The sequence below is a fragment of the Aeromonas sp. CD genome (genome assembly GCF_033349375.1).
In the GTDB taxonomy this organism is placed as follows: domain Bacteria; phylum Pseudomonadota; class Gammaproteobacteria; order Enterobacterales; family Aeromonadaceae; genus Aeromonas; species Aeromonas hydrophila.
Window position 1 is genome coordinate 1,563,545 of the sequence record NZ_CP137631.1, and the last position, 57,266, is coordinate 1,620,810.

Below are 57,266 nucleotides of genomic sequence, written 5' to 3' on the forward strand. Positions count from 1 at the left end.
GGGTGAGGCCGCCAAACATCACGTGGGACATCTTGCCAAGCTGGGCAGTGGCGGCCGCATCGAGCTCCGGCACCTGATAGCCGTGCACACAAGCCCACCAGGAGCTCATGCCATCCACCAGCTCGCGGCCGTCGCTGAGGGTGAGGGTCACTCCCTTGGCACTGGCCACTTCATAGCAGGGCAGGGGATGGGTGAGGGAGGTATAGGGGTGCCAGACGTGGTGCAGGTCGAATTCTTGATTGGTCATTTTGCGTTCTGTTGTCAATTGGTTTGATCTGGTCGGTGTTGACAGTCTACGCGTGCTCTCTACACTAGCCAACAATTTCAGCTACTTGGCTGCGTGCAGCCCGACTCGGGTGCAGGCCGGGTGGCGGCTTCTGCGTTTGCCCATGCAAGCTGGCGGCGCAGGATCCCACTTATAACAATTGGAAGCCATGTATGAATGCTCTCACCGCGGGCGCTCACGCCCTTCGTCATGACTGGACCCTCGCCGAGGTTCAGACCCTGTTTGCCCTGCCATTCAACGATCTGCTGTTCCGGGCCCAGACCGTCCACCGCGCCTATTTCGATCCGAACGAAGTGCAGGTGAGTACCTTGCTCTCCATCAAGACCGGTGCCTGCCCGGAGGATTGCAAGTACTGCCCCCAGAGCGCCCGTTATCACACCGGCCTTGAGGCCGAGCGGCTGATGGAGGTGGAGAAAGTGCTGGAGCGGGCCCGCGAAGCCAAGGCCCACGGCTCGTCCCGCTTCTGCATGGGGGCCGCCTGGCGCAACCCCAAAGAGAAGGACATGCCCTATATCCTGCGGATGATCGAGGAGGTGCGCGGGCTCGGCATGGAGACCTGCATGACGCTCGGGATGCTCACCGCCGATCAGGCGGCGCGCCTCGGCGCCGCCGGCCTTGACTACTACAACCACAACCTCGACACCTCGCCGGAGTTTTACGGCGACATCATCACCACCCGCACCTATCAGGACCGGCTCGATACCCTGGAGCATGTGCGCGGCGCCGGCATGAAGGTCTGCTCCGGCGGTATCGTCGGCATGGGCGAGCAGGCGAAAGATCGGGCGGGCCTCTTGATGGCACTGGCCAACCTGCCGCGCCACCCGGAGAGCGTGCCCATCAACATGCTGGTCAAGGTGAAGGGCACGCCGCTGGAGAACCAGGAGAACCTCGATCCGTTCGAATTCATCCGCACCATCGCCGTGGCACGCATCATGATGCCGGCTTCCCATGTGCGCCTCTCCGCCGGGCGGGAGAAGATGAACGAGCAGATGCAGGCCATGTGCTTTATGGCCGGGGCCAACTCCATCTTCTACGGCTGCAAGCTGCTGACCACCCCCAACCCGGACGAGAACAGCGACATGCAGCTGTTCAAGCGGCTCGGCATTCGTCCCGCCCAGCGGGCCCAGAAGCCTGATCAAGTACAAGAAGAGGAGTTGCTGGCCGAGGTGAGTCGCCAGAGCGAGCCCACCGAGATGTTTTATGACGCCACCCGCCCCCGTGCAGGGGCCGCGCGGTCATGAACGGCCCTGCAGTAACGGGCCCCTTTGGGTTGAGCGCGGCGCTGGCCGAGCGCGAGCAGGCGGGCCTGCTGCGCAGCCGCATCGCGACCGACGGCGCGAGTGGCGGACGGCTCAGGGTGGCCGGGCGCGATTACCTCAACTTTTCCGCCAACGACTATCTGGGGCTTGCCGATCACCCCGCCATCAAGACCGCCTTCCAGGAGGGAATTGAGCGCTATGGTGCGGGTGCCGGCGCCTCGCCGCTGGTGACCGGTTACAGCCGGGCCCACCAACAGCTGGAAGAGACGCTTGCTGACTGGTTGGGGCTGGAGGCGGTGCTGCTGTTCAACTGCGGCTTTTCCGCCAATCAGGCGGTGCTCAAAGCCCTGCTTGGCAAGGATCACCTGCTGTGGCAGGACAAACTCAACCACGCCTCTCTGCAGGAGATGGGCAGTCAGCTGCCCTGCAAGATGAAGCGCTTCGGCCACAACGACATGGCGGCCCTTGAGCGGCAGCTTGAGCCAAATCGTGGGCTTATCGTCTCGGAGGGGGTGTTCAGCATGGATGGGGATCAGGGCCCCTGGCGCGAGCTTAGCCAACTGGCCGCCCAGAGCGGCAACTGGCTGATGATCGACGATGCCCACGGTCTCGGCGTGCTGGGGCCACAAGGGCGCGGCACCCTGGCGGCGCAGGGGGTTGCTCCTGCCAGCGTGCACATCCAGATGGGTACCTTTGGCAAGGCGCTCGGGGTGGCCGGCGCGTTTGTCGGCGGCAGTCGCGAGCTGGTGGCGTATCTGGTCAACTTCGCCCGCCACTACGTCTACAGCACCCATATGCCGGCTGCCCAGGCCTGCGCGGTGCGCCAGAGCATCGCACTGGTGCGCGCCGCCGACGAGGCCCGCGCCCAGCTTGGCCAGCTGATCACCCGTTTTCGGCAAGGGGCGCAGGCGCTGGGTTGGCAGCTGGGTGCCAGCGCCACCCCCATCCAGCCGCTGCTGGTGGGGGAGAGCATCGCTGCCCTGCAACTGGCCGAGCGACTGCGGGATCGCGGTATCTGGGCCGGCGCCATCCGCCCGCCCACGGTGCCGGTCGGCACGGCGCGCCTGCGCATCACCTTGAGCGCCGCTCACCGCGAACAGGACGTGGATCGGCTGCTCGATGCCCTCGGCCCCTGCCCGGCGGACGACGAGAGAGGGGGGACGCATGCTGCATGAGCGTTTTCAGGCGGTCGACAAGGCCCAGCTTGCCCGCCGTTTCGGCGCCGCCGCCCGTCACTACGACGCCCACGCCCGCTTCCAGCAGGAGGTGGGGCAGGCACTGCTGGAGCGGATGCCGGACAGGCAGGTTGGTCTTGAGCTGACGGTGAGCGGGTTGGATCTCGGCTGCGGCACCGGCTTCTTCCTGCCGGCTTTGGCCGGGCGCTGCAACGAGCTGACCGGGCTGGATCTGGCCCCCGGCATGCTGGCGCAGGCCGCCCTTCGCGGCAGCGGCGCCCGCCTGCTGTGCGGCGATGCCGAGCAGCTTCCCTTTGCCGACGAGACGTTTGACTGGGTCTTCTCCAGCCTGGCGCTGCAGTGGTGCGAGCGACCGGCCCAGGCCTTTGCCGAGCTGCACCGGGTGCTCAAACCCGGCGGCCGGCTGCTGTTCTCGACCCTGCTGGCCGAGTCGCTTTGGCAATTGCGTGAGGCCTGGCGCACGGTTGACGAGTGTGATCATGTCAATCGCTTCCTCAGCCTGCCACAATTGCAGCATGCCATCGCCGCCGGCGGTTTTGTTGCTCCGGCGCTGGAGAGCCTGACCTGGTCGCTCGGCTACCCCGAGCTCAACGGCTTGTTGCGCGATCTCAAGGGGATCGGCGCCAGCCAGGTCAATGACGAGCGTCATACCGGACTCAGCAGTCGCCAGCGTCTGCAGCGCCTGAGCCAGGCCTATGAAGCCCATCGCCAACCGGACGGCCTGCTGGCCGCCAGTTATCAGGTGTGCCTCGGCCAGCTGATCCGCCGCTAACCGGTCTCATGGGCTGAGAGAATTGAGAAGCCGCTGCCCGCCATTACGAGCCCGGGCAGCGGCCCCGTATTGAGGAGTCATCATGGTCAAATCCTTCTTCGTCACCGGCACCGATACCGATGTGGGCAAGACGCTGGTCGCCCGTACCCTGTTGCTGGAGTTCGCCGCGCACGGTCTGCGATGCGCCGGTTACAAACCCATCTCCGCCGGCTGTGCCCGCACCCCGGACGGGCTGCGCAATCTTGACGCCGTGTTGCTGCAGGAGGCGGCGAGCCTGCCGCTGCCCTACGATCTGGTCAATCCCTACGCCTACGAGCCGCCCATCGCGCCCCATATCGCCGCCAGCGAAGCGCGCGATGCCATTACCCTGAAGGGGTTATCTGATGGGCTGCGCCAGATTGAACAGGCGGGGGCCGAGCTGGTGGTGGTGGAGGGAGCGGGGGGCTGGTTCCTGCCGCTTGATCGCAAACATCTGCTGTCGGACTGGGTCAAGCAGGAGAACATGCCGGTCATCATGGTGGTGGGGGCCAAACTGGGCTGTCTCAACCATGCCCTGCTCACCTTCGCTGCCATTCGCAACAACAACCTGCCGGTGGCGGGCTGGGTCATCAACCGGCTACACGGCTCCATGAGTCACTATCAGGAGAATCTGGACACCCTGCGGGGCTTGCTGCCGGCCCCGTTTTTGGGTGAAATACCCTTTGTAAACAATCCGCTCGAGGCTGATCTGCGCGGGCGACTCGACATTTCGCCTCTGCTCTGAATCCGACATTCAGCGAACATTCATAGAAACTGTCTATTATGCGTGACAGGTGTGGCCCGACCGGCAGCGAACTGGTGACGGGCCACGCGTCCATATCTCACAAGGAGTCAATATGAAGCGAATTATGCTATTCCTGGTGACCAACCTGGCCGTCATGCTGGTGCTGGGGGTGGTACTCAATATCCTGTTCTCGGTTCTGGGGATCAACAAGTCCAGCATTTCCGGTCTGTTGGTGTTCTGCGCCGTGTTCGGTTTTGGGGGTTCCTTTATCTCCTTGCTGATGTCCAAGTGGATGGCCAAGCGCAGCTATGGCGTCCAGGTCATCGAGCAACCCCGTAACGAGACCGAGCACTGGCTGGTCAGTACCGTGGCCCGTCAGGCCCGTGAAGCGGGCATCAAGATGCCGGAAGTGGGGATCTACGACTCCCCCGAGATGAACGCCTTCGCCACCGGAGCCCGCCGTGACGACTCGCTGGTCGCCGTGTCGTCCGGTCTGCTCTACAGCATGAGCCGTGACGAGGCGGAAGCCGTGCTGGCCCACGAGGTGAGCCACGTGGCCAACGGCGACATGGTGACCCTGACTCTGATCCAGGGGGTGGTGAACACCTTCGTGATGTTTTTCGCCCGCATCGTGGCCGGCGTCATCAGCAACTTCTTCAGCTCCAACAACGACGAGGAGAGCAGCACCGGCGGTTTTGCCTACATGATCACCGTGTTCGTGCTGGAGATGCTGTTCGGCGTGCTGGCCTCCATCATCGTCATGTGGTTCAGCCGTCAGCGTGAATTCCGCGCCGACGCCGGTGCCGCCAAGCTGGCCGGCCGCGACAAGATGATCGCTGCCCTGCAGCGCCTCTCCCGCGGTGCCGAGCCGCAGCTGGAAGGCTCCATGATGGCGTTCGGCATCAACGGCAAGCGCTCCATGAGCGAGCTGTTCATGAGCCACCCGCCCATCGAGCAGCGCATCGCCGCCCTGCGCGGTTAAGCGTACCGTGCCAATGAAAACGGCTGCCCTCGGGCAGCCGTTTTGCTTTGTGCGCGCAGGTTACAGCTTGAAGTGGGCCATCTCCTGGCGCAGCAGCCGCGACAGCTGCTTGAGCTTGGCGGCCTCCTGCGAGACGTGGCGGGCTGCGTCCCCCGACTGCTCGGAGAGGGAGGTAATGTTGCCGACGGTGGAGACCACCTCGTTGGCGGCGGTGGACTGCTCGCGCAGGGTGTGGCTGATCTCCCCCATCAGGCCGGTCAGGTTGGATGCGTGGTTCTGGATGCTGGCGATGGCCTCGCCGGTCTGGCTGGCCAGGCTCACCCCGCGGGAGACGTTGTTGACCGTGTTCTCCATGCTGCGGATGGAGGCATCCGTCCCGCTCTGGATCTTGCCAATCATGCCGGTGATCTGCTGGGTGGAGGCGGCCGAGCGACTGGCGAGGTTGCGCACCTCGTCGGCTACCACCGCGAAGCCGCGCCCCTGCTCGCCGGCCCGGGCCGCCTCGATGGCGGCGTTGAGCGCCAGCAGGTTGGTCTGATCGGCGATGCCGCGGATCACCTCGATGATCTCCGAGATCTGCTGGGTGTGGCTGTTGAGATCCGCGATGCTGCTGGCGGCGTTGGAGACGGTATCCGAGATGCTCTGGATGCTGTCGAGGGTCTGCTTGATGACCCCGGAACCTTCCGCCAGGGTGTTGGCGGAGACCTTGCTCAGCTCGTCGGCGTGAGTGGCGTTGTCAGAGAGGTGGCTGATGCTCACCACCAGCTCCTCGATGGCGGCCGCCATGGTCTGGGTGCTGGTCTGCTGGGAGGTGGCGAACTGGGCGGTCTGCTCCGCTATCTGGGCGATGCTGTCGGCCGAGCCGGAGAGCTCTTCGCTGGAGTGGGAGACCTGGGCGATGATCCCCTTGAGGGTGCCCTGCATGGTGGCGAGCAGGCCGATCAGGCTCTCCTTGGCACCGGCCGGCACCTTGATCGGCTGGGAGAAGTCCCCCTCGGCCAGGTGGTTGAGATCGCTTCTGAGCTGGCTGACCGAGGTGCCGACCAGGTCGAGCAGCGCCTTGTAGGTGCGCCAGAGGAAGAACATCAACACCAGGCCCAGCGCGATGAACAGGTAGCGCAGCATGGCGGACTGGCTGGCGGCATCGTCCACCGCCTGCTGGGTGCGGTGTTCCATCAGGACGTAGAAGTCGTCGATGGGGGACATGATGCGCCCCTTGTTCTGGTGATAGGCCTTGTCATGCATCATGGCGATGGCCTTTTGCTGATTGGCGGCCAGATCGCCGTCCGTCTGCTGCACCAGCTTGAAGGCGGCCACCTCGGTGTTGACCAGGGCATCCGAGTTGTTCTTGGCCTCGTTGAGCTTGGCCAGCTCCTCTTCGGTAAAGCCGGTCTCCTTCATCAGGTCGATGAGGCCACGGCGCACCTGGCTGTCGGGCCGCGGGTTCTGGCCGTTGGCGGCGACGAAGTCCCAGTAGATGCGGTTGTAGCCCTGCGGCCGGTTCTGCTCCCCGTTGCGAATGGCCAGGATCCGCATGTACTGCTGTTCGTAGGCCGGATCCTTGGTGATCACGTAGGTGCGGCCGAGGCGGGTCAGGTCGTCGGAGGATTGCCGCAGTTCATCGGCCAGCAGATAGGATTGATAGCGTTGCTGATAGCTCTGCTCGAGTTGCGTTCCTGACCAGCTGTAGGCAAAAAATACCAGCGACAGCAGGATCAGGGTGACGACGGAGAGCAGCAGGTTGAGCTGAAAGGCGGGTCTGTTCTGTTCCATGGTTTGAGCGTCCTTATTCTCACCGGATAACCCCCTTGGTCAGACGGCAAAGGCCGCTACGTCGGAGGGGTTTTGTTGTTGTTGCTGTGAGTATAGGAGCGGGGCCCGGCAAGGTTGCGGGGGTTTGGAGAAAAGGTGGAGGCGAGGGAAAACGTACCGAAACAGGGAGAAAACGGCCGGGAGCGGGCGCCCGGCCGGTGGGGTTATCGCTGCTCGATCACCTTATTTGATGACGAGATCGGTGAGCGGTACGGCGCAGCAGGTGAGGATCTTGCCCTCGGCCCGTTCGGCGGCGGTGATGGCCGGGGCATCGGGGTGATCCACCTCGCCCGCGAGCAGGGTCTGCTTGCAGCTGCCGCAGATGCCGGCGCGGCAGCTCCAGGGCAGATCCACCCCTTGCTTGTGGGCCTGATCCAGCACGGTGCCCTGATTGTTGCCGGCAAAACTCTGCTTGCCGATGCGCAGTTGCACCGCCTGGTGGGGGCGGGCCACCGAGAGGATGGCACCGCCAAAGCTCTCCTGGCGGATCCGCTCGGCGGGCACGCCAAGGGCGGCCAGTCTGGCGGCCGCATCGGCCATAAAGCCGTGAGGGCCGCAGATAAACACCTCCCGTTCGGCGAGCTCCTTGACCTGTTTGAGGTGCTCATCGCCGAGCCGGCCCTTGAGCCCCTGCCAGTGCGTATCGGGCTGGCTCAGGATCAGGGTAAGGGTCATCCCCTGCTGCGCCAGGGCGTGCAGTTCGCTGGCGGCAGGAATGTCCGCCTCGCTGCGGCACAGGTGCATAAAGTGTACATCGCCGAGTTCCCCGCGCAAGGCCAGAGTGCGGGCAATGGAGAGCATGGGTGTGACCCCCGAGCCTGCCGAGAGCAGCAGCAGGGAGCGCCCGGTGCCTAAATGAAACTCACCCGCCGGCGCGGCGGCCAGCAACCGGTCACCGGGTTGCAACTGCTGGTGCAGCCAGTGGGAGATGCGACCGCCCCCCACCTTCTTGACGCTGATGCTGTAACGCTCGGGCCGCTCCGGGGTGGAGCTCAGGGTATAGCGGCGCTGCAGACGCTCGCGCCGCAGGCCCAGGCCAATGTCCAGGCTGATGGGCAGATGCTGGCCCGGCAGATAGTCGGGCAGGGGCTCGCCATCGGCCGCCTCGAACCAGAAGGTCTCCAGATCCCGCGCCAGCGGCTCGCGGGCCACGCACACCAGCTCCCGTTTTTTCGGGGCCGCGTTGGGGTAGACAGGGGCGCGGGCGCGCTCCAGCACCTCTATCTCGCTGCCCGCCTCAATCCAGCCCTCGTTGAGGGCCACCAGGTTCTGGCCGAAGTAGACCTCGCCATCCTCGCCGCGCCGGTAGCGGGTGAGGGTGGCCAGCGGCTCCTTGAGGGCATTGAAGCGATCCGTGCCCGGCTCCACCGTGGTCATGATGCAGCGGCTGCAGGGCTTGGCGACCCGAAACTCCACCTCGCCGATGCGGATCCGTTTCCAGCCGTCCTCCTCGAAGGGGAGGGTGCCGCTCGCCACCAGGTTGGTGCGAAACTGGCTCATCTGGTGCAGCGCGTCGGATCTGAGGTTGAGATCCTCCAAAGAGGCCTGGCTTATCAGCAGCAGCGGATAGCCGTCGGCAAAGCTGACCCGGGTGCCGGTCTTCTCCCGAAAGCGGGCGGACTCTTCACCGAGCCAGAGCAGTTGAACCGGTTCTCCCGCCACCTGGCTCAGCCACTGATCGGCCTGGGGCTGGGTCTGCAGGGCGCTGAAGCTGTCGCTCCAGACCCCGGTGGCTCGAGGGGTGCGGGAAAACTCCCGCTCTTGCAGGATGAGGGGGTCAAGGCCCGGATAGCGCAGTTGCAGACCGCCCTCGATGGGAGTGGCCACCACCTGCTGCAACTGGGGATGGGTGCGGGCGGTGATGAAGCTGCCGTCCGGCTTGACCACCATGTAGCGGCGATCCCCCTGCAGCCCCTCTTCGGTGACCAGGGCGCGGGTCAGTGGCATGCCTGCCGTCGACTTGATGGGGTAGAGATGAATGCTGGCGAGCTTGGGCATGGCCGGGTCCTTGTGCTGTGGTGGTTCCAGTGCAGGAGACAAGATAACGGGAGCTGTTCCGTGCAGCAATCGTTGCAGGAGGGGGGCCTGATGCGCCCGGCTCACGGGGCCGGAGAACGGCGTTGCGTTGCTTGCGGGGCGCGAGCCCGAGCGGTGACTCCTGCAGAAGGGCAAGATGTTACACGGGTCACGTTGTGCACTCCATACCTCATAAAGTGCAACATTTTTTGATCCTGATCCGTCATTCGGTACACAAATCAGTCCATTATCGAGTCAGCTTCCAGTTTCTAACGCTTTCGCTTCTTCCCCCTCCGGCCACCGTCTGCCCAGGCAAAACGGTATCAAGCGCCATCAGATGGGGCCTGTCACACAAAAAGAAGAAAGCAATGTATGAGCAAACAACTGGATATGACCCCACAGCCGGATCTCTCCCAGAAAACGGGAACAGGCCCGGTCCGTACTCGGCTACCCGTTTGGCGGCCGGCCCTGCCACCTTGTAACCATGCCTGCCCGGCTGGCGAGAACATCCAGGCCTGGCTTGCCCTGGCCGAAGCGGGCCGTTTTGAGGCGGCCTGGCAACGACTTATTGAAGAAAATCCCCTGCCTGCGGTCCACGGGCGGGTCTGTTATCACCCCTGCGAAACGGCTTGCAACCGTGCCCAGGTGGATGATGCTGTCTCCATTCACGCCATCGAACGCTTCCTCGGTGACGAGGCGCTGGCCCGTGGCTGGCAGCCTGCGCCCCCCGCACCCGCCAGCGGCAAGAAGGTGCTGGTGATTGGTGCCGGTCCCTCCGGCCTCTCCTGCGCCTGGCACCTCAACCGGCTCGGCCATCAGGTGGAGATCCGCGAGGCGGGCCCGCTCGCCGGCGGCATGCTGCGCTTCGGCATTCCCGCCTACCGCCTGCCCCGCGAGATGCTGGATCGGGAGGTGGCCCGCATCGTCGCCGCCGGGGTGACCCTGACTCTCAACCACAAGGTGGAGGATGTGCTGCGCGAGCGCGACGAGGGGGGCTTTGACGCCGTCTTCATGGCCATCGGCGCCCATCTGGCCAAGCGGGTCGACATTCCGGCCCGCGAGGCGGGCAAGATCCTCGATGCGGTGAGCTTCCTCGAGCAAGCCAGTCTGGCCGAGGAGCAGGGCTTGCCGCCGCCCAAGCTGGGACGACGAGTGGCCATCTATGGTGGCGGCAACACCGCCATGGACGCGGCCCGTACCGCCCGCCGCCTCGGGGTCGAGGAGGCGATGATCATCTACCGCCGTGACCGGGATCATATGCCGGCCCACGCCTTCGAAGCCGACGAGGCCGAGGAGGAGGGGATCAAGATCAACTGGCTGCGCACCATCCGCCAGCTCGACAGCACCAATATTGAAGTGGAGGTGATGGCGCTGGATGCCGAGGGCAAGCCGGTGCCCACCGGCCAGTTTGAAACCCTGGAAGCGGACTCCCTCATTCTGGCGCTGGGTCAGGAGGTGGACTTGAGCGTGCTGGAGAGCATCCCCGGCGTGCGGGTCAACAAGGAGGGGGTGGTACAGGTTGGCGAGAACCTGATGACGGACGTGCCGGGCCTCTTTGCCGGCGGCGACATGGTGCCCTCCGAGCGTACCGTCACCATCGCCACCGGCCATGGCAAGAAGGCGGCGCGCCATATGGATGCCTGGCTGCGCGGTCGCCTCTACCACAAGCCGCTCTCCCATTTGCAGGCAGGGAAGCCGCTGGTGGGGCCCGAGCAGTTGCAGCTCTGGTTCCAGACCCATGCTCCCGCCAGCAGCCAGCCGGTCAAACCACCCTCGGCGCGGGACGACTTTGGCGAGATCATCGGCGGACTGGACGAGACGGCGGTCCGCTACGAGGCGGCGCGCTGCTACTCCTGCGGCAACTGCTTCGAGTGCGACGGCTGTTATGGCAGTTGCCCCGAGCAGGCCATCGCCAAGCTGGGGCCGGGTCTGGGGTATCAGGTGGATGCCGAACTCTGCACCGGCTGCGGTGCCTGCCACGACCAGTGTCCCTGCCACGCCATCGAGCTGCGCCAACCGGAGGTGTCCCAATGAAACATGAATTGATCATGGTCGACGGCAACGAAGCCGCGGCCCGGGTGGCGTATCAGCTGAGCGAAGTGTGTGCCATCTACCCCATCACCCCGAGCTCGACCATGGCCGAACTGGCCGACGCCTGGGCCGCGGAGGGGCAGACCAACCTGTGGGGCAACATCCCCACAGTCGTGGAGATGCAAAGCGAAGGGGGGGCGGCCGGCACGGTACACGGCGCCCTGCAGGCGGGGGCGCTCGCCACCACCTTCACCGCCAGTCAGGGGCTGATGCTGATGCTGCCCAACATGTACAAGATCGCCGGCGAATTGACCTCGGCGGTGTTCCATGTGGCGGCCCGATCCTTGGCGGCGCAGGGGCTGTCGATTTTTGGCGACCATCAGGACGTGATGGCGGCGCGCAGCACCGGTTTTGCCATGCTCGCCTCCGGCTCGGTGCAGGAGGCGCAGGACCTGGCCCTGGTCGCCCACAGCGTCACCCTGCAGTGTCGGGTGCCTTTCATCCACTTCTTCGACGGCTTTCGCACCTCCCACGAGGTGAACAAGATCACTGCGCTGCACAACGATGAAATTCGGGCGCTTATCGACAACGACTGGGTGCGCGCCCACCGCGCCCGGGCGCTCAACCCGGATCATCCGGTGATGCGCGGCACCGCCCAGAACCCGGATACCTATTTCCAGTCCCGCGAGAGCGTCAACCCCTTCTACGAGGCGGTGCCGGCGCGGGTGCAGCAGTGCATGGAGAGCCTCGGCGAGCTGACCGGCCGCCACTACCGGCTGGTGGAGTATCACGGCGCCCCCGATGCCACCGACGTCATCGTGCTGATGGGCTCGGGGGCGGCCACCGCCCGCACGACCGTGGATTGGCTCAACCAGCAGGATCGCAAGACAGGGGTGCTGGTCATTCGTCTCTATCGCCCCTTCCCGGTACAGGCGCTGCTCGATGCGCTGCCTGCCAGCGTGCGGCGCATGGCGGTGCTGGATCGCACCAAGGAGCCGGGCGCCGGTGGCGAGCCGCTGCTGCTGGATGTGCAGAGCGCCCTCATCGATGGCTTGCAGCGCGGCCTTATCAAGCGCCTGCCCTGGCTCAGTGGCGGTCGCTATGGCCTCTCTTCCAAGGAGTTCACCCCCGCCATGTGTGCGGCGGTATTCGAGGAGCTGGCATCCGATGCGCCGCGCCCGCGCTTTACCGTGGGGATAGTGGACGACGTTTCCGGCCTCAGTCTGGCCTGGCACCCCATCGGCGATCTGGAGCCCGCCAGCCGAGTGCGGGCGCTGTTCTTCGGCCTCGGCGCCGACGGCACCGTGGGTGCCAACAAGAACAGCATCAAGATCATCGGCGAGCTGGAGGGGTTCCACGCTCAGGGCTACTTCGTCTACGACTCCAAGAAGTCGGGCTCGCGCACCGTCTCCCACCTGCGCTTCGGCCCCGAGCCCATCGACGCCCCCTGGCTTATCGAGCAGGCGAGCTTTATCGGCTGCCACCAGTGGGGCTTTGTCGAATCTGTGGATCTGCTGGAGTTCGCCGCCGAAGGGGCGACCCTGCTGCTCAATGCTCCCCATGAGCCCGACCGGGTCTGGGCCGAGCTGCCCGAGCGGCTGCGCGCCCGCATCCGCGCCCTCAATATCCGCCTCTATTGCATCGACGGCGATCGGGTGGCCGAGCGCAACGGCATGGGCAATCGCATCAACACCATCATGCAGACCTGCTTCTTCGCCCTGGCCGGCATCTTGCCGCGGGACGAGGCGATCGCGCTTATCAAGGAGAGCATCGAGAAGAGCTATGCCCGCAAGGGGCCCGAGGTGGTGGCGCGCAACTTCGCGGCGGTGGATGACACTCTGGCCCATCTGCACCGGGTGGCGATCCCGGCCGGTGAGGAGCAGATCAGCGACTATCCGCTGCCGCTGGCACCGGGTGGCAGCGAGTTTGTCCAGCGGGTCACTGGCGAGATGCTGGCGGGGCGCGGCGATCGCATCCCGGTCTCCATGCTGCCGGTGGACGGCACTTACCCCACCGCCACCAGCCGCTTCGAGAAGCGGGATATCGCCCGCGAGATCCCGATTTGGCATTCGGATATCTGCATCCAGTGCGGCAACTGCGTCTTTGTCTGCCCCCACGCGGCGCTGCGGGCCAAGTTCTACCATCAGGACTGGCTGGCGAGCGCCCCCGAGGCCGCTCAGTCGGTGCCCGTTACCGCCAAGGGCTTCCCCGACAGCCGCTATACCCTGCAGCTCTACCCGGAGGATTGCACCGGCTGCGGCCAGTGCGTGCAGGCCTGTCCGGTGCGGGCCGGAGCGGATGAAAACGGTGAGGGCGAGCGGGCCATCGCCATGACGGACAAGGCGCCGCATCTGGCTGGCCAGAAACAGGCGCTGCGCTGGTTCGAGAGCCTGCCATGGCCGGCCCGCGAGCGGGTGGATTTCTCCACGGTGCGCGGCACCCAGTTCCTCGAACCCTTGTTCGAGTTCTCCGGTGCCTGCGCCGGCTGTGGCGAGACCCCCTACCTCAAGCTGCTGACCCAGCTGTTTGGCGATCGCATGCTGGTGGCCAACGCCACCGGTTGCTCCTCCATCTATGGCGGCAACCTGCCGACCACCCCCTGGGCCAAGAACGGCGAAGGAAAGGGGCCGGCCTGGTCGAACTCCCTGTTCGAGGACAACGCCGAGTTTGGCTTTGGTTTTCGTCTCACCGCCGATCAGCATCACGGTCAGGCGGTGGCAGCCTTGCAGGCGATGAAGGGGGAGATCGGGGTCGAGCTGGTGGAGACACTTGTCAGCGCCCCGCAGCGGCTGGAATCGGAGATCCGCGCCCAGCGCACCCGGGTCGCGCAAGTGCGCGAACGGCTGGAGGAGGTGAAATCCGGCAAGGCTCGCGAGCTGCTGTCGCTTATCGATCAGCTGGTGCGCCGTTCGGTCTGGATCATCGGCGGCGATGGCTGGGCCTATGACATCGGCTCGGCGGGGCTCGATCACGTGCTCGCCTCCGGTCGCGATGTGAACGTGCTGGTGATGGATACCGAGGTCTACTCCAACACCGGCGGCCAGATGTCGAAATCGACCCCGCTCGGTGCCGTCGCCAAGTTCGCGGCGGGGGGCAAGACGCTGGCCAAGAAGGATGTGGCCTTGCAGGCCATCTCCTACGGCAACGTCTATGTTGCCCGCATCGCCTTTGGTGCCAACCCACAGCAGGCGCTGCAGGCCTTGCGTGAAGCCGAGGCCTATCCGGGGCCGTCGCTTATCATCGCCTACAGCCATTGCATCGCCCACGGCATCGACATGGAGTTTGGCCTGACCCAGCAGAAACGCGCCGTGGCCTCCGGTCACTGGCCGCTGATGCGCTACAACCCGGTACTGCGCAGTGCGGGGCAGAACCCCTTCAGCCTCGACAGCCTGCGCCCCTCCATTCCGCTTGCCGAATACCGGCAGGAGGAGACCCGTTATCGGGTGCTGGCCCAGAGCCACCCTGAAGAGGCCGAGCGGCTGATGCAGGTGGCGCAACAAGTGGCGTGGCAGAAGTGGGCCACCTACGAGGAGATGGCCACCCGCGAGGCCAGTCATTTCCATCCGCCGGTGTGAGGATTGGGTTAACTCTGCATAAAACGAAGCGGGCCACTGGCCCGCTTTTTTTATGACTGGATTGACAGGGCTCGCTCAGGGGTTGGTGGCACGCAGCACCTTGAGGTGCAGGGTGCGCTCCTGGTGAGCCGCTATCTCCTGCTCGGTGAAGCGCATGGGTTGCCACTGCTGACGGGCGAACTGCTCGGTCTGATCGGTGAAGTGCGGGCTCTCGGGGTCATGGGACTGGCCGTAGCTCAGGAAGCGCTCCGCCTTGGGGCCGGCGGCATCGAACTGCAGGGCCAGCACGAAGCTGGAACCGTAGTTGGCGCGATAACGCAGCTCGGGCTGACCGTCACCGTCGTCATCCAGGCTGCGCAGCGTGGTGCCTGCCACGGCCTTGCCGGTCACTATGTTGGCGAGATCCGAGCTGCTGCGCGAAGGCAGATTGGTCTGCACCATGTTGAACATGCCCTCGAACGAGTTGCCTTCCGGCAGCGCGATGGGGGTCAGCCCGGCCGCTTTTTGCACGAATTGCAGTGCGCCGAGTTCGGCATCCGGCGCGATACCGGCCGCCTGCAACCGCTGCTGGGCCTGGGCCAGCGCCAGCAGGGCTGGGTCTTCATCCGGCGCGCCGTTCCAGGGGGCCAGCCCGCTCGGCGTGGTGGCGCCATGGGCCGGATCGAAGGGGATGGCGAACAGGGCATCCTTGATGTCTCTGTGGCCGCTGGTGCGAAACGCCGTCAACCATTCGCGCATCAGATGGGCGCCGCGGCTCTCCAGCTGATATTCGCCATCCCAGTTGGCGAGTGCATTGCAGCTCGGCGTCAGGTCCAGCTGGCCGCCGGTCAGCTGGATCAGTGGATGTGCCTGGCAGCGAGCCAGCAGGGGATCTCTGAGCTCACGGGCAAACAGGGAGCCGTTGTGGGTCAGTACCCGTTGCAGCGACTGCAGGGTGAAACGCCGATCGCTCCCGGTCAGTCCCATGGTGTCGGGGGTGCTGATGAGCTGGGCGTTGTAGCGGGTTCGCGGGCTGCGCACCGTCTGCTCCGGCCCGTAGAGGATGGAGTAACCCTCCAGCGGGGCCGTCAGATTGGTCAGCCAGTGGCTGCTGTTGGCGTTGTAGACGTAGTCGCTGCGAGTCTGGCGGGGGGCCTGGCTCAGGGGAACAAGGCCGGCAACGCGGGTCTGGCCGCTGTCGACCCACTCGAAATCGGGGTCGTTGCCCGGTAGCAGCACGCTGCCCTCGCCATCCAGCCAGATGGGGGCCAGTTGCGGCGTCTGGGACGCTGCTCGCCACCAGGCTTCTGCCTTGGTGCCGAGGCGGGGCACCTGGGTGGCATCCACATAGCTGGCCTGACCCGTCTTGTCGATCAGCAGTGTATTGACCCAGGGCACCCCCTGATGCTCGGCCAGCGCATCGAAGAAGGCCGGGGTGCTCTGGGCCCTGGCCATGGCCAGCCACTGTTCCAGCATCTTGTAGTTGCCGGCGTTGGCATCGCGGAAGCTGATGGCGCTGCTGCTGGTCCAGCCCAGGCTGGGCGAGAGGGTGGCGAGGTTGACCATGGGGCCGAAGTGGCTGGCATAGACGGTCTGGACATAAGGTTGCAGGCTGCCATCGGCCTGGCGTACCTGTACGGTGATCGCTTTCTGGCTCATCTCCCGCCACTGGTCGCCGTAGCGGTAACGCAGTGGGTTAGCGGGGTCCAGGGTGAGCTGATAGAGGGTGAAGCGCTTGGACTGGGAGACGGTGTGGGTCCAGCCCAGCTGCTCGTTGAAGCCGATCAGGATGGCGGGAAAGCCCATCATGGTGGCACCGGTCACGTTGAGCTCCCCCGGGATCTGCAGGTGCTGTTCATAGAATCTGAGCTCGCCATCCCAGGGGAAGTGGGGGTTGCCGAGCAGCAGGCTGTTGGCATTGCTGCTGCGATCCGCCCCCAGCGCCCAGCCGTTGCTGCCGATCCCCTCCGAGGTCAGCAATGCGGCGGGATCCTGCTCGGGCACAGGCAGGGCGGTGCGCGCCTGTGCGCCGCTGCCAGGTGGCTGGGCACTGGCCATGGCGCCGATAAAGCTGCGGCCGCTGGCCAGCTGGGCGAGATCCAGGTGATAGGCCAGCAGCTGGGTCGGGGTGATGGGTTCGACCCACTCGGCCCCGCGACAGGGAGAGGGGTAGTCTGCCGGGCCGGCTCGACTGCTGAGTGAGTGGTTGAACCCCGCCACGTAGCCTTCGATGAGATGACGGGCATCCGGTGCCAGCCTGCCATACAGGGCGGCAGCCTGGGCTGGCAGGTCGAGCGAACGATAGCCCACGTCGGAGAGCAGGTTGCGCTGCTGCTCCCCCGCTCCCAGCCAGCGGGACTTTTCTCCCCGCAGCTTCATGATCTGCTCGCTCAGGGTACAGAGGTTCTCTTCGGCATGGGCATAGCCGGCGCCAAAGCCCAGGCTGGCGTAGTCGTTCGCCTTGATGTGGGGAACACCCTGCTCCGTATAGGTGAGGGTGACGTCGTAGTGGCGAGCCGGATCCGGCTCGCTGCTGTTCTCCTGGCAGCCGGTCAGTACGAGGCAGCCGAGCAGGGTAAGGGGGAAGGGCGTTCTCATCTTGGTTCCTTCTGTGGTCCTGACTTGTTATGGTTCTGTTGCTTTTCAGCCGCAGGTGACGGTATTTAAGAACAGCACCGGTTTGCTGTCGCCCCGCTGGATGGAACCGGTCCAGAGTTGGAAAACACAATAAAAACAAGGATAAACAGGTACGGCTCGATGGAGCCGCACCTGCAGGAGGATGCATATGCAGTGGGAAGAAGTGGCCGCCGTGCTCAGTCTGAGCCTGACCGGCATGTTGCTGCTGGCCACGCTCGGCTGGCTGCGCCGCATGCGGCGGGATGCCGCCGCCGGCTATCTGCTGGCCCTGCTCAGCCTGAGCGGCTTGCAGGCGCTGGAATATCTCTATCACCAGCAACAGTGGTTCCACCATTGGCCCCACCTGCTCAAGCTGGCGGATCCCCTGGTGGTGATGCTGCCGTTTTGTCTGTATGGCTATATCAGGGCTCTGCAGGGGGAGGCGGTACTCGGTGGCTGGCGTGACCGGCTGGTGCACGGCTTGCCCTTGCTGCTGGTTGCCGGGTTGGCGCTGCCTTACTGGTTGTTGCCGGGGGCCGACAAGGTGAGCTGGATCCTGCTTGGCAAGCAGGGGGATGCGCTATGGCCCGGGGTGACCCTCTATGGCAACCGCTATCTGGCCTGTATCGCCCTGCTGGGGCTGGCTTACTGGTGGCAGCAGCAGCGTCTCGGGGTGGTCAGCCGCAAGCCGGCGCTGCGGGCCTGGGTGGCTCAGTTGCAGGGGCTGCAACTGCTGGTGGCCTTGCTGTTGCTCGGCCGCATCGTCTTGAGCTGGCTCGGCTGGCCGCTCTCTACCGTCTATCTGCAGGCTCCCGTCACCGCCTATCTGCTGCTGCAGGTGCTGGCCCATGCCCGTTTGCCCCAGCAGGGAGGCACGCTGGAGGGGGGCGTGCGCGAGCGAGCTACTGACGCCGCTTCTGAGCCGGTGCGAGATGACGGTCTGCGCCCCCTGTTCGAGGAGCTGGAACGCCAGCTCGGGCGTGGTGCCTACCGGGATCCCGCGCTATCCCTTGGCAAGCTGGCCGAGGAGTGCGGTCTGAGCCTTCATCAGGCATCCAGTGCCATCAACGCCTGTTCAGGGGGCAACTTCTACGACTGGCTCAACCGCCATCGGGTGGAGGAGGCCAAGCGGCTGTTGCAGGCGAGTGACGAGACGGTGGCCAATGTCTGCTACCGGGCCGGTTTCAACAGCAAGTCCACCTTCAACAGTGCCTTTCGCCGTCACACCGGCCTGACCCCCAGCGAGTTTCGACGCCAGGGGACGCCGGTGGTTGCCGCACCCTAGGGAGCGGCCAACAAAAAGCCCGGCGTCGGGCCGGGCTGGCAGGATAAGTTGCTTATCCAGGTATTCGTCGAGGCGTCTATTGTGGATGTTGTTTGAGGATGTCGTAGATCTCCTCTTTCAGTTTAAGTTTCTGTTTTTTCAGATCCTTCACCTCGGAGCTGTAGTCGCTGGCGTGATGCTTTTCCAACTTTCTAATCTCCACATCCAGGTCGTTGTGCAAGTCAAACTTCTTTTGGAAATGGACATCACTGCTCTTCAGTTGCGAGATGAGCTCTCTGTACTCTGGGAACATGTAATGCGGCCTCCTTGGTTTCGTTTGATTGTGCCTGCAAGACCAAACTACCGCGTCCCCCGCGAGATAAATGTGATCCGGCTCCAATTCGGGACCAATGATTTGCTGCATGCGCTGGGCGATTTTTAACTGTTTGAATCACAAGCTGATAAGGCTTTTATCGGTAAAGCGCGAGTCTGAAAAGTGCCGGATGGATCACAATTGTGACGGTCGGATGACAGCTTGTGGCCGCCGGACGGGCAGCAAAAAGGGGCGCAGGGCCCCTTCTTGGTAACAGGTGTGGCGTTTACTCTTTTTTCTTTTTCTTCTCGGGCAGCGGCTTGCCGTCGCGGGCGATCACCTTGCCCACCTCGAAGCCGATCTGCGCCGCCAGTTCTTCCAGATCCGCTGCCTTGGCTTCGTTGCCGATGGCGTACTGGTAGTTGGCGATGGTGATCTTCTCGGCCACCGGGGTACCCGGGACTATGGGCTCGCGCCAGCCTTGACCCACATGGGCCACCAGGGTGCCGTTCATGATGAGTTCGCCGACGATCTCCTGGGTGGGGATGCCCTTGCCGTAGGTGAGGCCCTGCGGGTGCTTCTTGCCGACCAGCGGCTCGCTGCTGGCGGGCATCAGCTTGGTGCGGATCAGCCACTTGGGCGACTTGGTCTTGCCCACCGCCTTGCCGGTCTGGTACTCGTTGATCTTGATGGTCTTGATCATCTGGGCCATGAAGTCCTTGGTCAGCGCTTTTTGCGCTTCGCTGGTTTCATCGATGGCGATGGGGGCCACGTACCAGGTCTGGGCCGCCGGTGCCTTGGGGGCGGCGGGGGCGGTTTGCGCCATGGCGAGCGGGCTGAGCAGGATGGCCGCCAACAAGAGTCCTATCTTCTTCATTGTGATTCCGCTTATGTTTCAACAAGAATTTTGTTTTGCCAGCGACGACTGCGCCAGCGCCAGAACATGGCCAGACCGCGCACCCACTCGTCGCAGGCGAGCGCCAACCAGATACCGACCAGTCCATAACCCTGCATGATACCAAGGAAATAGGCCAGTGGAACGGCAATCCCCCACATGGAGACGAGCGCCATGTAGAGCGGGAAACGGGCATCCCCGGTGGCGCGCAGGGCGTTGATCACCACCAGATTGAAGGTACGGCCGGGTTCCAGAATGAGGCTTATCAAGAACAGCTGCGCCACCTGGGTGATGATGTCGGCGTCATCGGTGAACAGGCTGATGATGGTGCGGCCGTTGAGGGCCGCCAGCAAGGCGATGAAGGCGGTGACGACGAGCCCCAGTTTCAGGCTTTTGAGCAACTGGCGATAGGCCTGCTCGAAGCGGCGGGCCCCTGCCAGGTGGCCGATGATGATCTCGTTGCCAAGGCCGATGGAGAGGCCGAACAGCAGGATGAACAGGCAGATCTGGAAGAAGTAGGACTGGGTCGCCAGCGCCTTGTCGCCGAGCAGGCCGACGAAGGCGGTCACCACCATGAACTGCAGCATCCAGGAGAGGTTCTCGCCGGCGGCCGGCAGGCCGATGTGCAGCACCTTGCCCAGCATCAGCCGGCTGGGTTTGACGATCTCCGGCAGGCGCAGCCGGATGCCGGTCTTGCGCGCCACCAGCCACACCAGCAGCACCACCCCGACGATGCGACCCGCCACCGTGCTGATGGCGACCCCGGCCACCCCGAGCTGGGGCAGGCCGAACCAGCCGTAGAGCAGCAGCAGGTTGCCGACGAAGGTGATGAGGTTGACGATGAGGGTCACGTACATCGCCTGACGGGTGTGGCCGTGGGCGCGCAGGGTGGCGGCCAGGCAGAGCGCCGCCGCTTCCGGCAGCAGGCACAGGCCGATGATCTGCAGGTAGAGAGTGGCATCGCTCATCAGGTTGGCGGGCAGGTTCATCAGCGCCAGCATGGTACTGGCCCCGGCGATGACGCCGACGGCGGCCACCAACCCCACCAGCAGGTTGAAACCGATGGCGGTGTGGATGACAACGCGCGCCTTCTCCTTGTCGCCAGCCCCCAGATACTGGGTGATCACCACGCTGGTGCCGATGCTGACGAAGCTGAACAAGGTGATGGCGAGATCGAACACCTGGTTGCCGACCGCGAGCGCCGCCACCCCCTGATAGGAGACGTGACCCACCATGAAGGTGTTGAGGGCCCCGGTCAGAAAGTGCAGGGCAAGATCGATAAACAGTGGCCAGGTCAGGGAGAAGAGGGTGCCCGGACCTGCGTGGGATTGAGTTTGCATGGGGTGTCCAAATACTGGGGATGGCCCTCGTCAGCGCCATCTGGACGGGCATTTAACACCAAGCGGGGGCGAGGCGCAATCGTGGTGGTGACCAAGCAGGGGAAGAGAGCGCGGGCCCTGCCGCCATGGGCAGGGCTCGCTCGGGATCAGGCCGGGGTGGCGCCCGCCTCCTGTTCGCTGGGGAGGGTGAGGCGCGCCGAATCGGGCAGGGCGTCATCCTGGGGCCATCGCGAGAGGATGGCCTCGGTGGTGCTCTCCACCACCTCGTCATCCTTGAACACCGGCTCGCGGTAGCAGCGGGTCATGCGCAGTGCCTGATACATGTCGGGGCAGAGGATGATCCCCTCGTCGCCGACCCGGATCCCGGCCTGCTTGAGCCACAGGCTCATCTGGCCGTGGCGGCCGGCCATCACCATGTGGATGCCGCGTCGTTTCAGATCCTTGTGCAGCTCCCCCAGCATGCTCATCACGCTGATGTCCTGATGGGTGAAGCAGGCCACCGCATCCACCACCAGGCATTTGGGGCTGTGGGGATCCTGCACCAGCAGCGCCAGCACCCGCCGCTTGAAGTAGGGGGCGTTGAAGTAGGTGAGCGGCGAGTTGAAGCGATAGACCAGGATGCCGGGAATGGCCTTGGCCTGCTCGTTGTCCCCCAGGGTACGCACGACCCCTTCGTCGTCCATGCCGAGCAGTTGGTCGGTGGGGCGCATCACGTTGCGCAGGAACTGGAACAGCCCCAGCAGCACCGCGAGGGTGATGCCCGGAATGACCCCCATGGCCAGCACGCTGATGAAGGTGATGAGCGCCAGCCAGAAGGCGGAACGATCTGAGTGGCGCAGGGCCCACAGGCCGCGAAAGTCGGTGAGGGACAAAGACGCTATCACCAGCACCACGCCGAGGGCGGCGGTGGGGATGTATTGCAGCGGCGCCGTCAGGTAGAAGGTGACCAGGGCGATGACGGCGGCGGCGATAATGGAGACCAGCTGGCTCTTGCCGCCGTTGGCGTCGTTGACCGCGGTGCGCGAGTCCGCGCCGCTGATGGCAAAGCCCTGGGAGGCCGCCGCTGCCAGGTTGGCCATGCCGAGGGCTCGAAACTCCTTGTCCGCATCGATCTCGTAGCCGTTCTTGGCGGCGAAGCTGCGGGCGGTCAGCATCATGGAGACGAAGCTCACCATGGCCAGGTTGAGCGCCGGCAGCACCAGTTCCCGCATCAGGCCGGGGGGAAACTCCGGCATCTGGAAGGCGGGCAGGCCCGAGCCGATGGCGCCCAGGGTGGCGATGCCGAACTGGCCGAGATTGAGCGCCCACACCAGTCCCGCCGTCACCACCATGGCCACCATGGAGGAGGGCCAGGCGGGCTTGAAGCGCTTGGCCAGCAGCAGGGTGAGCAGGGCGGTCAGGCTCATGGCCAGGGTGGGCAGATGGGTCTGGGTGATGTAGCTGGCGCCGCCGGCGATCCGCTCGATGAGGTAGCGCTCGCTGAAGGTGAAGCCGAAGATCTTGGAGAGCTGGCCCACCATGATGGTGATGGCCACCCCGTTGAGCAGCCCCATCAGGATCGGGCGGGAGAGAAAGTCCGCCAGTACCCCCAGCTTGAAGCGGCTGGCGATGAGGCACCAGAAGCCGGTCATGGCGGTCATGGTCATCACCAGCTGCCAGTGGCGGGTGGCGTCCCCGGCGGCGAGCGGGGTCACCACGGCGGCGATCACCGCGCAGGTGGCGGCGTCCGGGCCGACGATGAGCTGGCGGGAGGTACCGAACAGGGCGTACACCAGCATGGGCAGGATGCAGGAGTAGAGGCCCACCAGCGGCCCCACCCCGGCCAGCTCCGCATAGGCGATGGCCACAGGCAGGGCCACGGCGGCCACCGACAATCCAGCGCGCATATCCGGCATCAGCCAGGCCCGCTGGTATTGCAGCAGGGCGGCGAGGCCCGGTAGCCAGCGTTCGAGTGAGAAGAAGTCGCGCATTATTTAACCCATTGAGTTACAAACAGCTTTTCCTTAGTGTGCCCAAGGTTATCGAAACATTGCAATCAGGTTATGGCCAGTTCACCACCAGGTCAGGCCACAGCCGTTGCCACTCCTTGGCCTTGACCCGCTCGGTAAAGACCCGGCTCTGCTGGCGGCAGCGCGGGTTGGGATCCACCTGCAGGGACCAGTTGGGGGCAAAGCCGTAAGGGGCCAGCCACTCGAATGAATCGTCTGCCAGCAGCCGGACTCCGATGCAGGTGGGCACCTCCACCCAGTGGCTGAGGGCCGAGAGCGAGCTGGTGAACGGGGGCACAAGCTGGCGCACATGCATGCGGGCCTGGTTGCGCACCTCCCACTGCTGGCCCGGCATCCTGGCGGCGAGCCAGGCTTCATGATCGGCCTCCTGCAATCCAGTGAGATCAGCACTGTCCAGATAGATAAGATCGATGTCGTTGAGGGCGGTCGGCACCGATTTATGGTGCAGGTGATCCCAGATGAGGTTGCGGATAAAACCGGCCCCCAGCGCCCAGTCGGGCAGTGCCAGTTCACGGGCGGCCCGCAGGCAATCCATGCGCTGCTCATCGGCCCGCAGCAGGGCTTCGGTCTGTGCCTGCAGGTCGGCTTCCAGTGCGTCTGGGCGAGCGTGCGAGGCTGGCGTGCTGTGACGCGTCTGGGTGTCAGCCGGCATTGCGGCGCAACCAGACGTCGATGTAGCTGCAGCTCGGCACTATGGTGAGCCCTTCCGCCTGGGTCCAGCTGTAGAAGGTGCGAGCCAGCTGATCGGCGATCCCCTGTACCCTGAGCTCGGGCGGGACGAAGGTGCTGTAGGCGTCGATGGTCTTGGCGTCGAGCCGCCGGTAACGCAGCCTGGACTCCTTGCCATCCACCACACAGATGAATTGCTGCTGGTTGGCCTGATGAATGATCTCGCTCATGCTTGCTCCTCGGTACGGGGGATGGGGTTATCTGACCATGTTGGCGCCCCTTTGCCAACTGTTCGGGGTCGCTTACACTGCGAGCCCGGCCGGGTACATACCCGCTAGCCAAGGTATAGAACAGTTCACGAAGGATGGATCCCATTATGGCTTTTGCCACGCTGGAAGAGTTGATCGGCAATACCCCCCTGCTGGCGCTGCGTCGCATCAATCCCCACCCCGGTGTCACCCTGCTGGTCAAGCTGGAGGGCAACAACCCGGCCGGCTCGGTCAAGGACAGGCCGGCGCTGAACCTCATCAAGTGCGCGGAGGCGAGCGGTCACTTAGCGCCAGGGGCCCGCCTCATCGAGGCCACCTCCGGCAACACCGGCATCGCGCTGGCCATGGTGGCGGCGGCGCGGGGCTACCGGATGCGGCTCATCATGCCACATACCATGAGCCAGGAGCGGCGCGATGCCATGCAGGCCTACGGCGCCGAGCTGGTGCTGGTGGAGGGTGGTATGGAGGCTGCGCGCGACCTCGCCCTGGCGATGCAGGCGCGGGGCGAGGGGCTGGTGCTCGATCAGTTCAACAACCCGGCCAACCCGGATGCCCATTACCTCTCCACCGGCCCCGAGATCTGGCGTCAGAGCGAGGGGGCGGTCACTCACTTCGTCTCGGCCATGGGCACCACGGGCACCATCATGGGGGTTTCCCGCTACCTCAAGGAGCAGAACCCGGCGGTGCAGGTGATCGGCCTGCAACCAGCCGAGGGGAGCCAGATCCCGGGGATCCGCCGCTGGCCTGCGGCCTACCTGCCGGCCATTTTCGAGCCCGCCCGGGTGGATCGGGTGCTGGACGTGACCCAGCAGGAGGCGCTCGCCATGATGCGCCGGCTGGCGCGGGAGGAGGGGATCTGCTGCGGGGTCAGCTCGGGGGGCGCCGTGGCCGGTGCCTTGCGGGTGGCGGCAGAGATCAAACAGGGGGTGGTGGTGGCCATCATCTGCGATCGGGGAGATCGCTACCTCTCCACCGGGGTGTTCAGCGACGAGCAGGCGTAAGAGCGCTGCGCCAGCGCGATGATTAACATGATATGTATCAACAGCTTGCTGATACATCGCACTGTGTACCCCTTGTAACAATCAACTCTGCTGGCAGGGTTGATTCCATTTGTCTCCTGTTTGACACTCGGCGCCCTTGGTTGACCGATGCAAACAGGAGCGTCCCATGATCTTGCCTTCCTCTCTTCGTCTTTCTCTGTTTGGCCTCTGTCTGGCCACGGCGGGTTGTACCGTCGAACCCTATGCCTATCAGTGCGGCGACAAGCAGTGCTCGGTGATTGATCACCAGGGGCAGAAACACCAGCGGCCGCTGGACGAGGTGAAGCCCGTCTGGGAGCGCAAGCAGGAGCGGGAAGAGGCCGTGCGCCGCAACAAGGAGTCCATCTGGCGCGAAAAAGCGCCCGAGGAGCGCGGCAACTACGGCGCCGGCGCCACCGTCAGCTGGTAACAGAAGGCCCCGCGATGCGGGGCCTCTGTCCGATTATTCCCAGGCCAGCTCGAGCAGGCCGAGCAGCTGGGTGCGGTCGGCATCCTTGCGGTTGTAGAGCAGGGCGCCGTCGTTGATGGCGAGATCGCGGATCTCGGGCAGCAGCGCCTTGTCGGTGACGCCGGCCTCGCGCAAGGTGCGCGGCAGCTTCACCGCCTGCCACAGGGTATCGCGCAGCGCCTGCAGCGCCTCGATGGCGGCCTGGGCCCGCGCGGCGGCCGGGGTCGCGGCAAAGCGCTCGGCCCCCACCAGCGGCAGCAACAGGCGGGCCAGCTCGGGATCGATGCCCGGCCGGTTGTAGTCGAGCACGGTGGGCAGGAAGAGGTTCATGCACAGGCCGTGGGGCAGGTGGCAGCGGGCCCCCAGGCTGTGGCCGAGGGCGTGCACCAGCCCCACCATGGAGTTGGAGAAGGCCATGCCCGCCAGGGTGGAGCCTTCCGCCAGCTGCAGCCGCAGCCGCTTGTCCTGCGGGTTGTTCAGTACCTGGGGCAGGGCATTGGCGATCTTCTCCACCGCCATCAGGGCCAGGGCGTCGCTGACCGGGTTCTTGGCATTGCCGATGAAGGCCTCGATGGCGTGGGTCATGGCATCCATGGCGGTGGCGGCGGTGATGTTGAGCGGCAGCCCCTGGGTGAGGCGCGGATCCAGCACCGCCAGCTGGGGCAGCAGGAAGGGGGAGGTAAAGGGCACCTTGCGCCCGCTCGCCTCGTCCTTGATCACCGCCACCAGGGTTACCTCCGAGCCGGTGCCCGCCGTGGTAGGCACCACCGCCAGCGGTTGCAGCGGCCGGGTCAGGCAGCCGGCGCCGGCGTAATCCAGCAGCCGCGTCCCCCCCATGGAGGCGAGAATATTGACCGCCTTGGCGGTGTCGATGACGGAGCCGCCGCCCAGCGCCACCAGGCTGTCACAGCCAAGCTCCCGGTGACGGGCCGCAATCCGCTCTACCACGGCGGTGGAGGAGTCGGCCGGGATCTCGTCCCAGATGGCGGCCACCGGCAGCTCCCCTTCGGCCAGCACCCCGGCCAGCAGGGTGGCCAGACCGGTGCCGCTGACCCCCTTGTCGGTGAGCAGCAGCGGCCTGCGCGCCCCCAATCCCGCCAGCTCGCCGGCCAGTTGCTCCAGCGCCTGCTCGCCCGCCATCAGTTTGACCGGGCAGAAAAAATCGTAATAGCGACTCATGGTGCTCATCCTCTCGTTCAGCCGGTCAACAGACCCAGGTAGATGTGGCAGGCCCGGCTCAGCTTGTGGCGTGGGCTCGGATAGTGGCGCAGCAGTGGCCGCGCGATGAAGGCCGGCAGGATCAGCGCCTGCAGCTGCTCCAGCGCCCGCACCAGGTGCATGGCGACGGTGAGATCCCCCTCCACCAGCAGACGGTTTTCGCTGAACGCCTGATTGACCCCGAGCCGAAAGCTGAGGGCGCGAAAGGCGATGGCGGGATGCTTGAAGCGCACCCGCAGCGGATGCAGCCCGCCGGTGTCGGGCGCTGGGCCGCTCTGCCAGCGCCCGGCCGCCTTGTGGATGGTCAGGCCGTGGGCCATGCCGCTCACCTCCAGCCGGATGGTGAGCCCGTCCGGCAGGGGGGCGAGCTCCTGGCGTACCGCTTCGTCGATGCGGGCGGCGCGGCACAGGGTGCGGCCGATGATCCAGAGCAGGCAGCTGATCCACAGGCGGCGACCCAGCGCCGCCAGGGAATCAAGGTGTCGGTTGTGCATAGGCGTGAACTCCCGAGATGGCGGACCAGAACAGGGCGAAGGCGCTGGCTTGCCAGTGGCCGTCCCGTCCCAGTTCAGGTTGGTCGACAAACAGCGATGCGCAGGCCAGGAACTGGCCCTGGCACACCTCCAGCATCAGGGCCGGTGGAGCTTGCATCAATTCGCCGCTGGCCTGGCCCTGGGCCAGCAGGCGGGGTAGAAAACGCAGGGTGTCGCTCAGGATCTGGCTGCGCAGCGGGCGAGCCAGCAGGGGGGAGTGAAAGAAGCCCAGCACGAACTTGAGCTCGTGAGGGTGGGCCTGCATCCAGGCCATCGCCTGGCTCCAGTAGTGGTGCGCCTGCTCCTGGAGGGGCAGGGCGGCGTCAGCCTCGGTGATGGCGGCGCCAAGGCGCAGCTTGATGTCCTGGTAGAGGTTCTGGATCAGCACCTCCTTGCTGGGAAAGTGGTGAAACAGGGTGCCGTTGGCCACCCCGGCTGCCTTGGCGATGCGGGCGGTGGCGGCGCCCTGCAAGCCATCTTCGGCGCACAGGGCAAGGGCGGCATCCAGGATCTGGCGGCGTTTGTCGGTCACGGGTGTGTTCATGCTGGTCTCGTCAGCGCAAAAACAGGGCCATCATCAGCCGCTGGTGCCAGCGCCGATAGGGAGGGTGCACCATGGTGCCGGTGCTGAAGCGTCCCCGGCTCAGCACGGTCTTGGCCTTGGAGAAGGTGAGAAACCCCTCGTGGCCGTGGTAGTGGCCCATGCCGGAGGCGCCGATGCCGCCAAAGGGCACGTCGTCGGCCGCCACCTGGAACAGGCTGTCGTTGATGGCCATGCCGCCGGAGTGGGTCTCCTGGATCACCTTGTGCTGCAGGGCGGGATCCAGGCTCATCAGGTAGAAGGCGAGCGGACGGGGCCGCGCGGCTATGTAGGCGAGCGCCTCGTCCAGCGAGTCATAGGGCACGATCGGCAGCAGCGGGCCGAAAATCTCCTGCTGCATCAGCTGGCAGTGGTTCGGCACTTCGGTCAGCAGATGGGGCAGCAGGCGGTGGGTGCCATCGTCCCGGGCCGGGCTGCCACAGGGGTGTATCTGGGCGCCGGCCCGCTCGGCTTCGGCCAGCCAGCTGGTGAGCCGTTCATACTGGCGGCCATTGATGATGGAGCCGTAATCCGCGCTGGCCAGCCCCTGGGGATAGAGGCGGGCGAAGTGATCGCGATAGGCCTCGACAAAGGCCTGCTCCTGACCGCGCGGCAGCAGCACATAGTCGGGGGCGACGCAGATCTGGCCGGCGTTGAGGCTCTTGCCGAAGATCATCCGCTCCACCGCCAGCGCCAGCGGCATGTCGGGGGCGATGAGGCAGGGGCTCTTGCCACCGAGTTCCAGGGTGAGCGGGGTGAGCTGGGGGGCCGCCGCGGCCATCACCAGCCGTCCCACCGCGGTGGAGCCGGTAAACAGCAGGTGGTCGAAGGGCAGGGCGCTGAAGGCGGCTGCCACCTGGGCGTCACCTTCAATCACCATCACCTCGCGCTCGTCGAAGACGCCGTCCAGCAGCTCGCGCAGCACCCGGTTGGTGTGGGGGGTGAATTCGGAGAGCTTCAGCATGGCGCGGTTGCCGGCGGCGATGGCGCTGATGAGGGGGCCGAGGCTCAGCATCACCGGGAAGTTCCAGGGCACTATGATGCCGACCACCCCGAGCGGCTGATAGAACACCTCCACCCGGGCTGGCGCCAGCAGCAGGCCGGTGTGGCGGCGGTGCGGGCGCATCCAGCGCTTGATCCGTTTCTGGGTGTAGTTGATCTGCATGACGCAGGGGAGGATGTCGGCAATCATGCTGTCGTAGTCGCTGCGCTGGCCATAGTCTTTGGCCAGGGCATCGCACAGCGGTTGCTTGTGGGTGATCAGGGCGCGCTTGAGCTGGCTGAGGTGGGCTCTGCGCTCGCTCAAACTCGGCATGGGATGTTGCTGACAGGCGTCTCTGAGTCTGGCCAGTCTGGCCGGGAGCGACAACTTGTCGGTGGCCTCCTGCAACTGCATCGCTTCCATGGCATACCCCGCTGGTTAGGGACCGACTGATTGGTCGGTCTAAATCTAGCGTCTTGTTAACTGGCTGTAAAGTTTTGCCCGTTGGCTTAGGATGGGGCGCGGATGACTCACCCGGCGACTGTGCTGGCCTCCACACTTTCGTGGATTTGGGGTTGGTGGATTATCTAATAAGGGGTAGTTTTTGGCTATCAACCGACAAGGAGAGAGTGTTATGACTAGGGAACTGAACAGCTTGTTGGCCCGCCTGGAAGATGTGGTCGAGCGGATGCCGGATTGCTTCAACACCTATGAATTTGCCCAGAAGCTGGCGTTGCAGCATCAGCGCGAGTTTTTTGCCGCGGGTCACTCCCTGGCCGAACAGGAGGGGCGCCTGCTGCGGGTGCTGCACGAGAAGATTGCCGAGGCCCTGGCCGGCAGCGACAAGGTGATCGAAGGGGCGCTGTTGCCTTGCGTGACCCCCTGGGGTGAGCGGGCTACCTCGCCGCGCTGGCATCGCAAACACTGAGCCATCCGTTGAATCAACAACAACAGGGCCCGTCGCGGGCCCTGTTGTTTTATGACGGTTACTGGGTGAGGCGGCGCGCCTGCCAGTAGCGGCTGTTCCAGTAGACGTTGTCGAGGCGCGAGCGGATCACCCCCTTGCTGGTGGAGGCGTGGATGAACTCCCCGCCGCCGGTGTAGACGCCGACGTGGTATTGCTGCCAGCCGGTCTTGAAGAAGACCAGATCGCCGTGCTGCAGCCGGTAGCGATCGACCGGCCGGCCCAGGTTGGCTTGGGATTCGGTGGTTCTGGGCAGGTTGAAGCCCATCACCTGCTGGTAGGCGAGCTGGGTGAAGGCGGAGCAGTCGAGGCCGGCCCGATCCGAACCCCCCATGCGATAGGGTACGCCGCGCCACTGCTGATAGAAGCCTTCAAAGGCGCTGCTCTGCTGGCGCGGCGGGGCTGGCTCGGGTGTGCTGGAACAGGCGGCCAGCAACAGGGCCAGCAGGGGTAGCAGCCATTTGCAATCCATGGGGGCTCCTTCGAGACGACAACGTCTCCATCATAAACGGGGTTCGGGGCTCGAACATAGCCTTGCTTGCAAGAAACAGCCTCTGGCTACCTCAAAAGAGGCGCAAATGCAGAGGGTAATAATATTATTTGTATTCATTTGAATAATATTTGCCGATTATCTTGAATGAGCATTTCAATATTAAAGTAGTTATTCCAATCAACCTTGGCATGAAATAATAATTAACCTTGTTGACGCCGCCTCGTGATCTGTGTCACGTTCTGTCTCAGGGTTAATTCGTTATGATGGCGCCATAAAATAAATGGCAAGGGATCCCGTCATTTTCACCGCCAATATGATGGCAGCACCACAAGATATCTCTGGGTATATTCCCGCAACTGGTTCACATAATAATATTCGGCCAATGACTGGCGTCGGCTGACAATATCACCAGACAGAGGAGGGCCATCCCATGATATCCGGTCCATAGCAGTGAGTGTTTCCTCGCACCAGGAGGCCTGCGGTATCAGGCTGTCGCACCATCGTTCAGGCCGATGGGCGCTACCGCCAAGCCAACGGGCACGGTGCGAGATGCAAGGCGCAGTCAGGCGACCTTGAGGGAAGATTGCCAACAGAGCGTGACTCCCGTGTAATAGCCTCGGCGCATGCCGAATCATCCACCTTAGATCGCATCGCGATCCTTGTTCTGTCAACAATAAATGCATTCGCCGCCACGCTGTTAATTCACGGCGAGAATAATGAATGTCATGACAGGCAAGCAGAATAACGCCCCGAAATATAACCGTGAATAATATGGTTATGCCGTATTCGTTCATTGTTTAAATAGCTTGGCGTGATTCGACAAGGAGATAACAATGAAAAACAAAAAACCACGCAAATTCATCACGCAAGCCCCCACTCTCAGTCTGCTCGCGCTGGCCTTGTTGGCAGGCAGCGTGCATGCCGAAGATATTGGCGAACGTACCGACCAGGGCACCGCCATGCTGGCCAGCCTGCAATCCGAACAGGGTCTGATTTACCTCAATGCCGACGTCTGGCTGAAGGGGCAGGGCGCGACGCCGCTGATGACCCGGGATCAGCTGCGCGAGCGGGTGCTGGAACGGGGTGAGCGTCTGTTCATCGATTTCAGCGCCGTCACCGACCAGATCGAGCGACAGCAAGCCAGAAAAGCCATGGAGCAGCTGGCCGGCATCTCTTTTGATGCAGACTGGGTGCTGGTGTCCGGCTACAAGGGGGAGCTGCTGTTCACCCCGCTGGGGGGCGTCGATGACCCGGCCTTCTATCAGGTGATGGAGCGGGTCGAGAGCCTGGAAGGGCAGGGCAAGCGCCACAAGCGCTCACTGACCCAGCCGCCTGCCGCCGAGGCCGGCTTGCCCCACGTGGCCTTCTACCTCAACGTCAACCGCAAGATCAGCGATGCCGAGTGTACCTTCCCGCGCTCGCGCACCTGGAGCCGGGGCGATCGGCTGTTCTGCGATTCGCCGAACATCTCGCTGGTCTACCGGGTCAACCTGGAGCGCTCCCTGCAATTTGGCAACACCGGCTCCGCCACGCCGGATGCCAAGATAGTGCGGATCTCGCTGGACGAAGAGTCAGCCGGTGCCGGCATCCAGCTCAACGAGGATCTCAGCTGGAGCGAGAACATCGCGGACTACCTGCTGCTGGATGGCTGGGCCCGCGACTATGCCACCGATGCCATCGCCCAGGACTACCGTTTCAGCATCGAGGCGTCCAACACCAAGGCGGCGGTGCTCAAGAGCCTGCCGACCAACCTCAACAGCAAGTACGAGCATCGCGAGATCTCGGGTTTCGAGGTGGGGGTCACCGGCGGGGTCGAGGTGAACAAGGATGGGCCCAAGGCCAAGCTGGAGGCGTCGGCCAAGTTCAGCCAGCAGCGCCAGCTCGCCTACAACACCCAGGATTACCGGGTCGAACGCTCGGCGCCGAGCGCCCAGAAGGTGAGTTTCAGCTGGGTGCGCGATCAATACGCGACCGCGGAGTCCCTGCTCTCTTCCAAGACGGCCACCGTCTGGGGCATGGGCTACGACGTGGATCACAATCGCATCCAGCCGCTCAGCTACAAGGGGTTCGTGCCGAATCTGGACGTCATCTACAAGGCGGCACCGGACGAGACGGGTAGCACCGAGTTCAAGATCGACTCCTCGGTCAACATCCGTCCCATCTACACCGGCATCTACAAGCACTACTACGTGGTGGGAGCCCATGTCTCCTTCCAGGGCTTTGAAGATACCGACAAGCGCAGACGGGTGACGGCGTCCACCAGCTTCAAGGTGGACTGGAACCACCCGGTGTTTACCGGCGGTCGCCCGGTCAACCTGCAGCTGGGGGGCTTTGACAACCGCTGCCTGAGCGCAGATGCCAACCATGGTCTGAGCGCGGTAACCTGTGACGAGACCTCGGCCGCCCAGTCCTTCATCTATGACCAGTACGGCCGCTATGTCAGCGCGCAAGATACCCGCCGCTGCCTGGATGGCAACAACCTCGGCCAGCTGCAGAGCTGCAGTCTGAGCCTGGGTCAGCGCTGGGAGTGGAAAGCGGACAGCGATGCGCTCAGCAACCTGAGTGCCCACCAGCTGCTGGGTCATGACAAGCAGAGCGGGGCGCTGGGGCTCTACGACGAGAACGGCAACCCGCAGAATGTGAGCGTACGGACCCTGACCTCCTACACCCGTATCTTCGGACCACCGGCCAGTCACTGACAGAGCAGGGCCTTGCGCCCAAGACAACAACGCCGGCACTTGCCGGCGTTTTTTATGGGTGGCGGATCAGGCCTTGTTTTCGATGAGCGGGGCGAGCAGCTCCGCCAGCTTGTAGAAGGTCTGTACCCGGGTGGTGCTGGGGCGCCACACCAGCCCTATCTCGCGATAGGGATGTTCTCCTGGCAGCGGGATGGCCACCAGATCCGTGTTGTCGAGGATGCCGGCATCGATGGCCATCTGCGGCAGGAAGGTGGTGCCGAGCCCGGCGCCGACCATCTGCACCAGGGTGTGCAGGCTGGTGGCGGCAAACGGGTTGATCTTGCTCTTGTCCCGCAGCCGGCAGGCGCTCACCGCGTGCTCGGTGAGGCAGTGCTCCCGCTCCAGCAGGAAGATGCTCTGGTTGGGCAGCTCCTTGTAGTCGAACGGGGTGTGCAGGCTGGCCGCCATGCTGGCGGGCATCACCATGTGGAAGGGATCCTGGCCGACTGTCTTGCAGTGAAAGCCGCCGATCTCCACCGGCAGCGCCAGGATCAGCAGGTCGAGCTGACCCTGCTCCAGCTGCTTGAGCAGGTTGGTGGTGGTGTCTTCACGCAGCAACAATTCCAGCTCAGGATAGGTCTTGCCGCACACCTGCAGCAGCTTGCTGAGCAGGAAGGGGGCGATGGTGGGAATGCAGCCCAGGCGTACCGTGCCGTGCATGACGCCCCCCTGATGCTGGCCGAGTTCCATCAGATCCCGTGCATCAGAGAGCAAATTGCGAGCTCGCTCGACGATTTCCATGCCGACCGGGGTCATAATGAAGCTCTTGTGGTCCCGTTCCACCAGTTGCAGGTTCATCATGTCCTCCAGTGTCTGGATCCCGGTACTCAGGGTCGACTGGCTGACATGACAGGCCTTGGCGGCGCGGTTGAAGTTCTTGTGCTCGTCGAGAGCAACCAGATATTGCAGCTGTTTCAGGCTGGGCCAACGTTGCATAGGAAAACCCGATTAATGCTATCTATTTAATTTGATTTAACTAATCTACCATCGGGGCTATAGTTTGTCGCTTTAATTAGACGGACTTGGCTCTAGGTAGCCTGATCCTGACAGGATTGTTCACTTCACATAAAGAGGAATTGAATATGGTATTGGTAGGCCGTCCCGCACCCGATTTCACCGCTGCTGCCGTTCTGGGCAATGGCCAGATCGTTGACTCCTTCAACCTGGCATCCCACATCAAGGGCAAGGCAGCCGTCCTGTTCTTCTATCCGCTCGATTTCACCTTCGTCTGCCCGTCCGAGCTGATTGCCTTCGATCACCGTCTGGAAGAGTTCAACAAGCGTGGCGTGGAAGTGATCGGTGTCTCCATCGACTCCGAGTTCTCCCACAACGCCTGGCGCAACACCAAGATCGAAGACGGCGGCATCGGCCCGGTCAAGTACCCGCTGGTTGCCGACATCAAGCACGAGATCTGCAAAGCCTATGACGTCGAGCACCCGGAAGCCGGTGTTGCATTCCGCGGCTCCTTCCTGATCGACAAGAACGGTGTCGTTCGTCACCAGGTTGTCAACGATCTGCCGCTGGGCCGCAACATCGACGAGATGCTGCGCATGGTCGACGCCCTGCAGTTCCACGAAGAGCACGGCGAAGTGTGCCCGGCTCAGTGGGAGAAAGGCAAAAAAGGCATGACCGCCTCTCCGGACGGCGTTGCCAAGTACCTGTCCGAGAACGCCGCTTCCCTGTAATCGGGTCAGCAAACCGGATAGTGAAAAACCGATGCCCAGGCATCGGTTTTTTTATGGCCGTTGTTCGGCACTCTCGTTTCGCAACGGTGTCCAGCAACCCTTGTTCAGGAACCCTTGTCCAGAAACCCATGCTCAGCAGGATTGTGGTTGCCGGCAGATTGCCGATAAACGGCAGGCATAAAAAAGCGCACCCTGTGGCGCGCTTTTGTCATGGATGTCCGGACTACTCGTCAAAGATACCGAAGTGATCCTTGGCGAAGTTGACCCGCTGCTCCACGTTCATCTTCACCTGGCCCAGCTTCTCGATGGTCTTGAGATTGGGCACCAGACCGCGGCCGTTGGCGATCTGGATGGCAAGGCCCGGGCGAGCGTTGAGCTCCAGCAGCATGGGGCCGCGGAACTTGTCCAGCACCATGTCGGTGCCGATGTAGCCCAGGCCCGACATCTCGTAGCAGGAGGCCGCCAGGGTCAGCAGGGTGTCCCAGTGGGGCACCTTGAGCTCATAGAGATCGAGGCCGGTGTCCGGGTGGTGGCGCAGCGGATTGCCGAACTGCACCGCCCGCAGCGCACGGCCGGTACGCAGGCACAGACCCACCCCCACGGCGCCCTGGTGCAGGTTCGCTTTGCCGTCTGACGCGGCGGTGGAGAGGCGCATCATGGCCATCACCGGGAAGCCCTTGAAGATGATCACCCGGGCATCGGGGACCCCTTCGAACGAGTAGCCGTCGAACACGTCATCGAAGTTGATGAGGCCTTCCACCAGCGCCACGTCGGGTTTACCGCCCAGCGAATAGAGCCCGGCCAGGATGTTGGAGACATGGCGTTCCAGATCCTGCCCGTTGGAGGCGCTGCCGTTGGGCTTGTAGAACAGGCCCTCTTCCTGGCGCAGGATCACCAGGATCCCCTTGCCGCCGGAACCGCGCGCCGGCTTGATGCAGAAGCCCGGCCAATCCTTCACCAGCTCGGTGATGCGGCTCACGTCGTGCTGGGCACGAATGGTACCGATCAGTTCCGGTACCGTGACGCCGGCATCCAGCGCGATGCGCTTGGTCTGCAGCTTGTCATCCACCAGCGGATAGAGGCTGCGCGGATTGTAGCGGCTGATGTAGGAGTGGTTGCGCTTGTTCATGCCGAGGATGCCTGATTGGGACAGGCTCCACGGGGTGGTGTACTTTTCCCAGAACCACATCTGTTACTTGTCCTTACCCGGAGTGGCACCCGATTTGATCTCGTCCACCAGCGGCTTGAAGCGCTTGAGTTCGCTCAGCTTGTAGCCGGTGTAGTTACCCATCAACAGCACGGTCGCCATCAGCACCAGCTGCAGGCCGAGGAAGTTGAAGGTGAGGTGACGGATCAGTTCGTTATCCATGGCCAGATAGGCGATGACGGCCACCAGCAGAGAGCCGCCACCCTGGCGGAACACCTCTTTCGGACCCTCTTCTTCCCACAGGATGGACATCCGCTCGATGGTCCAGGAGAGGATGATCATCGGGAAGAAGGTGATCTTCATGCCGTCGGTCAGCCCCAGCTTGAAGGCAAACGCGGAGAAGATGCCGATCATCGAGATCACCATGATGATGATGGCCGATATTCGGGCGACCAGTAGCAGGTTGAGCCGCGACAGGTAGGAGCGGATCACCAGACCGGTGCCGACGATCAGCAGGAAACCGATGAGACCGGTGACCAGGGAGGTCTGGATGAAGGCGACCGCGATCAGCACCGGCATGAAGGTGCCCGAGGTCTTGATCCCCACCAGTACCCGCAGGAACACCACCATCAGCACGCCGATGGGGATCAGCAGCAAGCCCTTGAACAGGGTCTGCTCTTCCAGCGGCAGGCTGTGGATCGAGAAGTTCATCATCTCCGATTTTTCAAACTTCTGGGCCAGCGCCACGCTGACCGGCTGTTCCTGCTCGATCATCGAGAAGCTGACGCGGGAGTTGTGACCACCGGTCACGTCCAGCAGGGCGCCGGAGTTGTATTCCCACAGCAGCAGGTTGGCAGGACGGCCCTGTTCACCGGTCTGCGGGTTGAACAGCTTGTAGTCGGTCGGGCTGTTGAACACCTGCAGGTAATCCACCAGCTCCTGACGACGGCGGCCATCTTCCAGGCTCAGCGCGTGCACGACCCGGGTCGGCACGTCGGCGTTGTTGAGCAGCTCGGCGATCAGGTTGGCGCGGCTCTTGTGCTTCTTCAGCAGCTCGGCGTTCTGCTCCTGTTTCTCGATCTCCTTGATGATCTCGCGAGTCAGGGTGTAGCCGTCGGCGGATCGCTCCTGGGCACGTTCCAGGATCTGCTTCATGGCGGTGGCGTAGGGCTCGCTCTCGATCTGCTTCTCGATGGCCGGCGGCAGCGGGTTGGCGGCCGGTTTGGCATGGGCATCGGCCATCATGTCGACGCGGTAATAGAGCTCCTGACGGCCGGAGGCGCTGCGGATGGACCACTCGGCGCGGGCATCGCCATCCTTCTCGACGAAGGAGAGGCCGTAGCCCGGACTCGCGGCGTTCTCGTTCATCAGGGTGAAACCGGGCTGGGTGCCCGGAATGGCCAGGGAAGCGATCACCGGCTCGCCGGTGGCCTCGAACTCCAGCTTGGCTTCGATGGACCAGATCTGGCGTTTTTCACCCGGCGTGAGCGGTACGTCCAGCGCGATGTGGTGATAGAACGTCATCCCCAGGCCGACAATGTACAGCAGGGCTACCAGCAAATAGAACGGCTTACGGGAAACCATGGATTATTTCACATCCTTGAGCTTGGGTTTGGGTTGGATATATTCGCGGGCCACATCAACCACGGCGATGTCTTTCAAAAACTCACGGCCGAGCAGCACGGGGAAGGCCATGTCGCTGCGGTCCTTCAGGGTAAACTCGGCCTTCTCGGTCATGTCGCCGATGCGTACCGCAAGGCGTACCACCGGACGGCGGTCGAGATCGTCGGCGGAGGCCTGACGCACCCGCACGTGGCGCACCAGCGGCGCTTCAATCTGGATCTTGTCGTCCATCTCCTGATGGCTCAGGAAGAAGCGCACCCAGTTCTTGCCGTTGCGCTCGAAGATGGTGATGTCCTGGGCGCTGATGGAGGAGGTGGTGGCACCGGTATCGACCCGTGCCTGGAAGGCATCGTTGGCCGCGTCAACCCAGATCCACTCCGCCTCGCCGACCAGCAGCTTGCCGTCGACGGTGTGACCCTGGCTCGGGGCCTGGCACTTCTCGGTCGGGATCGCCATGGGTTTGGGCGGCTCGGGCGGCAGGGATTCGAGCTTGCTGCCGACTTTGTTCACGGACTCTTTCATGTTGTTGACATCAGTGTTGAGCTGAACCAGCAGGTGCTGTTGCTGCACATACTGCTTCTGTTGCTGTTCCATGGATGTTTGCAGGCGCTGCTCGCTCAGATTGATCTCGTTGCGAAGCTCGGCCAGCGTCAAGGTAGGTACCGGGGGCGCTTTCTCCATACTGACACACCCGCCGAGACTGAGCAGGGAGAGCAGGGTCATTCCTTTTAATTTGCTTTTCATGTCATTCATTTAACTGTGCTTCCTGGAATTGGGTCAGTGTAACTTCCACAGCCGCCATCGGCTAGTCTTTGGCCTTTCTGGCAATCAGTACGGCACGTTTCGGTGCCGGGTGTCCTTCTACCGTGAGTGCGGGATTGGTTGGATCCAGATAATCACTCAGGGATTCATTAATCATCCAGTCGGTACGACGCTGTTCGTCGGTGCTGGTCATATTCTCGTCGACAATCCGCACATCGGTAAATCCGCAGCGCTCGACCCACAGCTTGAGGGCTGCGCTGGAGGGGATGAACCAGACGTTGCGCATCTTGCCGTAGCGATCGGTGGGCACCAGCACGTCGTTGACGCCGCCGTCGATCACCAGCGTCTCCAGCACCAGCTCGCCGTCGTCTTTCAACTGGTTGCGCAGCTGTTCGATGTGCTCGATGGGAGACTTGCGGTGATAGAGCACCCCCATGGAGAAGACGGTGTCAAACGCCCGCAGCTCCGGCAGCTCCTGAATGCCGAGCGGCAGCAGGTGGGCGCGCTGGTCGTTGCCGGCGAAGTGGCGAATGGCCTCGAACTGGCAGAGGAACAGCGGGCTCGGATCTATGCCGACCGCCAGCTTGGCCCCTTCGCCCACCATGCGCCAGAGGTGGTAACCGCTGCCGCAGCCCACGTCCAGCACGTAGCGGCCGGCAAGCGGGCTGATGTGGGGCAGGACCCGATCCCACTTCCAGTCAGAGCGCCATTCGGTGTCGATGTGGATGCCGTGCACCGTGAACGGCCCCTTGCGCCAGGGCATGAAGTGGCGCAACAGGCTCTCGACCTTCTTGCGCTCCCCTTCGCCGAGGCTCTCGGCCGAGCCGATTTCGACCCGGCTGTGCAGCTCGATGTGGCCGGGGGCCACCTGCGGCAGCTTGTTGAGGGCGCGGTTCCAGCGCGGCAGATCGCCGTGCTGGTTGTCGTGCTGCCAGGCGTGCAACTGGGCGGGCAGGGTATGCAGCCAGTGGCTCAGCCGATTCTTGGCGATCAGCTGGTAGAAGTTGGCAAAGTCGATCATGGCTGGGCAGGCTCGCTCGATTTGATGGCAATCATGGAGCCGAAGTTGAAGCACTGGAACCAGAGATCCTGATGGGCGAAGCCGGCCTCCCGCAGGCGGGCCTGATGGACCGGCAGGCTGTCGGTGCGCATCACGTTCTCAAGGGCGGTGCGCTTCTGGCTGATCTCCAGCTCGCTGTAACCATTGGCGCGCTTGAAGTCGAGGTGCAGGTCGATGAGCAGCTCGTTGACCGGCGCATCCTCGAAGCGGAACTTTTCGCTCAGGATCAGGATCCCGCCCGGGCGCAGCCCATCAAAGATGCGCTGGAGCAGGGCGGCCCGCTTCTCGGGTTCGACGAACTGCAGGGTGAAGTTGAGCACCACCACTGAGGCGTTCTCGATGGCGATGTCGCAGATGTCCGCCTCCACCAGCTCCACCGGTACCTCGGACTTGAAGCCGGAGAGGTGGGCGCGGGCGCGCTCGATCATGGGGTGGGAGAGATCCACCGCCGTGATGTGGCAGCCGGGCTGGGTGACGTGGCGACGCATCGCCTGGGTGGCGGCGCCGAGCGAGCAGCCGAGGTCGTAGAGCCGGCTCTGGGGCTGGGCGTAGCGGGCGGCCATCATGCCGATGGCGGAGATGATGTTGCTGTAACCCGGCACCGAGCGCTGGATCATGTCGGGGAAGACATCGACGACCTGTTCGTCAAAGCAAAAATCCCCCAATCGAGCGATAGGGGCGGCAAAAATCTGATCTTTGGTATGCATGCTGGCGCAACCTGACAGCCGGTGCGCGAACCGACTGTTTTGTTCAATTGAATCGTTGGGTGACACCGGTCCGGGCCGGGTCGTCACCGGTTCACGAACGGGGTGGCGGGCCTTGAGATCCATCGGGCCGGTTCCGTTCGCAATGGACCATCATCCTGGTCCTTTCTGAGGGCGGCACCATCTGCGGCAACGAGTTGCAGCGCACTGGCGTCAGGGCCCTGTTTATGGCGCCGGATACCAGCCTGCATCGGATTGTGCTGGGCTGGCGGTCCGGGTCCTTACTTGGGGCGCTAGTGTAGAGGAAAGGTCGGCGTTTGTCTTGACGCCAAGCCCCGTCCAGCCACAAAAAAACGGCTTTTTTTCGCGGCGGGGAAGACGGGGTGAGGCGGCTGACTAAAAGGGCAGCACGCCCTGCTGCGCGCGATCGTTTTCCCCCGGCCAGGGGGCCATCTCTTCCCCCAGCAGGCGGGCAACCTGACGGGCCAGCTCGGGCGACTGGGCGTTGTCGGCCGTATGTATAAAGAGGTAGAGATCTTTGCCCTCCGTCAGCCACTGGCGCCAGTGGGGGAGCCAGCCTGGCAGGAAGGGGTGGTTGGCGGCCGGATCCGGCAGGCCGATGAGCCGCACCACGGGGGCATTGGCGGTGGCCAGCAGGTGCACCGGCAGCCTCGGCTTCTTGCCCTGGGCATCGATCATGGCTGGCGTGGTGGCTGGCACCGAGAACAGCGGCCGGCTGTCGAGCATGATGCGGTTGATGCCCTTCTCCATCAGCAGCCGGTTCAACTGCCGCTCCGCCTCGCCCTTGGCGAAGAAATCGGGGTGGCGCACCTCGAGGGCATAGCGAAACGCCGGCGGCAGCCGTTCGAAAAAGGCCGCCAGACGGGGCAGTCCCTGTGGGCCGAAGCGAGCGGGCAGCTGCAGCTTGAGCAGTCCCAGCTTGTCGTGCAAGGGCTCCAGCAGGCGGATGAAGTCGCTCACTTGCTTGTCGGCGCTCACCAGATCGCTCTGGTGGCTGATGGTTTGCGGAAACTTGAAGCTGAAACGAAAGTGGGCAGGCACCGCATCGGCCCAGCGCCGGACCGTGTCGGGGGTCGGCGAGGCGTAGAAGGTGGTATTGCCTTCCACCGTGTTGAATACCCGGGCATAGTGGGCGAGGTGCTCGGCGGGCTTGGCGCCCACGCCCAGCAAGTGACCTGGCCAGGCCGGGTGAGACCATTGTGGCAGGCCCAAAAAGAGGCTCATGAGGGATCCTGTCTGCGGGTTTATCTCGTTTTCCCCCCCTTTTTTGCCCCGGGATGTAAAAAACAGGGCAAAGGAGGCTGCTGGCCATTTTACCCAAATGGGGGTTTTCCTCTATAATGCCAGCCCTTTTGTTTGCCAATTTGTTGTGACTCACGCCGCTGTACGCATATTGTGACGACGGCAGCGGCCATGATGCGGCCAAACAACAATCGCTTGCCGATGCCCTCCGCCCGACACCCCGGCCGCTTGCCAGCCGCCTCTGGTCGAGCCGATATCGGCGGCAGGTGTCCGATCCCGGCGGTCGGACGGTACGAGACAGATTTCAAACCGGGCAAGAACAGGATCTGGCCAGCTGTGAGACAGACGGTGCTTGCCAGTCGTGCCCGGCGACCCAGGTTAACCGTCTCTCTACAAATTCGAAGGAAGAAGTCCATGCGCTCTATCTATTGCGGACAGGTCAATGAGGCCCATGCAGGGCAGACCATTACATTGTGCGGTTGGGTCCATCGTCGTCGCGATCTGGGCGGCCTCATCTTTATCGACATGCGCGACCGGGAAGGGATCGTGCAGGTGTTCTTCGATCCGGACAAACCGGACGCCTTTGCCCTGGCCTCCGAACTGCGCGGCGAATTCTGCATTCAGGTCTCCGGCGTGGTGCGCACCCGTCCCGACTCCCAGCGCAACAGCGACATGGCCACCGGTGCCATCGAGGTGTTTGCCCACGAGCTGACCATCATCAACCGTGCCGAGCCGCTGCCGCTGGACTTCAACCAGGTCAACAGCGAAGAGGTGAGCCTCAAGTATCGCTACCTGGACCTGCGTCGCCCCGAGATGGCCAAGTACCTGAAGACCCGTGCCAAGGCCAGTGCCTTCGTGCGCCGCTTCATGGACGAGCACGGCTTCCTCGACATCGAGACCCCGATGCTGACCAAGGCCACCCCGGAAGGGGCCCGTGACTACCTGGTGCCGAGCCGCGTGCACAAGGGCAAGTTCTACGCCCTGCCGCAATCCCCGCAGCTGTTCAAGCAGTTGCTGATGATGTCCGGCTTCGACCGCTACTACCAGATCGTCAAGTGCTTCCGCGACGAAGACCTGCGTGCCGACCGCCAGCCGGAATTCACCCAGATCGACGTGGAGACCTCCTTCATGACCGCGCCGCAGGTGCGTGAAATCATGGAAGAGATGATCCGCAAACTGTGGCTGCACATCCTGAACGTGGATCTGGGCGACTTCCCGATCATGACCTTCGACGAAGCCATGCGTCGCTACGGCTCCGACAAGCCGGACCTGCGTCTGCCGATGGAGCTGGTCGATGTGGCAGACCTCTTGACCGCGGTCGAGTTCGCCGTGTTCGCCGGCCCCGCCAACGATCCGAAAGGCCGCGTGGCTGCCCTGAAAGTACCGGGCGGCGCCGAGCTCTCTCGCAAGCAGATCGACGAGTACACCAAGTTCGTCGGCATCTATGGTGCCAAGGGCCTGGCCTGGATGAAGGTCAACGAAGCGGCCAACGGCATCGAAGGCGTGCAGTCCCCGGTGGCCAAGTTCCTCTCCGACGCCATCGTGCGCGAGATCCTGGCCCGCACCGGCGCAGCCGACGGCGACATCATCTTCTTCGGTGCCGACTCCAAGAAGGTGGTGTGCGATGCCATGGGCGCCCTGCGCCTGAAAGTGGGCCGCGATCTGGGCCTGCTGGAGAACAGCTGGAAGCCGTTGTGGGTCATCGACTTCCCGATGTTCGAAGAAGATGGCGAAGGCGGTCTGGCTGCCATGCATCACCCGTTCACCGCGCCGAGCGGCCTGAGCCCGGAGCAGCTGAAAGCCAACCCGGTAGGCGCTTACGCCAACGCCTACGACATGGTGATCAACGGCTACGAGGTGGGTGGCGGTTCTGTCCGTATCCATAACAGCGAGATGCAGGCCACCGTGTTCGACATCCTGGGTATTACCCCGGCCGAGCAGCGCCTGAAGTTCGGCTTCCTGCTGGACGCCCTGAAGTACGGTACCCCGCCGCATGCCGGCTTGGCCTTCGGCCTGGACCGTCTGAGCATGCTGCTGACCGGTACCGAAAACATCCGGGACGTGATTGCCTTCCCGAAAACCACGGCGGCCGCCTGTCTGATGACGGACGCCCCCAGCTTTGCCAACGCCGCCCAACTGGGCGAGCTGGCGATTGCGACCACCGTCAAGGGTGATGAATAAGCCGTTACCGGCAGCAAAGGCCGCAGCAATGCGGCCTTTCCCTTGCATTAGTCATGACCAGTGTTACTGAAATTCAAAAATAACGGAGAGTCCCTATGGCAGGTCACAGTAAATGGGCCAACATCAAACACCGCAAGGCTGCGCAAGACGCCAAGCGCGGCAAGATCTTCACCAAGCTGATCCGCGAAATCACCACCTCCGCGCGTCTGGGTGATGCCGATCCTGCCAACAACCCGCGCCTGCGTGCGGCGGTGGCGGCTGCCCTGACCGGCAACATGACCCGCGACACCATCAACCGTGCCATCCAGCGTGGCGCCGGTGGTGGCGATGGCGAACAGCTCGAGACCATCGTGTACGAAGGTTACGGCCCGGCCGGCTCTGCCGTGATGGTTGAGTGCCTGACCGACAACCGCAACCGTACCGTTGCCGAAGTGCGTCACGCCTTCAGCAAGTGCGGTGGCAACCTGGGCACCGATGGCTCTGTTGCCTATCTGTTCAGCAAGAAAGGGCTGCTGACCTTCGTGGGCGTCGATGAAGATGCCCTGATGGATGCCGCCCTGGAAGCCGGTGCCGACGACGTGGTGACCGAAGAGGATGGCTCCATCGAGGTGTATACCACCCCGAACGATTTCGGCACCGTGCTCGATGGTCTGGAAGCCGCCGGCTTCAAGCCCCAGAGCGCCGAAGTGACCATGATCCCGTCCACCGAAGCCGAGCTGGATGCCGAGACCGCACCCAAGCTGATGCGCCTCATCGATATGCTGGAAGATCTGGACGACGTGCAGGAGGTGTACCACAACGGTTCCATCTCCGACGAAGTCGCCGCGACCCTGTAACCCGGTTCGTGAACACTCAGGGGGCGACGCTCTGTTCGCCCCCGCTAAAACGGCAGCCTCGGCTGCCGTTTTTCTTGTGATGGCCTGGCGCCTGAAGGCCGTGCCGGCCATGGCATTGCCCGCCTTAATTTTCCCTTAAGTTTGGCTTCTTAAGCTGCCTGCCGTGTCCGGGCCTCGCTGCCCCTTGCCGCCATCACCTCGGGAGGAGGGATCGGCAAGCGAGACTGCAACAAGAGGTGCCCTCTGTGGCCCCTGTCCTGCCTGGTTTGTCGGAGTATCGTTATGCGCATCACCCTGGGTGTGATGAAGGTGAATCTGTTGCTGGTGCTGTTGTTTGCACTGGTATTCAACTGGCCCATTTTCCTGCACTTTTACACCATTCTCACCAAGCTGGAACACGTCAAGACGGGCTTCGCCCTCTCGATCCCCTTCGTGCTGCTGGCCGCGCTTAACGCGGTGTTCCTGCCCTTTACCTTTCGCTATCTGCTCAAGCCCTTCTTCGTGCTGCTGATCCTGATGGGATCCGTGGTCAGCTACGCCATGCTGAAATACGGCGTCATCTTCGACGTGAGCATGGTGCAGAACATCGTCGAAACCAACACGGGGGAGGCGACCTCCTACTTCAATGCCTCCATCCTGCTCTGGTTCGTGCTGACCGGCCTGCTGCCGGCGCTGGCCCTGCTGTGGGTGAAGATAGAGTATCCCCGTCCCTGGTATAAGGGGCTGGGCCTGCGGCTCGGCTCCATCGCCCTGTCCCTGCTGTTTCTGGTGGGGGTGGCGGCGCTCTATTACCAGGATTACGCCTCGGTCGGGCGCAACAACAAGTCCCTCGGCAAGGAGATAGTGCCCGCCAACTATGTGCACGGCCTCTATCGCTACGCCACCGACATCCTGTTTGCCACCCCGATCCCGTATCAGCAGTTGGGCACCGATGCCAGGGTGGTGGGGCAGGGCGGCAAGCCGACCCTGATGTTCCTGGTGGTGGGGGAGACGGCGCGCAGCCAGAACTACTCCCTCAACGGTTACGGCAAGGCCACCAACAGCTTTACCGCGCGGGAATCGGGCATGGTCTCGTTTCGCAACGTGCGCTCCTGCGGTACCGCCACCGCGGTCTCGGTGCCCTGCATGTTCTCCAATCTGACGCGGCGCGGCTATGACGACACCTTGGCCCAGTCCCGCGACGGCATGCTGGATGTGCTGCAGCACGCCGGCGTCTCCGTGCTCTGGAAGGAGAACGACGGCGGCTGCAAGGGGGTGTGCAAGAACGTGCCCACCATCGAGATCGAGACCAAGGATTTTCCCCAGTACTGCCAGAAGGGTTCCTGCTACGACGAGGTGATGCTGGAGGGGCTGGATCGGCAGATCGCGCAGATGAAGGGCAACAAGCTGGTGGCCTTCCACCTGATGGGCAGCCACGGCCCGACCTACTATCGCCGCTATCCCGCCAGTGAGCGGACCTTCGTGCCGGACTGCCCGCGCAGCGACATCGAAAACTGCACCAATGAAGAGCTGGTCAACACCTATGACAACACCATCCGTTACACCGACAAGGTGGTGGCCCGTCTCATCGACAAGCTCAAGACGCTGGAGCAGGATTACAACGTGGGGCTGGTCTATCTGTCGGATCACGGCGAATCTCTGGGCGCCATGGGGCTCTACCTGCACGGCACCCCCTACAAGTTCGCCCCGGACGATCAGACCCGGGTGCCGCTGATGACCTGGTTCTCACCTCAGTTGCAGGCCGATCGTCAGCTGGATATGACCTGTCTGCAGCAGGAGGCGGCCAGCAAGCGCTTCTCCCACGACAATCTGTTCCACTCCATGCTCGGCATCATGGATGTGCAGACTCAGGTGTATGACGGGGCGCTGGATCTGTTCAAACCGTGCCGGGCGGGGTGAGTCACCGCGTCCGATTACGCCGCTACGCGGCTAATCGAACCTACGCTCGAAGAATCTATCAATAAAAACGGCAGCCACTGGCTGCCGTTGTTGTTTCTCAAGGCCTCGGCCTTACTTCTGCTCCATGATGATCTGCAGCAGGTCCCCTTCCAGCAGGGCCCGCTTCACCAGCGCGAAACCGCCGACGGTGGGCTGATTCTGGAAGCGTGCCTTCACGATGGGCAGGCCGCGATGGAAGCTTGGCAGCGACTGGTGCTCCACGCAGCGGCGGATGGCCGGGAACAGGATCTCTTCGGCGGCGGTGATTTCGCCCGCGATCAGCACCTTCTGCGGGTTGAACAGGTTGACCGTGATGGCCACCGCCCGCCCCAGATGCTCACCCACGTTCTCGATCACGCTGCGGGCCAGCTCATCACCGGCCATGGCCGCCTTGCACACCTCCTGGATGGTGATGTGCTTCTCTTGCAGCGAGCTCAGGTGGCCGCGGCTGATGAGCTCCTTCACCTTGTCGACGATGGCCTCGTTGGAGGCGATGGTCTCCAGGCAGCCGAAGTTGCCGCAATGGCAGCGCTTGCCGAGCGGTTCGACCTGGATGTGGCCGATTTCGCCGACGTTGCGGTTCTGACCGAGGAACACCTTGCCCTTGGTGATGATGCCCGAGCCCGCCCCCTGGTGGACGCTCACCAGGATGGAGTCCATGCAGTCGCGGGACTCGCCGAAGAAGTGTTCGGCCAGTGCCAGCGAGCGGGTGTCGTTGCCCACGTAGCAGGGCAGGTTGAAGTGGTTTTCCAACAACTTGGCCAGCGCCAGATTGCGGATCTGGTACTTGGGGGTGTAGATGACCATGCCGGATTCCGGATTGACCAGACCCGGCATGGTCAGCGCGATGCTGATGAGGTTGCGGCTGCGATCCTGCTGGGAGTCGATGAAGGCACCGATCTCCCGCAGCAGCATGTCGACCACCGGCTGTTGTTCGATCTCGGTCACCTGGGTGATGTGCTGATCGAGCTCCTTGCCGTCGAGGTCATACAGGGCGAGCTGCAGGTAGCCGCGGCCGAGCTTGGCGGACACAAACTGGAAGCGATGCTTGATGGTGGTCAGGGAGATGGCGCGCCGTCCGCCGGTGGAGGCTTGCGGCGAGGTCTCCTTGATCAGGCCATGCTCGATCAGTTGCCGGGTTATCTTGGTCACGCTGGCCGGGGCCAGCTGACTCAACTCGGCAATTTTGACCCGCGAGATGGGCCCCTGCAGGTCGATGAGCCGATACACGGCTGCACTGTTGACCTGCTTGATAAGATCTACGTTTGCTATTTGTCCGCCAGTCATAGTGTCACTGTGTTGTGTAGTGTCCGTTAACCACGGTCCCGCAGACCGTGAAGGCCTGATCAAAGACAGTCAGGTTGGCTATTTTTCCGACCTGGATACTACCGAGACGTGAGTCCCATCCAATGGCGCGAGCAGGGTAAAGGGTGGCCATTCTCAGTGCTTCATCGAGCGGTAATCCGACCTGTTTGACCAGATTCTCCACCCCCTCAATCATGGTGAGGGCAGAGCCGCCGAGTGTACCATTCTCGTCGACGCACTGACCATCGCGGAAATAGACGGTTGCGCCACAAAAATCAAATTTCTCAAAGCCTTCCGGTGCCCCTGCCGGTGCGGTCGCGTCGGTGACCAGCACCAGTCGCTCTCCCAGCATCTTGTGTGCAAGGCGCACGTTGGCCCAGTGCACGTGATGACCGTCGACGATGACGCCGGCGTAGACATCCTTGCGATCGTAGATGGCACCGACCACGCCCGGCTCGCGACCGTTCACGGTCGGGGTCATGGCGTTGTAGAGGTGGGTGGCAAAGCGGATGCCGTTGTCGAACCCGGCCATGGCCTGGTCATAGTTGGCCGCGGTATGGCCCGCGGAGACCAGAATGCCGGCCTCCACCAGCCGGCGGATGTGCTCCGGCTTGTTGCGCTCTGGCGCCAGGGTGATCTTGGCGATGGCATCTGCGTTGGCGCAGAAGAAGTCGATCATCTCGTCGGCGGGCTGGCGGATCTGCTCGGCCGGGTGGATCCCCTTGCGCTTGAGGTTGGTGTAGGGCCCTTCCAGATGGACGCCCAGTACCTCGTTGGGGTGCGCCGCCATGTAGTCGCGGGTGACGGCGACGGCCTGTTTCATGTCTGCATCCGGACTGGTGATCAGGGTCGGCAGGAAGCTGGTGGTACCGGATTTCAGGTTGGCGGCCTGCATGGTCGCCAGGGTCTGGGTGGTGATGTGGCCGTTGAACATGACGCCGCCACAGCCGTTGAGCTGGACGTCGATGAAACCGGCGCTCAGGTTGGCACCCTTGAGCTCAAGGCGTTCGATGCCGGCCGGCAGTTCGGCCAGGCGGGAGATGGCGACAATCTTGTCGCCCTCGATGACCACCCCGTAACCGGTCAGCACGCAGCTGCCGGTGTAGAGGGTGCAGTTGGTCAATGCGTACATGGTGAGACTCCTTACAGACGGCCGATGTTGGCGGCTTCGAGCTGCTGGAAGTAACGCACTGTCTTGACCTTGAGCTCCATGGTGGAGGGCTCGTCACACACCATCATTCCCTTCGGATGCAGTTGCAGGGTGGAGATGGTCCACATGTGGTTGACGCTGCCTTCCACCGCGGCCTGCAGGGCCTGGGCCTTGCCGTGACCGGTGACCAGGATCATGATCTCTTCCGCATCCATCAGGGTGCCAACACCCACGGTCAGCGCCAGCTTGGGCACCTGCTCCATGTCGCCGCCAAAGAAGCGGGAGTTGGCGATGCGGGTGTCTTCGGTCAGGGTCTTGACCCGGGTGCGGGAGGAGAGGGAGGAGGCCGGTTCGTTGAACGCGATGTGGCCGTCGTTGCCGACACCGCCCATGAACAGGTGGATCTTGCCGTAGGACTTGATCTTCTCTTCGTAGCGCTTGCACTCGGCCACCAGATCCGGCGCGTTGCCGTTGAGGATGTTGATGTTCTCTGGGCGAATGTCGATGTGGCTGAAGAAGTTGTTGTGCATGAAGCTGTGGTAGCTCTCCGGGTGGTCTTCCGGCAGGCCGACGTACTCGTCCATGTTGAAGGTGACCACGTTCTGGAAGCTCACTTCACCGGCTTTATGCAGTTCAATCAGGCGCTTGTAAGTGTTGAGCGGGGTGCCGCCAGTGGGCAGGCCCAGTACGAAGGGGCGCTCGGCAGTGGGTTTGAACCCATTGATACGGTCAACGATGTAACGGGCAGACCACAGGCCCACTTGGCTGGCAGATTTCAACGGGATCAGGCGCATTGTAGATACCTCTGTACGGGTTGCTGCCGGGATGTCGGCGGCAAATAGACTGGGACGGATTCAAGTTGTTTTATAGCGTAAATAAAGATTGCGAACTAAGCCACATCTATCCGCCACCTTTATCTCGTTTGGGTGATAATGATCACGATTACAGGTTTATTAATTTGCGCAGCGAAATAAAAGCCCTAGACTGCCAATCAAGCCTTGATGGCTTATGCGTCAAACGTGATAAGCACTTAATTTCTAGAAAAACATTAACTAAGGAGAGGAACCGTGAACATTCTCGGTTATTTGCAAAAGATCGGCCGTGCCCTGATGGTGCCGGTAGCGGTATTGCCTGCCGCCGCGATCCTGATGGGGGTTGGCTACTGGATTGACCCGAATGGTTGGGGTGGTGACAGCGCGCTGGCCGCCTTCCTGATCAAGGCGGGTTCAGCACTGATCGACAACATGTCCACGCTGTTTGCGGTCGGTGTTGCCTATGGTATGTCCAAAGACAAAGACGGTTCTGCCGCGCTGGCCGGTCTGGTCGGTTTCCTGGTGGTGACCACTCTGCTGAGCCCCGGTTCTGTGGCGATGATTAAAGGCATCCCTGTAGAGCAGGTTCCGGCAGCCTTTGCCAAAATCAACAACCAGTTCGTCGGTATCCTGTGTGGTGTCATCGCCGCCGAGCTCTACAACCGCTTCAGCAGCGTAGAACTGCACAAGGCGCTGGCTTTCTTCTCCGGCCGCCGTCTGGTGCCGATCGTAACCTCCGTGGTGATGATCGTCGTCTCCTTCATCCTGATGGCCGTTTGGCCGGTCATTTACGGTGGTCTGGTGAGCTTTGGTGAATCCATCGTCAGCCTGGGCTCCACCGGCGCCGGTATCTACGCCTTCTTCAACCGCCTGCTGATCCCGATTGGTCTGCACCACGCCCTGAACTCCGTGTTCTGGTTCAACGTGGCCGGTATCAACGACATCCCGAACTTCCTGGGTGGTCAGGCTACCATCGATGCCGCTCTGGCTGCAGGCAAGAGCCTGGATCAGGTGAAAGGCGTGGTAGGCATGTACCAAGCTGGCTTCTTCCCGATCATGATGTTCGGTCTGCCGGGTGCCGCACTGGCCATCTACCACTCCGCCAAGAAAGAGAACAAGGACAAAGTTGCATCCATCATGATCGCAGCTGCCTTTGCCTCCTTCTTCACCGGGGTGACCGAGCCGCTCGAGTTCTCCTTCATGTTCGTGGCACCGGTGCTGTACGTCATTCACGCTTTCCTGACCGGTGTTTCCGTGTTCATCGCAGCCTCCATGCACTGGATGGCCGGCTTTGGCTTCAGTGCCGGTCTGGTGGATATGGTGCTCTCCAGCCGCAACCCGCTGGCGACCAACTGGTACATGCTGATCCCGCAAGGTCTGGTGTTCTTCGGTCTCTACTACGTGGTATTCCGCGCTGTCATTGCCAAACTGGGTCTGAAAACCCCGGGTCGTGAAGATGACGAAGCGGTACCGGCACAGGCTCAGACCACCGACCGTACCGAACTGGCACGTCAGTATCTGGAAGTGCTGGGCGGTCAGGAGAACCTGGTGACCATCGATGCCTGCATCACCCGTCTGCGTCTGACCCTGAAAGACCGCAGCATCGTTGACGAGCGCAAGCTCAAAGCCCTGGGCGCGGCCGGTGTGGTCAAGCTCGGTGAGCAGAACCTGCAGGTGATTCTGGGCCCATTGGCCGAAATCATCGCCGGTGAGATGAAGGCCCTGCGTTAATCGGGCGCCAAGCTCGCCTCAAGTCTAAGTCCATTGTTGACATAACTAAGGGCCCCGCCTCGGGGCCCCATATAAAAAAAGCCAAGAAAATCCAACCTTTACTTCAAATGAGAGCAGCAGTTATGAACTTGAAACATTCTCTGTTAGCCATTGCCATGTCTACCGTTTTCGTCAGCCAGGTACAGGCAGCCGATGCCGCCAAGCAAGCCGTGGTCGATTCCCTCGCCAGCAACCTCGTCGTCAAGTACGAAGTCGTCACCAACGACGGTGCCGGCGCCGGCCTCGACTGCCAGGCACTGGGCTCCGAGTGGGCGAGCTGCGGCGTTGCCAAGCTGCACCTGACCAATACCGGTGCTGACGTTACCTCCAAAGACTGGAGCATCTATGTCTCCTCCATCCGTCGCATCCAGCGGGTGGACAACGACCAGTTCACCATCACCCACCTGACCGGCGACCTTTATCGTTTGACGCCGACCGAGAAGTTCCAGGGCTTTGCCAAGGATGCCACGGTCGAAGTGCCGCTGGTGGTTGAGTACTGGGTATTGTTCGAATCTGACATCATGCCGAACTGGTATGTCGCCAGCGAAGGGGCCGAGCCGAAAGTGCTGGCCAGCATGAGCAACATCGACGATGCCACCACTTACGAGAAGCCGATGCCGGCCGACGGCTGGAAGCGCACCAAGGATGACAACAACATCCTGATGAACAGCGAAACCCGTTTCGCCGCCAACCAGACCAGCACCTTGCTGCCGGCTGGCAAGGTCGACAACCAGATCCTGCCGACCCCGATGAAGCAGGTGGTCAAGGCCGGCCCGCAGGTCGACTTCTCCACTATCAAGCTCAATGCCCTGGACCTGCCGAGCGATCGCGCCGAAGCCCTGAAGGCTCAACTGACCAAGCTGGGTGTTACCCTCTCCGACACCGGCTACCCAGTGACCATCAAGCTCGGCAGCAAGCTCAAGCAGGCCGAAGGCTACGACATGACTATCGGCCAGAAAGGCACTGTGGTGCAGGGTCACGACATCGAAGGCGCCTTCTGGGGTGCCCAGTCCCTGATCTCCCTCCTGGGGGTCAACGACAAGCTGGTCAGCCAGATGCATGTCGAGGATGCGCCGCGCTTTGAATACCGTGGCATGCAGACCGACGTGGCCCGTCACTTCAGAAGCCCTGAGACTCTGAAGAAGCTGGTTGACCAGATGTCCGCCATGAAGCTCAACGTGCTGCACCTGGGGCTGACCAACGATGAAGGTTGGCGTCTGGAGATCCCGGGTCTGCCGGAGCTGACCGACGTCGGCAGCCAGCGTTGTCACGACGAGTCCGAAACCAAGTGCCTGATGCCGCAGCTGGGCTCCGGCCCGACCAGCGACAACCAGGGTTCCGGTTTCTACAGCAAGGCCGACTACATCGACCTGGTACGCTATGCCAAGGCCCGCGGCGTGACCGTGATCCCCGAGATCAACATGCCGGCCCACGCCCGTGCTGCCGTGGTCTCCATGGAAGCGCGTTACAAGCGCCTGATGGCTGAAGGTAAAGAGACCGAAGCCAACCAGTTCCGTCTGACCGACCCGGCCGATACCTCCAACGTCACTTCGGTGCAGTTCTACGACAAGATGTCCTTCATCAACCCCTGCCAGCCGGGCGCCGCTACCTTCGTGGCCAAGGTGATGGACGAAGTGGCCCAGATGCATCAGGCCGCCGGCCAGCCGCTGACCGCCTGGCACTACGGTGGTGACGAGGCGAAGAACATCATGCAGGGCGGTGGTTACCAGGATCCGGCCGTCACCAAGAAAGAAGAGCTGGTCGCCTGGAAGGGCAACGTCGACTCCAGCAAGCAGGACAAGCCGTTCGGCAAGTCCCCGATGTGCCAGAAGATGATCGACGATGGCAAGATCAAGGACGTGGCCGAGCTGCCGGTCTACTTCGCCAAGGAAGTGAGCGAAATGGTCAAGGGCCACGGCTTCTCCACCCTGCAGGCGTGGGAAGATGGTCTGAAGTACGCCAAGGATGCCAGCGTGTTCGCCACCGACAAGACCCGGGTCAACTTCTGGGAGACCCTCTACTGGGGTGGCTTCAACGAGGCGATGAAGTGGGCGCACAAGGGCTATGACGTGGTGCTCTCCAACCCGGATTACCTCTACTTCGACTTCCCGAACGAGGTACACCCGGCCGAGCGCGGCTACTACTGGGCAACCCGCTTCAACGACACCCGCAAGGTGTTCGCCTTCGCCCCGGAAAACCTGCCGCAGAACGCCGAGACTTCGGTTGACCGCGACGGCAACGCCTTCGTGGCCAAGGGTGACCAGGACCCGGTCAAGTTCAAGGGGATCTCCGGTCAGCAGTGGAGTGAAACCGTGCGTACCGACGCGCAATACGAGTACATGGTCTACCCGCGTATCTTCTCCATGGCCGAGCGTGCCTGGCACAAGGGCGGCTTCGAGCTCGACTACGTGAAGAACCGCGAGTTCTCCGGCACCACCAAGTTCGTCAACAAGACGACCCTGAACAAGGAGTGGAACCAGTTCGCCAACGTACTGGGTCAGCGCGTGCTGCCGAAACTGGACCAGGCCGGGGTGGAATATCGCCTCTCCGTACCGGGCGCCAAAGTGGTGAACGGCGTGCTGGAAGCGAACGTGGATCTGCCGGGTCTGCCCATCCAGTACAGCCTGGATGGCAAGAGCTGGAGCGCCTACGACGCTGCCGCCAAGCCGACCGTGGATGGCAAGGTCTGGCTGCGTACCACCAGCTTCGATGGCAAGCGCACCAGCCGCGTCACCGAGCTGAACTGATAGTCCTCAATCCATAACGCAAGGTGGGTCGCAAGACCCGCCTTTCCCAAGGGCGATGGCCATCGGGCTTGGGAAAGGTTGACTGTGCGTGTGAGCCTTTGTTGTGTGTGTGTATTGTCTGTTTTTGTTTTTCATCACCTTGAACCCCGCCTCGTGCGGGGTCTTTTTTTCGTCAGTCAGTCAAACCGGCCATCAGTGCAGGGCGTTTTGCTGCGCCAGTACCCCGAAACGGGCAAATTCAGGTTGAGACAGGGCGCGTAATGAGGGATCATATCCGGCTTGACGGCGGGGGGATGAGGGTGCCAGCCGGCACAACTTCCGCCAGTGACGCATTTTTGAGGTGAGCCATGAGTCAGGCGAACAGCCCAACTAACTTTATTCGTCAGATCATTGATGAAGATCTGGCCAGCGGTAAGCACAGCAGCGTGCATACCCGTTTTCCGCCCGAGCCGAACGGTTATCTCCATATCGGTCACGCCAAGTCCATCTGCCTGAACTTCGGCATCGCCCGCGACTACCAGGGCCAGTGCAACCTGCGCTTTGACGACACCAACCCGGTGAAGGAAGATATCGAGTACGTTGAGTCCATCAAGCAGGACGTGCAGTGGCTCGGCTTCCAGTGGAACGGCGAGATCTGCTACTCCTCCGACTATTTCGACAAGCTGCACGGCTATGCCATCGAGCTGATCGAGAAGGGCCTGGCCTACGTGGACGAGCTCTCTGCCGAGCAGATGCGCGAATACCGTGGCACCCTGACCGCGCCGGGCAAGAACAGCCTGTTCCGCGATCGTTCGGTGGCCGAGAACCTGGCCCTGTTCGAGAAGATGAAGAACGGCGAGTTTGCCGAAGGCGCCGCCTGCCTGCGCGCCAAGATCGACATGGCATCTCCCTTCATGGTGATGCGCGATCCCGTCATCTATCGCATCAAGTTTGCCCACCACCACCAGACCGGTGACAAGTGGTGCATCTACCCGATGTATGACTTCACTCATTGCATCTCGGACGCCCTGGAAGGGATCACCCACTCCATCTGTACGCTGGAGTTCCAGGACAACCGTCGCCTGTACGACTGGGTGCTGGACAACATCACCATCGACTGCCACCCCCGTCAGTACGAGTTCTCCCGACTGAACCTCGAATACACCGTCATGTCCAAGCGCAAGCTGAACCTGCTGGTGACCGAGAAGCACGTGGACGGTTGGGACGATCCGCGCATGCTGACCGTCTCCGGTCTGCGTCGTCGCGGTTATACCCCGGCCTCCATCCGCGAGTTCTGCAAGCGCATCGGCGTGACCAAGCAGGACAACATCGTCGAGATGAGCATGCTGGAAGCCTGCATCCGCGAAGATCTCAACGAGAATGCGCCGCGTGCCATGGCTGTGCTGCACCCGGTCAAGGTGGTCATCGAGAACCTGGCCGCCGATGAAGTGCTGACCGCCCCGGCCCACCCTAACAACGCCGAGATGGGCACCCGCGAGCTGAACTTCACCCGCGAGATCTTCATCGATGAAGCGGACTTCAAAGAAGAAGCCAACAAGCAGTTCAAGCGACTGGTGCTGGGCAAGGAAGTGCGCCTGCGCAACGCCTATGTCATCAAGGCCGAGCGGGTCGAGAAGGATGCGGATGGCAAGGTCACCTGCGTCTACTGCTCTTACGATCCCGAGACCCTGGGCAAGGATCCGGCCGATGGTCGCAAGGTGAAAGGGGTGATCCACTGGGTCAGCGCCACTCACTCCCTGCCGGCCGAAGTGCGCCTCTACGACCGTCTGTTCAAGGTGCCGAACCCGGGCGCCGAAGAGGACTTCGAAGCGGCGCTGAACCCGGACTCCCTGGTGATCATCGAGGGGGCCCGTGTCGAGGCCTCCCTGAAGAACGCCAAGCCGGAGCAGGCTTACCAGTTCGAGCGTGAAGGTTACTTCTGCGTCGACAACAAGCTCTCCAGCCCAGAGCATCTGGTGTTCAACCGCACTGTGGCCCTGCGCGACGTGTGGGGCAAGGCCGAGGCCTGATAACAGCAGAGGGCAGGGGAGACCCTGCTCTTGCTTGATCACGACCTCGGAGCAAGGCCGTAAACGGGTTCTAAATGACGGACACAAAAAAGCCAGCGTGATGCTGGCTTTTTTATTGTCTCTGTCGGGCGGGTCAATCTTCGTGCTTGCACTCGCCGGCGGCGCAGTGGCCGTACAGATAGAGGCTGTGATTGGTCAGCCGGATGTTGTGCTGCTGGGCGATATCGCGCTGGCGCTGCTCGATCACCTCATCGGAGAACTCGATCACCTTGCCGCAGTCGAGGCAGACCAGGTGGTCGTGGTGTTCCTGGGTGGCCAGTTCGAACACCGACTTGCCCCCTTCGAAGTGGTGACGGGTAACAATACCGGCATCATCAAACTGGTTGAGAACGCGATATACGGTAGCGAGACCAATCTCTTCACCCTGGTCGATCAGTCGTTTGTACAGATCTTCCGCACTGGTGTGCTGGCAGTCCGGCTGTTGCAGGATTTCCAGGATTTTGACACGGGGCAAGGTGATCTTGAGCCCGGCCTTTTTTAACGCTTGGTTGTTGTCTGCCATATTCTATTTATTCGCATTCTCGAAGGTGTGGTTATTCTGATTGACTGCCGCTGGAATGGCAACCACGAACTCGCTTGGCCTGTCATTATAGGTCGTAGCTCACCTAAAAATAAACCCAGTAATTCAAGGGCTTTAGCGCAGATGGCGCCATCCGGTGGAATTGGACGGATTCTCGTGACGGCTTGCTCGTTTGGTGAATGTTGATAAAATGTAACCCTCTTCACTGTCTGGTCGGATGAGATCCATGGATTGGCTTTTTGACAATGCGGCCTGGGTGCGCCGCGCCCTCAACGCCTGGCCCCCCTTCTGGGGCGCCGGCATCAAGATAGAGACATTGAGCGATGATTTTCGCTTCTGCCGGGTCACCCTCAAGTCCCGCTGGTGGAACAAGAACGCCAACCGCACCCAGTTTGGTGGCAGCATGTTTGCGATGACCGATCCCATCTATCCGCTGATGCTGATGGGCTATTTCAAGAACCGCTATTATGTCTGGGACAAGGCGGGCAGCATCAACTACATCAAGCCGGGCAAGGGCAAGCTGGTGGCCGAATTCAACCTGACCGACGGCAAGCTGGCCGCCATCGTGGCGGCGACCGACGGGGGAGACAAGCACTTCCCCGAGTTCGAGGTGACGGTGCAGGATCAAAGCGGCGAGCTGGTGGCCCAGGTC

General features: G+C 62.8%; 46 protein-coding genes (2 of these 46 running past the window's edge). 20 read left to right on the plus strand and 26 right to left on the minus strand.

Going from position 1 to position 57,266, the window contains the following annotated elements:
• A protein-coding gene (bioA, locus tag R2E40_RS07310; RefSeq protein ID WP_318165114.1) for an adenosylmethionine--8-amino-7-oxononanoate transaminase crosses the window boundary here: on the minus strand, positions 1-247 show its beginning. The gene continues 1,028 nt to the left of window position 1, outside the view; the window shows 247 of its 1,275 coding nt (coding positions 1-247); it begins with the start codon at positions 245-247; its stop codon lies off the left edge, out of view.
• Between the two features lie 191 nt (positions 248-438).
• Between bioA and bioB the strand changes: the two genes are divergently transcribed.
• From bioB to htpX, 5 genes are all read left to right on the plus strand, one after another.
• A complete protein-coding gene (gene bioB / locus R2E40_RS07315; protein WP_318165115.1) occupies positions 439-1,527 on the plus strand; it encodes a biotin synthase BioB in 1,089 nt (362 codons plus the stop codon).
• The gene (bioF, locus tag R2E40_RS07320) at positions 1,524-2,720 is read left to right on the plus strand and encodes an 8-amino-7-oxononanoate synthase (RefSeq protein WP_318165116.1); all 1,197 of its coding nucleotides are present in this window, start codon (positions 1,524-1,526) and stop codon (positions 2,718-2,720) included. The genes bioB and bioF overlap by 4 nt, the downstream gene beginning before the upstream one ends.
• A complete protein-coding gene (gene bioC, locus R2E40_RS07325; RefSeq protein WP_318165117.1) occupies positions 2,710-3,513 on the plus strand; it encodes a malonyl-ACP O-methyltransferase BioC in 804 nt (267 codons plus the stop codon). Before bioF ends, bioC begins: the two co-directional genes overlap by 11 nt.
• 82 nt (positions 3,514-3,595) lie before the next feature.
• Positions 3,596-4,276 carry a dethiobiotin synthase gene (bioD, locus tag R2E40_RS07330; protein ID WP_011705390.1) on the plus strand — a complete coding sequence of 227 codons (681 nt, stop codon included), beginning with the start codon at positions 3,596-3,598 and terminating at the stop codon, positions 4,274-4,276.
• A gap of 112 nt (positions 4,277-4,388) precedes the next feature.
• On the plus strand, positions 4,389-5,258 hold the full coding sequence (htpX, locus tag R2E40_RS07335; protein WP_318165118.1) for a protease HtpX: 870 nt from the start codon (positions 4,389-4,391) through the stop codon (positions 5,256-5,258).
• 60 nt (positions 5,259-5,318) lie between these two features.
• Here the strand turns inward: htpX and R2E40_RS07340 are convergent, their stop codons facing one another.
• Positions 5,319-7,031, minus strand: coding sequence for a methyl-accepting chemotaxis protein (locus tag R2E40_RS07340; RefSeq protein ID WP_318165119.1), 1,713 nt, complete (start codon positions 7,029-7,031; stop codon positions 5,319-5,321).
• A 222-nt stretch (positions 7,032-7,253) separates the two neighbouring features.
• Entirely contained in the window at positions 7,254-9,068 is a 1,815-nt protein-coding gene (locus R2E40_RS07345; RefSeq protein WP_318165120.1) for an MOSC N-terminal beta barrel domain-containing protein, read from the minus strand.
• 390 nt (positions 9,069-9,458) lie between these two features.
• Between R2E40_RS07345 and R2E40_RS07350 the strand changes: the two genes are divergently transcribed.
• Positions 9,459-11,120, plus strand: coding sequence for an NAD(P)-binding protein (locus R2E40_RS07350; RefSeq protein ID WP_318165121.1), 1,662 nt, complete (start codon positions 9,459-9,461; stop codon positions 11,118-11,120).
• On the plus strand, positions 11,117-14,692 hold the full coding sequence (gene nifJ / locus R2E40_RS07355; protein ID WP_318165122.1) for a pyruvate:ferredoxin (flavodoxin) oxidoreductase: 3,576 nt from the start codon (positions 11,117-11,119) through the stop codon (positions 14,690-14,692). The genes R2E40_RS07350 and nifJ overlap by 4 nt, the downstream gene beginning before the upstream one ends.
• A gap of 75 nt (positions 14,693-14,767) precedes the next feature.
• Here nifJ and R2E40_RS07360 read toward each other — a convergent pair whose 3' ends face one another.
• Positions 14,768-17,269: a penicillin acylase family protein gene (locus R2E40_RS07360; protein ID WP_318165123.1), complete on the minus strand. Its 2,502-nt coding sequence runs from the start codon at positions 17,267-17,269 to the stop codon at positions 14,768-14,770.
• 187 nt (positions 17,270-17,456) lie between these two features.
• On the opposite strand from R2E40_RS07360, the gene R2E40_RS07365 reads away from it, so the two are divergent.
• Positions 17,457-18,572, plus strand: a complete 1,116-nt coding sequence (locus tag R2E40_RS07365; RefSeq protein WP_318165124.1) for an AraC family transcriptional regulator — start codon at positions 17,457-17,459, stop codon at positions 18,570-18,572.
• A 76-nt stretch (positions 18,573-18,648) separates the two neighbouring features.
• On the opposite strand, the gene R2E40_RS07370 is transcribed toward R2E40_RS07365, so the two are convergent.
• From R2E40_RS07370 to R2E40_RS07395, 6 genes are all read right to left on the minus strand, one after another.
• On the minus strand, positions 18,649-18,864 hold the full coding sequence (locus R2E40_RS07370) for a YdcH family protein (RefSeq protein WP_011705396.1): 216 nt from the start codon (positions 18,862-18,864) through the stop codon (positions 18,649-18,651).
• Between the two features lie 286 nt (positions 18,865-19,150).
• The gene (locus tag R2E40_RS07375; RefSeq protein ID WP_318165125.1) at positions 19,151-19,741 is read right to left on the minus strand and encodes a hypothetical protein; all 591 of its coding nucleotides are present in this window, start codon (positions 19,739-19,741) and stop codon (positions 19,151-19,153) included.
• Between the two features lie 11 nt (positions 19,742-19,752).
• Positions 19,753-21,099: an MATE family efflux transporter gene (locus R2E40_RS07380; RefSeq protein WP_039213156.1), complete on the minus strand. Its 1,347-nt coding sequence runs from the start codon at positions 21,097-21,099 to the stop codon at positions 19,753-19,755.
• 146 nt (positions 21,100-21,245) lie between these two features.
• The gene (locus tag R2E40_RS07385; RefSeq protein ID WP_318165126.1) at positions 21,246-23,069 is read right to left on the minus strand and encodes a SulP family inorganic anion transporter; all 1,824 of its coding nucleotides are present in this window, start codon (positions 23,067-23,069) and stop codon (positions 21,246-21,248) included.
• Between the two features lie 70 nt (positions 23,070-23,139).
• Positions 23,140-23,760 (minus strand): nucleotidyltransferase family protein, encoded by a 621-nt coding sequence (locus R2E40_RS07390; protein WP_318165127.1) that lies wholly within the window; start codon positions 23,758-23,760, stop codon positions 23,140-23,142.
• Positions 23,750-24,007 carry a GNAT family N-acetyltransferase gene (locus R2E40_RS07395; RefSeq protein ID WP_011705401.1) on the minus strand — a complete coding sequence of 86 codons (258 nt, stop codon included), beginning with the start codon at positions 24,005-24,007 and terminating at the stop codon, positions 23,750-23,752. The genes R2E40_RS07390 and R2E40_RS07395 overlap by 11 nt, the downstream gene beginning before the upstream one ends.
• Positions 24,008-24,141: 134 nt before the next feature.
• Here R2E40_RS07395 and cysM point away from each other — a divergent pair, with 134 nt between their 5' ends.
• Positions 24,142-25,047, plus strand: a complete 906-nt coding sequence (gene cysM, locus R2E40_RS07400; RefSeq protein WP_171280337.1) for a cysteine synthase CysM — start codon at positions 24,142-24,144, stop codon at positions 25,045-25,047.
• 166 nt (positions 25,048-25,213) lie between these two features.
• The gene (locus tag R2E40_RS07405) at positions 25,214-25,495 is read left to right on the plus strand and encodes a hypothetical protein (protein ID WP_318165128.1); all 282 of its coding nucleotides are present in this window, start codon (positions 25,214-25,216) and stop codon (positions 25,493-25,495) included.
• Between the two features lie 33 nt (positions 25,496-25,528).
• Here R2E40_RS07405 and R2E40_RS07410 read toward each other — a convergent pair whose 3' ends face one another.
• The 4 genes from R2E40_RS07410 to R2E40_RS07425 are packed head-to-tail and all read right to left on the minus strand — an operon-like array spanning position 25,529 to position 29,270.
• A complete protein-coding gene (locus R2E40_RS07410; protein WP_103827972.1) occupies positions 25,529-26,713 on the minus strand; it encodes an iron-containing alcohol dehydrogenase in 1,185 nt (394 codons plus the stop codon).
• Positions 26,714-26,730: 17 nt separating this feature from the next.
• Positions 26,731-27,246 carry an SCP2 sterol-binding domain-containing protein gene (locus R2E40_RS07415; RefSeq protein ID WP_029303475.1) on the minus strand — a complete coding sequence of 172 codons (516 nt, stop codon included), beginning with the start codon at positions 27,244-27,246 and terminating at the stop codon, positions 26,731-26,733.
• A complete protein-coding gene (locus R2E40_RS07420) occupies positions 27,227-27,829 on the minus strand; it encodes a TetR/AcrR family transcriptional regulator (RefSeq protein ID WP_045790244.1) in 603 nt (200 codons plus the stop codon). Before R2E40_RS07420 ends, R2E40_RS07415 begins: the two co-directional genes overlap by 20 nt.
• Positions 27,830-27,839: 10 nt before the next feature.
• Positions 27,840-29,270, minus strand: coding sequence for a coniferyl aldehyde dehydrogenase (locus R2E40_RS07425; protein ID WP_318165129.1), 1,431 nt, complete (start codon positions 29,268-29,270; stop codon positions 27,840-27,842).
• 211 nt (positions 29,271-29,481) lie between these two features.
• Here R2E40_RS07425 and R2E40_RS07430 point away from each other — a divergent pair, with 211 nt between their 5' ends.
• Positions 29,482-29,775 (plus strand): hypothetical protein, encoded by a 294-nt coding sequence (locus tag R2E40_RS07430; RefSeq protein WP_005299095.1) that lies wholly within the window; start codon positions 29,482-29,484, stop codon positions 29,773-29,775.
• A 58-nt stretch (positions 29,776-29,833) separates the two neighbouring features.
• On the opposite strand, the gene R2E40_RS07435 is transcribed toward R2E40_RS07430, so the two are convergent.
• Entirely contained in the window at positions 29,834-30,283 is a 450-nt protein-coding gene (locus R2E40_RS07435) for a C40 family peptidase (RefSeq protein ID WP_011705408.1), read from the minus strand.
• Positions 30,284-31,137: 854 nt separating this feature from the next.
• Between R2E40_RS07435 and ahh1 the strand changes: the two genes are divergently transcribed.
• Positions 31,138-33,003: a hemolysin Ahh1 gene (gene ahh1, locus R2E40_RS07440; protein WP_318165130.1), complete on the plus strand. Its 1,866-nt coding sequence runs from the start codon at positions 31,138-31,140 to the stop codon at positions 33,001-33,003.
• Positions 33,004-33,069: 66 nt separating this feature from the next.
• Here the strand turns inward: ahh1 and R2E40_RS07445 are convergent, their stop codons facing one another.
• A complete protein-coding gene (locus tag R2E40_RS07445; protein ID WP_011705410.1) occupies positions 33,070-33,978 on the minus strand; it encodes a hydrogen peroxide-inducible genes activator in 909 nt (302 codons plus the stop codon).
• A gap of 146 nt (positions 33,979-34,124) precedes the next feature.
• Here R2E40_RS07445 and R2E40_RS07450 point away from each other — a divergent pair, with 146 nt between their 5' ends.
• On the plus strand, positions 34,125-34,727 hold the full coding sequence (locus R2E40_RS07450) for a peroxiredoxin C (protein WP_005299113.1): 603 nt from the start codon (positions 34,125-34,127) through the stop codon (positions 34,725-34,727).
• A gap of 223 nt (positions 34,728-34,950) precedes the next feature.
• On the opposite strand, the gene R2E40_RS07455 is transcribed toward R2E40_RS07450, so the two are convergent.
• From R2E40_RS07455 to R2E40_RS07480, 6 genes are all read right to left on the minus strand, one after another.
• Positions 34,951-35,916 carry an alpha-L-glutamate ligase-like protein gene (locus tag R2E40_RS07455; protein ID WP_011705412.1) on the minus strand — a complete coding sequence of 322 codons (966 nt, stop codon included), beginning with the start codon at positions 35,914-35,916 and terminating at the stop codon, positions 34,951-34,953.
• Between the two features lie 3 nt (positions 35,917-35,919).
• Positions 35,920-37,458, minus strand: coding sequence for an inactive transglutaminase family protein (locus tag R2E40_RS07460; protein WP_011705413.1), 1,539 nt, complete (start codon positions 37,456-37,458; stop codon positions 35,920-35,922).
• A 3-nt stretch (positions 37,459-37,461) separates the two neighbouring features.
• Positions 37,462-38,220, minus strand: coding sequence for an ATP-dependent zinc protease (locus R2E40_RS07465; protein WP_016350202.1), 759 nt, complete (start codon positions 38,218-38,220; stop codon positions 37,462-37,464).
• Positions 38,221-38,302: 82 nt separating this feature from the next.
• Complete coding sequence (gene cmoB, locus R2E40_RS07470) at positions 38,303-39,280, minus strand: tRNA 5-methoxyuridine(34)/uridine 5-oxyacetic acid(34) synthase CmoB (RefSeq protein ID WP_041216623.1); 978 nt, start codon at positions 39,278-39,280, stop codon at positions 38,303-38,305.
• The gene (gene cmoA, locus R2E40_RS07475; protein WP_318165131.1) at positions 39,277-40,026 is read right to left on the minus strand and encodes a carboxy-S-adenosyl-L-methionine synthase CmoA; all 750 of its coding nucleotides are present in this window, start codon (positions 40,024-40,026) and stop codon (positions 39,277-39,279) included. The genes cmoB and cmoA overlap by 4 nt, the downstream gene beginning before the upstream one ends.
• Before the next feature lie 393 nt (positions 40,027-40,419).
• Positions 40,420-41,268 (minus strand): DUF72 domain-containing protein, encoded by an 849-nt coding sequence (locus R2E40_RS07480; RefSeq protein ID WP_318165132.1) that lies wholly within the window; start codon positions 41,266-41,268, stop codon positions 40,420-40,422.
• Positions 41,269-41,700: 432 nt separating this feature from the next.
• On the opposite strand from R2E40_RS07480, the gene aspS reads away from it, so the two are divergent.
• The 3 genes from aspS to R2E40_RS07495 all read left to right on the plus strand — a co-directional run bounded on the left by aspS (position 41,701) and on the right by R2E40_RS07495 (position 46,202).
• Positions 41,701-43,467 (plus strand): aspartate--tRNA ligase, encoded by a 1,767-nt coding sequence (gene aspS / locus R2E40_RS07485; RefSeq protein WP_016350206.1) that lies wholly within the window; start codon positions 41,701-41,703, stop codon positions 43,465-43,467.
• Positions 43,468-43,562: 95 nt separating this feature from the next.
• A complete protein-coding gene (locus R2E40_RS07490) occupies positions 43,563-44,303 on the plus strand; it encodes a YebC/PmpR family DNA-binding transcriptional regulator (protein WP_011705419.1) in 741 nt (246 codons plus the stop codon).
• Positions 44,304-44,585: 282 nt separating this feature from the next.
• A complete protein-coding gene (locus R2E40_RS07495) occupies positions 44,586-46,202 on the plus strand; it encodes a phosphoethanolamine--lipid A transferase (protein ID WP_318165133.1) in 1,617 nt (538 codons plus the stop codon).
• A 111-nt stretch (positions 46,203-46,313) separates the two neighbouring features.
• Here R2E40_RS07495 and nagC read toward each other — a convergent pair whose 3' ends face one another.
• The 3 genes from nagC to nagB are packed head-to-tail and all read right to left on the minus strand — an operon-like array spanning position 46,314 to position 49,490.
• Positions 46,314-47,528, minus strand: coding sequence for a DNA-binding transcriptional regulator NagC (gene nagC, locus R2E40_RS07500; RefSeq protein WP_016350209.1), 1,215 nt, complete (start codon positions 47,526-47,528; stop codon positions 46,314-46,316).
• Positions 47,529-47,532: 4 nt separating this feature from the next.
• The gene (gene nagA, locus R2E40_RS07505; protein WP_318165134.1) at positions 47,533-48,678 is read right to left on the minus strand and encodes an N-acetylglucosamine-6-phosphate deacetylase; all 1,146 of its coding nucleotides are present in this window, start codon (positions 48,676-48,678) and stop codon (positions 47,533-47,535) included.
• Between the two features lie 11 nt (positions 48,679-48,689).
• Positions 48,690-49,490, minus strand: coding sequence for a glucosamine-6-phosphate deaminase (gene nagB, locus R2E40_RS07510; RefSeq protein WP_016350211.1), 801 nt, complete (start codon positions 49,488-49,490; stop codon positions 48,690-48,692).
• Between the two features lie 273 nt (positions 49,491-49,763).
• On the opposite strand from nagB, the gene nagE reads away from it, so the two are divergent.
• The 3 genes from nagE (at position 49,764) to glnS (ending at position 56,034) form a co-directional block, all read left to right on the plus strand.
• A complete protein-coding gene (gene nagE / locus R2E40_RS07515) occupies positions 49,764-51,239 on the plus strand; it encodes an N-acetylglucosamine-specific PTS transporter subunit IIBC (protein ID WP_139705351.1) in 1,476 nt (491 codons plus the stop codon).
• A 122-nt stretch (positions 51,240-51,361) separates the two neighbouring features.
• Positions 51,362-54,025 carry a beta-N-acetylhexosaminidase gene (locus R2E40_RS07520; RefSeq protein ID WP_318165135.1) on the plus strand — a complete coding sequence of 888 codons (2,664 nt, stop codon included), beginning with the start codon at positions 51,362-51,364 and terminating at the stop codon, positions 54,023-54,025.
• Positions 54,026-54,372: 347 nt separating this feature from the next.
• Positions 54,373-56,034, plus strand: a complete 1,662-nt coding sequence (glnS, locus tag R2E40_RS07525; protein WP_318165136.1) for a glutamine--tRNA ligase — start codon at positions 54,373-54,375, stop codon at positions 56,032-56,034.
• Between the two features lie 133 nt (positions 56,035-56,167).
• Here glnS and fur read toward each other — a convergent pair whose 3' ends face one another.
• Positions 56,168-56,596, minus strand: coding sequence for a ferric iron uptake transcriptional regulator (fur, locus tag R2E40_RS07530; protein ID WP_011705427.1), 429 nt, complete (start codon positions 56,594-56,596; stop codon positions 56,168-56,170).
• 244 nt (positions 56,597-56,840) lie between these two features.
• Between fur and R2E40_RS07535 the strand changes: the two genes are divergently transcribed.
• Positions 56,841-57,266, plus strand: partial view of a DUF4442 domain-containing protein gene (locus tag R2E40_RS07535; protein WP_024943809.1) — the 5' portion only. It continues 57 nt past the right edge of the window; the window shows 426 of its 483 coding nt (coding positions 1-426); the start codon lies at positions 56,841-56,843; its stop codon lies beyond the right edge, outside the window.

Excerpts from the sequence above, each read along its gene's own strand:
- bioB (WP_318165115.1), top strand. The coding sequence starts at position 439 with ATGAATGCTCTCACCGCGGGCGCTCACGCCCTTCGTCATGACTGGACC.
- bioF (WP_318165116.1), top strand. The coding sequence starts at position 1,524 with ATGAACGGCCCTGCAGTAACGGGCCCCTTTGGGTTGAGCGCGGCGCTG.
- bioC (WP_318165117.1), top strand. The coding sequence starts at position 2,710 with ATGCTGCATGAGCGTTTTCAGGCGGTCGACAAGGCCCAGCTTGCCCGC.
- bioD (WP_011705390.1), top strand. The coding sequence starts at position 3,596 with ATGGTCAAATCCTTCTTCGTCACCGGCACCGATACCGATGTGGGCAAG.
- htpX (WP_318165118.1), top strand. The coding sequence starts at position 4,389 with ATGAAGCGAATTATGCTATTCCTGGTGACCAACCTGGCCGTCATGCTG.
- R2E40_RS07340 (WP_318165119.1), bottom strand. The coding sequence starts at position 7,031 with ATGGAACAGAACAGACCCGCCTTTCAGCTCAACCTGCTGCTCTCCGTC.
- R2E40_RS07345 (WP_318165120.1), bottom strand. The coding sequence starts at position 9,068 with ATGCCCAAGCTCGCCAGCATTCATCTCTACCCCATCAAGTCGACGGCA.
- R2E40_RS07350 (WP_318165121.1), top strand. The coding sequence starts at position 9,459 with ATGAGCAAACAACTGGATATGACCCCACAGCCGGATCTCTCCCAGAAA.
- nifJ (WP_318165122.1), top strand. The coding sequence starts at position 11,117 with ATGAAACATGAATTGATCATGGTCGACGGCAACGAAGCCGCGGCCCGG.
- R2E40_RS07360 (WP_318165123.1), bottom strand. The coding sequence starts at position 17,269 with ATGAGAACGCCCTTCCCCCTTACCCTGCTCGGCTGCCTCGTACTGACC.
- R2E40_RS07365 (WP_318165124.1), top strand. The coding sequence starts at position 17,457 with ATGCAGTGGGAAGAAGTGGCCGCCGTGCTCAGTCTGAGCCTGACCGGC.
- R2E40_RS07370 (WP_011705396.1), bottom strand. The coding sequence starts at position 18,864 with ATGTTCCCAGAGTACAGAGAGCTCATCTCGCAACTGAAGAGCAGTGAT.
- R2E40_RS07375 (WP_318165125.1), bottom strand. The coding sequence starts at position 19,741 with ATGAAGAAGATAGGACTCTTGTTGGCGGCCATCCTGCTCAGCCCGCTC.
- R2E40_RS07380 (WP_039213156.1), bottom strand. The coding sequence starts at position 21,099 with ATGCAAACTCAATCCCACGCAGGTCCGGGCACCCTCTTCTCCCTGACC.
- R2E40_RS07385 (WP_318165126.1), bottom strand. The coding sequence starts at position 23,069 with ATGCGCGACTTCTTCTCACTCGAACGCTGGCTACCGGGCCTCGCCGCC.
- R2E40_RS07390 (WP_318165127.1), bottom strand. The coding sequence starts at position 23,760 with ATGCCGGCTGACACCCAGACGCGTCACAGCACGCCAGCCTCGCACGCT.
- R2E40_RS07395 (WP_011705401.1), bottom strand. The coding sequence starts at position 24,007 with ATGAGCGAGATCATTCATCAGGCCAACCAGCAGCAATTCATCTGTGTG.
- cysM (WP_171280337.1), top strand. The coding sequence starts at position 24,142 with ATGGATCCCATTATGGCTTTTGCCACGCTGGAAGAGTTGATCGGCAAT.
- R2E40_RS07405 (WP_318165128.1), top strand. The coding sequence starts at position 25,214 with ATGATCTTGCCTTCCTCTCTTCGTCTTTCTCTGTTTGGCCTCTGTCTG.
- R2E40_RS07410 (WP_103827972.1), bottom strand. The coding sequence starts at position 26,713 with ATGAGTCGCTATTACGATTTTTTCTGCCCGGTCAAACTGATGGCGGGC.
- R2E40_RS07415 (WP_029303475.1), bottom strand. The coding sequence starts at position 27,246 with ATGCACAACCGACACCTTGATTCCCTGGCGGCGCTGGGTCGCCGCCTG.
- R2E40_RS07420 (WP_045790244.1), bottom strand. The coding sequence starts at position 27,829 with ATGAACACACCCGTGACCGACAAACGCCGCCAGATCCTGGATGCCGCC.
- R2E40_RS07425 (WP_318165129.1), bottom strand. The coding sequence starts at position 29,270 with ATGGAAGCGATGCAGTTGCAGGAGGCCACCGACAAGTTGTCGCTCCCG.
- R2E40_RS07430 (WP_005299095.1), top strand. The coding sequence starts at position 29,482 with ATGACTAGGGAACTGAACAGCTTGTTGGCCCGCCTGGAAGATGTGGTC.
- R2E40_RS07435 (WP_011705408.1), bottom strand. The coding sequence starts at position 30,283 with ATGGATTGCAAATGGCTGCTACCCCTGCTGGCCCTGTTGCTGGCCGCC.
- ahh1 (WP_318165130.1), top strand. The coding sequence starts at position 31,138 with ATGAAAAACAAAAAACCACGCAAATTCATCACGCAAGCCCCCACTCTC.
- R2E40_RS07445 (WP_011705410.1), bottom strand. The coding sequence starts at position 33,978 with ATGCAACGTTGGCCCAGCCTGAAACAGCTGCAATATCTGGTTGCTCTC.
- R2E40_RS07450 (WP_005299113.1), top strand. The coding sequence starts at position 34,125 with ATGGTATTGGTAGGCCGTCCCGCACCCGATTTCACCGCTGCTGCCGTT.
- R2E40_RS07455 (WP_011705412.1), bottom strand. The coding sequence starts at position 35,916 with ATGTGGTTCTGGGAAAAGTACACCACCCCGTGGAGCCTGTCCCAATCA.
- R2E40_RS07460 (WP_011705413.1), bottom strand. The coding sequence starts at position 37,458 with ATGGTTTCCCGTAAGCCGTTCTATTTGCTGGTAGCCCTGCTGTACATT.
- R2E40_RS07465 (WP_016350202.1), bottom strand. The coding sequence starts at position 38,220 with ATGACCCTGCTCTCCCTGCTCAGTCTCGGCGGGTGTGTCAGTATGGAG.
- cmoB (WP_041216623.1), bottom strand. The coding sequence starts at position 39,280 with ATGATCGACTTTGCCAACTTCTACCAGCTGATCGCCAAGAATCGGCTG.
- cmoA (WP_318165131.1), bottom strand. The coding sequence starts at position 40,026 with ATGCATACCAAAGATCAGATTTTTGCCGCCCCTATCGCTCGATTGGGG.
- R2E40_RS07480 (WP_318165132.1), bottom strand. The coding sequence starts at position 41,268 with ATGAGCCTCTTTTTGGGCCTGCCACAATGGTCTCACCCGGCCTGGCCA.
- aspS (WP_016350206.1), top strand. The coding sequence starts at position 41,701 with ATGCGCTCTATCTATTGCGGACAGGTCAATGAGGCCCATGCAGGGCAG.
- R2E40_RS07490 (WP_011705419.1), top strand. The coding sequence starts at position 43,563 with ATGGCAGGTCACAGTAAATGGGCCAACATCAAACACCGCAAGGCTGCG.
- R2E40_RS07495 (WP_318165133.1), top strand. The coding sequence starts at position 44,586 with ATGCGCATCACCCTGGGTGTGATGAAGGTGAATCTGTTGCTGGTGCTG.
- nagC (WP_016350209.1), bottom strand. The coding sequence starts at position 47,528 with ATGACTGGCGGACAAATAGCAAACGTAGATCTTATCAAGCAGGTCAAC.
- nagA (WP_318165134.1), bottom strand. The coding sequence starts at position 48,678 with ATGTACGCATTGACCAACTGCACCCTCTACACCGGCAGCTGCGTGCTG.
- nagB (WP_016350211.1), bottom strand. The coding sequence starts at position 49,490 with ATGCGCCTGATCCCGTTGAAATCTGCCAGCCAAGTGGGCCTGTGGTCT.
- R2E40_RS07520 (WP_318165135.1), top strand. The coding sequence starts at position 51,362 with ATGAACTTGAAACATTCTCTGTTAGCCATTGCCATGTCTACCGTTTTC.
- glnS (WP_318165136.1), top strand. The coding sequence starts at position 54,373 with ATGAGTCAGGCGAACAGCCCAACTAACTTTATTCGTCAGATCATTGAT.
- fur (WP_011705427.1), bottom strand. The coding sequence starts at position 56,596 with ATGGCAGACAACAACCAAGCGTTAAAAAAGGCCGGGCTCAAGATCACC.